The sequence below is a fragment of the Enterovibrio sp. FF113 genome (assembly GCF_041439165.1).
In the GTDB taxonomy this organism is placed as follows: domain Bacteria; phylum Pseudomonadota; class Gammaproteobacteria; order Enterobacterales; family Vibrionaceae; genus Enterovibrio; species Enterovibrio norvegicus_A.
Genome location: NZ_JBGONO010000027.1, coordinates 1 through 57671, shown reverse-complemented (window position 1 = coordinate 57671; position 57671 = coordinate 1). Strand labels below are relative to the sequence as shown.

Sequence of the window (57671 nt, the reverse complement as noted above, 5' to 3'; positions counted from 1 at the left end):
GATGCATCCGCAATACAAAGCGAAGCGCTATAACTAAGTGTCAAATCATGGGTACTCACAATGAGTACCCATTTTTTTGCTTTAAAGCCCAAAACCGTGGTGATTCACAGGGCTTGATGTAAAGCAAACGAAGAGATTTTTAACGCTGTTATTGCGCCCTAGAAACCATATAAACATCTAGGTTAAAGGCACAAAAGCACGGATTGAAAGTCGCTCCGTTTGTTTTTTCATTTTCATCATTTGAGCAGGAGTTACCCATGGTAGCAGTGGAGTTGTTCGTCGTTCTCGCCTTTATCTATTTAGGTGCGCGGATCGGTGGTATTGGTATCGGTTTAGCCGGTGGCGCGGGCGTTATCGCCCTTTCATTATTTTTGGGCATGCCCACCAGCCAAAGTTACATCCCTATCGACGTTATTTTGATCATTATGTCCGTGATCACAGCCATTGCAGCGATGCAGGTTGCTGGCGGTATGGACTGGTTGGTTGAAAAAGCAGAGAATTTCCTTCGTAAGAATCCAAAGCAAATCACCTTCTATGCGCCGATCGTAACCTATTTAATGACACTAATGGCTGGTACAGGGCACACGGCGTTTTCAACGCTACCTGTTATTGCAGAAGTGGCTAAAGAACAAGGTATTCGTCCATCTCGCCCACTTTCTATCGCTGTGGTGGCATCGCAAATCGCCATCACTGCTTCTCCTATTTCGGCGGCAGTGGTTTTCTTCTCTGGCATCCTTGAGCCTCTTGGTATTGGTTACCTAACGCTACTGGCGATCTGTATTCCTACTACTTTTATTGCTTGTATGGCGGGCGCTTTTGTCGCGAACTTCATGGGCTGCGAACTGAAAGACGATCCTGTTTATCAAGAACGTCTGGCAAAAGGACAGATCAAGCTGCAAGGCACAGAAAAGCGTGTTATCGCGCCGACAGCGAAAAAAGCGACTTACATCTTTTTGGCGGCGATCGTCATTGTAGTGAGCTACGCCGCTGCGATTTCGGGCTCAATTGGCTTGATTGAGAACCCAACACTTGGGCGTAATGAAGCCATCATGACCTTTATGCTGGCAGCCGCTGCACTGATTGTGCTGACCACGGGCATTGATGCGTCGAAAATTGCCGAAGCACCGACCTTCCGCTCGGGGATGACAGCATGTGTGTGTGTACTGGGTGTGGCATGGTTAGGATCAACCTTCGTCAATGCACACGTTGATGGCATCAAAGAAGTGGCAGGCACCTTACTGTCTGAATACCCGTGGATGCTAGCAATGGTTTTGTTCTTTGCTTCCATGTTGCTTTACTCGCAAGGTGCTACCACGGTTGCATTAATGCCTGCCGCACTGGCCATTGGCGTTGCACCATTAACGGCAATCGCTTCTTTCGCCGCCGTTTCTGCGCTGTTTGTATTGCCAACCTACCCAACTTTACTGGCCGCGGTAGAAATGGATGACACTGGTTCAACCCGCATTGGTAACCTGGTGTTCAACCATCCCTTCTTCATTCCGGGTGTCGTCACCATTAGCACCTCGGTTGCGCTAGGCTTTGTGGTTGGTGGCATCATTTTGTAACCAACACCTCACTCGACAAAGGGCTCTTTGGGCCCTTTTTCTTTTTTCACAGTCGATCAAACAACGCCCAACCGCCTAAAATTATTTAACTGACACTTTCTGGAAACGAATTCAGCCTTTTCCGGTCTCAGTGATATAGTTTGTTCCACTCTTAGGTAAACAGTTTCTGATGAAGGCTATGTCGACAATAGGCTCACGATTTATCGCCATTTTTGCGCTTGCGCTAATGAGCGCATTTCCCGCACATGCAGAGTTTTCTCTGTTTAACTCCCCCGCACCCTCGATTGATAGTACGCCGAAATTTGTACCTGTTGATCAAGCGTTCCCCTTCAACTTCACGCAGCAAGGCGATCGTGTTTATCTTGATTGGCAGGTCATGCCTGGGTATTACCTCTATCAAGATAAGTTTGAGGTAAAGGTCAGCGAGGACGCAAAAGTTGGCTCGATGGAGATGCGCCAAGGCCAACCTTACAAAGATGAATTCTTTGGCGACGTCTTGATCTATAAAAAACCATTAACCGTCACGGTGCCAGTTCTTAGCGCCACTGACAGCTCATCGCTAAATGTCACCTACCAAGGCTGTGCCGATGCAGGTTTTTGCTATCCACCAGAAACCGTAAATGTCCCGCTAAGCGCAGTGACTAGTGGTACTTCAACAACAGACAAAACACCCACTGTTACCCAAAACCAATCAGAGAAAACGGCAACACGAATACCATCTTCTGGCTCACAAACGGATGTGAGCAGCTTGGCAGACAACTGGTGGCAGCCTTTGTTGTTTTTAGGTTTAGGCATTGGCCTTGCTTTTACGCCTTGCGTACTACCTATGTATCCAATTCTCACTGGTATCGTGCTAGGTGGCGGTAAGAAAACACATGGTCAGACATTCAAGCTCTCCATGCTTTACGTTCAAGGCATGGCACTGACTTACACCTTATTGGGGTTGGTCGTGGCTTCGGCCGGTTTGCAATTTCAAGCGGCGTTTCAACACCCCTATGTGTTGATGGGACTAAGCGCACTGTTTGTTGTGCTAGCGCTGTCGATGTTCGGTGTATTTAACCTGCAGCTTCCGACGGGTTTGCAAACCAAGCTCAGTGAAATGAGTAACCATCAAAAAGGTGGCAGCAGCGCGGGAGTCTTTGCGATGGGAGCAATTTCCGGACTAATTTGCTCTCCGTGCACCACGGCTCCACTTTCTGGCGCTCTGCTTTATGTCGCGCAAAGTGGCGATCTGCTCACTGGCGCGGTCACGCTTTATGCACTCGCGCTAGGTATGGGTATCCCATTGATTATTGCAGCGATGTTCGGCAACAAGCTGTTACCAAAAGCTGGCGCATGGATGGATAAAGTCAAAACCTTCTTTGGTTTGATACTGCTGGCAGCCCCGATCTTTCTTCTGGAGCGCTTACTGCCGGAAGAAATCAGCATATGGCTATGGGCAGTGTGGCTGCTTGTCTCTTTGGGATGGCTGTATCACATCAGCCGAACACTCCAACCAGGCAAGCTGGCGAGCATCTTAGGTATCATTGCGATTCTGGGGCTCAGCACTGGTGCGGCATACACCTACAACGCATTGTTTGTTAACAGCGTCAAAGCGGACATTCCTGAGGTTAATTTTACGCGCATCACGTCTATCGACGATTTGAATCGCGAGCTGGCCGCGGCTAAACAAGCAGGCAAGCCGGTTATGTTGGATTTCTATGCAGATTGGTGCGTTGCATGTAAGGAATTTGAAAAATACACCTTCCATGATTCAAAGGTGGCACCGCAATTACAAGACATTGTGTTGCTACAAGCGGATGTCACCGCCAACCGACCACAAGACATCAAACTGCTCATATCATTGAATGTGCTTGGGCTACCGACGCTGGATTTTTGGGATGCTGACGGCAATCCAATGCCCGATGCTCGCTTAACCGGTTTTATGGGGCCAGTCCCCTTTCTATCTCACTTAGCGCAAAATCAGCTGATTAATTCTCAGGGTTAATTGCACTCAAACTTGATCCCCCCGACATTGCCTACTGATGACGGGGGATCAAGCTCTTACTTCCCACCTATGCAAATTGATCAATTTCATGCCCAGTGTTAGCTTTTTTGTTAAAGAGGTATTAACGAAATCGCTATGGACGCTCAATACACCATTGTCATCGCTGACGACCACCCCTTGTTTCGCAATGCACTGTTCCAATCAGTGCACATGGCGATCAGTGGTGCGAACCTGCTTGAAGCAGATTCGCTTGATAGTCTTTCTGCGCTTTTAGAAAAAGAACCCGATATTGATTTGCTGCTGCTGGATTTGAAAATGCCCGGCGCCAATGGCATGTCAGGACTTATCCATTTACGGGTGCAATATCCAGAGCTCCCGATCGTGGTCGTATCTGCCAGTGAAGAAGCCAGCGTTGTCCGTCAGGTGAAAGCCAACGGTGCGGTGGGTTTTATTCCTAAATCCAGTGATATGCGAGAGTTGATTAACTCCCTAAATCAAGTGTTAGACGGCGAGCCATGCTTTCCTGAGGGCGTTGATTTTAGTGGTCATAGCGATGAAGAATCGCTAATGGAAAAGGTCGCATCGTTAACACCTCAACAATACAAAGTGTTAGGTATGCTATCTGACGGTCTGCTCAACAAACAAATCGCCTATGAACTCAATGTATCAGAAGCCACCATTAAAGCGCATATGACGGCAATTTTTCGCAAGTTAGGGGTAAAAAATCGCACTCAAGCGGTTATTTTGCTTCAACATAGTTCACCCGATCATTAACCACATTTAACCCCCTCTTTACCAAACAGACAGCAAGCTGAAAGCAAGGTGTGGTATCATCTTCAATCATAGCTTGCCGCTCTGGCTCGCCATCTTTTGACCTTCTCTACTCGACTAGGAGGCCATACTTGCTTAGCGTATTAATCACCCAGTTCGTCGTCCTTTGGGCTGTCATTGACCCCATCGGCTCCGTCCCTGTTTACCTCTCACAAACCAGCCATATGACCAAACAGCAACGACGTGTCGTGGCTGTTAAAGCCGTACTCATTTCAGCGTCCATCCTGCTGTTCTTTCTTATCGCTGGCCAGTTTTTGCTCGAAGCTATGCAAATTCCACTGCCTGCCTTTCAGGCTGCAGGCGGTTTAGTCTTGCTGTTATTTGCCTTAACGATGATTTTTGGCGAGAGCAAACCCGATCAAGAGACCAAAATGAGCAGTGATACGCTCACACGCTCAGACCTGTCAGCTACCGCAGTATATCCGCTAGCCGTACCTTCTATTGCGTCGCCCGGCGCCATGATGGCCATTGTGATGCTCACCGACAATCACCGCTTTGCCCTCGCCGAACAAGCCATGACTGCGGGCATTATGATGCTGGTATTAGTGGTTACCCTGCTGCTGCTGTTAAGCGCCAGTGTGATCCACAAAATCATCGGCCAAGTGGGCGCATCCATCATAAGCCGCGTTATGGGCTTAATCCTTGCAGCCGTTGCAACCAACAATTTGCTACAGGGCATTCTCGATTTTTACACCTTAGCCTAAAGCCTATTAGACCTTTGGCTTAGTTAACATCCCATTAACAAGCCAAAGGTTGATCCCTCGTCACACAATCCCCTATAGCACAATCAGTTACGGACTTATTTCGCTCGACTAAAGTTGCAGTGTTTCCTCCCATCTAGCCTGCTATTGTCGAAACGTAACAATCCGTTAACTCGGCACTTAAGGAGATGGTGATGTCTGAGGAACAGAAAAGAGATAACGCCCAAGCTTACTGGCAAAAAAATGTCAGGCTAATGATCGGCTTATTAGTGGTTTGGTTTGTGGTGTCGTTTGGTTGCGGCATCCTGTTTGTTGATGAGCTTAATCAATTCCGCATCGGCGGCTACAAACTGGGCTTTTGGTTTGCACAACAAGGGTCAATTTATACCTTCTTAGCAATCATTTTTATTTACGCTTTTCAGATGCGCAAACTCGACCGTGAGTTTGGCGTAGAAGACGACGAGTAAGGAGCTGTATCATGGATTTGAAAACCGTTACTTACCTTGTCGTAGGTTTTACGTTTGTGCTCTATATCGCCATCGCGATTTGGGCTCGCGCAGGAACAACGAAAGAGTTTTATGTTGCAGGCGGTGGGGTTAATCCTGTTGCAAACGGCATGGCAACAGCCGCCGACTGGATGTCTGCAGCGTCATTTATCTCAATGGCTGGTCTTATCGGCTTTATGGGATACGGCGGCTCAGTATTCCTGATGGGTTGGACTGGTGGTTACGTTTTGCTGGCTCTACTTCTGGCGCCTTACCTGCGTAAGTTTGGTAAATTTACTGTGCCTGAGTTTATCGGTGAGCGTTTCTATTCAAACACTGCCCGTATTGTGGCCGTTATTTGTTTGATTATTGCTTCTATCACCTACGTTATCGGTCAGATGAAAGGTGTGGGTGTTGCATTTGGTCGCTTCCTTGAAGTGGACTACGAAACTGGCCTGTACATCGGTATGGCGATCGTATTCATGTACGCGGTATTCGGTGGCATGAAAGGCATCACCTATACCCAGATTGCACAGTACTGTGTCCTCATTCTCGCATACACCATTCCTGCTATCTTTATTTCGCTGCAACTTACTGGTCACGCTCTGCCACAAATTGGCTTAGGCAGTACCATGACAGGCACGGATACTTATCTGCTCGATCGGCTTGATCAGGTGGTGAGCGAACTCGGGTTCAGCGAATACACAACATCAGTACGCGGTGACACCCTTAACATGTTCGTCTACACCTTGTCACTGATGATTGGTACCGCAGGTTTGCCACACGTTATCATTCGTTTCTTCACTGTACCTAAAGTACGTGACGCACGTATCTCTGCGGGTTGGGCGCTGTTCTTCATCGCGATTCTCTACACCACTGCGCCAGCTGTTGCTGCAATGGCACGTTTGAATCTGATGGACACTGTGAACCCTGCTCCGGGTCAGCACCTTGTTTATGATGAGCGTCCTGACTGGTTCAAGAACTGGGAGAAAACGGGTCTGCTTGGTTTTGACGACAAAAACAATGACGGCGAAATTAACTACACCTCAAGCGCTGCAACGAACGAGCTGAAAGTTGACCGTGACATCATGGTTCTGGCGAACCCTGAAATCGCACAACTGCCTAACTGGGTGATTGCATTGGTTGCAGCGGGTGGTCTCGCAGCAGCACTGTCTACGGCAGCGGGTCTGCTATTGGCTATCTCTTCCGCGGTGTCTCATGACCTGTTGAAAGGGGTCATGATGCCGAATATATCCGAGAAGAACGAGCTCATGGCTAGCCGGATAGCAATGGCCTTTGCCATCGCCTTTGCCGGTTACCTCGGGCTCAATCCGCCCGGGTTTGCCGCCGGCACGGTGGCGCTCGCCTTCGGTCTAGCAGGCTCCTCTATCTTCCCTGCTCTGATGATGGGTATCTTCTCGAAGACCATCAACAAAGAAGGCGCGATAGCGGGTATGATCGCAGGTATCAGTGTCACCCTGTTCTACGTATTCCAACACAAAGGTATTTTGTTTGTTGCTGACTGGAAGTTCCTGCAAGACTGGGGTAGCAACTGGTTCTTTGGTATTGAGCCAAACGCATTCGGTGCTATCGGCGCGTTGATTAACTTCACTGTCGCTATCGCAGTATCACGCGTAACAGCGGAAACACCACAACACGTGAAAGATCTGGTGGAACACGTGCGCATTCCTGCTGGCGCAGGCGATGCACAGTCACACTAATCTTCTTTATACAGCTGCTAGCAGCCAAGGAAGCGACAAGCTTCTAAAAAGAAGGGCATAAGCATCACGTTAACGCTAAAAAGCCCCTTTATGGGGCTTTTTTTAATGTATGTTGAGCCCATAAGCCCAAGGATGAAAGCGGAAATAGTTACGTATTATGTTAAAAAACAAGCATATAATTGCAGCAATGCTCATTGCTCCTATCTTAGCCATCATCGCGTATTTCGGTGTTGATCTTGCTGTCAGTGAGAAGCCACATGTGGCGAAGGAAGGGCAGTCTTATAAGTTGGTACCAGGCTCAAACTGTCGATATACCAGCGGTATCTGTACATTGGAAAATGGCGACTTCAAGGTCAAGCTGCGATCCGAGCAGCTAACAGACAATGCCTTAGCCATTAAGCTTATTTCTGACTTTCCTCTAGAGGGTGCCAAAATCAGCTTGGTGCAACAAGAAGGGAGAAATGCTACGCCCGTCGACATGACCACGAATAACCAAGATAAAAAACAATGGGTTGCTGATCTTCCCGCACCATCAACAGAAGCAAGTGAAATTCATTTAGTGGTTAAAGCAGACGGTACGCTTTACTACGCAGAAACCCCGGCAGTGTTTGCAGAATATAAAACCCTGTTTACCGAAGACAAATAACGTCAGCGTGCGCTCACTGTCTCTTTGGGTGTAATGCGCCAAAGATAAGTCGGATGTTATTGGCCCACGAGATAATGTTTGGCAGCAGAAATAACCGCTGCCACTCTTCCTTCATGCTCCTGCTCTGAAAGCCAGAACGTCACATCTACCCAGCCATCCGTTCCCATCATTGCCAGTTCGACAACCTGTATTTCCACCGTCAGTGGATCCCAAGCGCCTTCTGCACGAATAAGACCCGCTTCTGTATCTAACCTTGGTATAAAGAATGCTTCCATGTTAATTCGCTTTTGGTTGAAGCAGGGCTCTTAACTTCAAGGGCTTAACCGGTTTTGCGATATAACCAAAACCCAGATCGCGTATCAGCGTTCGAGTATCCACTGTGCGATCCGCGGTAATAATGGCACCGACAAACTCTTCTCCTAACATTTCCCTGCAACGTTGCAATACATCTAACCCTGTTAACGACGGCGCTAAATGATAGTCACTGAGAATGGCATCAGGTCTCAAGCCGCCTTCTAACAAACTGACGACTTCTTCAAGATCTTCTGCAACATCAACTTGGCATCCCCAGCGGGATAACAAGCTTTCCATACCGGAAAGAATGTCCCTTTCATTATCCACACACAGCACACGAACCCCAGACAACGGTTCGGCAATTTTCACCGATTCTTCAGCCACAACCCCAGTGTTACAATACTGAGGCAATGCGGTGTCACGTTGCGCTGTGATCGAAAATACAGTTCCTTCGCCTGGCCATGATCGCAGACCCAGCGGCTGGTTTAGAATACGGCTAATACCGCGCGCGATAGCAAGCCCAAGACCGAGTCCTAGCTCCGCACCTTTACGATCGATACGCGTAAATTCATTAAAGATATCTTGTTGTCTGTCCTGTGGGATACCGGGGCCGTTATCCCATACTTCAATACGGCATTGCGAACCTTGACGACGCACACCCAACAACACACGTCCGTCAGGGTTATAGCGAAAGGCATTGGTAAGAAAGTTTTGCAGTACCCTTCGCAGTAATCGTCGGTCAGAGCGAATCCACAAGCCGGTATGCTGGACGCGAAAATCCACGCCTTGTTGACGCGCTATCATGCCGAACTCAGCCGCGAGCGTAGAAAACACATCATCCAGCTCAAAATGGGTGATCTTGGCTTTCATCTTTCCGGACTCAAGACGCGAAATATCCAGCAAGTCACCAATCAAATCCTCTGCCGCGCCCAACGCACTTTCGATATGAGATGACATTTTCTGTACGTCTTTGTCTTGCGCCATTTCACTGAGCGAAGAAGCAAACAAACGAGCGGCATTCATCGGCTGCATCAGATCATGGCTCACCGCGGCCAACAAACGACTCTTCGATTGCGAGGCGGTCTCAGCCTTGTTGGTGGCGCTGATAAGACGGCGATTGAGAGATTCCAGCGCTTGAGTACGTTCAACGACGCGTGCTTCCAGGGTTTCATTAGATTGTTTTAGCGCTTCTTCTGCGTCGCGAAATGCAGTGATATCGGTGAAACTCATCACAAACCCACCGCCGGGCATTGGGTTACCCTGCACTTCAATCACCCGTCCATCAGGATGAACACGTGATGAGATGTGTGAGGAACCTTGGCGAAGATAAGAGACGCGTTTTTTAACGTGATCTTCAATTTCACCTGGGCCGCATAATCCTCGCTCAGCGTTATATCGCACCACATCAGCAATCGGCCTGCCGACTTGAATCAAATCTGGCGGAAAGTTAAACAATTCGACATAACGCTGATTCCACGCCACCAGCCTCAGTTGTTTATCCACCACAGAAATGCCCTGGCTAATGTGCTCAATTGCACCTTGCAGCAAGCCACGGCTGAAATCGAACAACTCAGAGGCTTCATCCACAATCGTGGCAATTTCTTCCAACTGCATGTTGCGCCCTTGCAGCGCAGAGGTCAGCACGAGTTTGGCGGACGACGCCCCAAACACCCCTGCAAGCACTCGCTCGGTATGACGAATCAATGCTGCGCTGGCTTGCTGCTGCGGCAACAATATTTCACTGCGCTGCTCACCAAAGGCGCGAAACGTTTGACGCATGCGTGTTCGACCGACAAAGCGCGCCGCCAGCATCTCTAGCTCTGCCACGGTCACACGGCTTTGATACAGGCTGGAATCATCGCCCTCTGGTAACGGCGTGCCGACAAAACTCGCGGCTTGCAGGCGTTCGCTCAATGAAGGCCGAGTCGCCATTGAGACCCCAACAAAGCAAAATGTATTAACCATCAAACTCAACACCATGCCCCAATCGACCGGACTCAACGAACGGAAAAAAGGAATATCTGGCGGCGATAGCATCCACAGCACAATGTTGTTATTTTCATCTCCCGCCAACATCCCCGTTTGCATCATCAGCGTCATCAACCACACGATAAAACCTGACAGCAATCCGGCATAAACGCCTTTTTTGTTGGCTTGTCGCCAATATATTCCCGCCACTAATGGCGGTGCAAATTGAGCAATAGCCGCGAAAGAAAGAAAGCCGATGGAAGAGAGAGAAGGCACTTCAAGGATCAGTTGATAGAAACCCCATGCAGCGATGAGCAGCAGGAATATCAAGGCGCGACGCACATTCAGCAACAAGCCAGAAAATTGCGTAAAGTTACGATTAGATACCCGCATTCGGCGCAATAACTGGGGTAACACCAGATCGTTTGACACCATGATCGCCAATGCAATGGTCGACACAATCACCATGCCGCTGGCCGCAGATGCACCGCCCAAGAATGCCAACAGTGCAATGCCTTCGTTACCCATTGAGAGTGGCAATTGGATCACATGCGTATCGGCCGACAAGTGGGGTAAGAAAATTTGCCCAGCGTAAGCCAAAGGCAACACAAACATACCCATGAGAAGAAGATAAAGCGGGAACACCCAGCGCGCAGTATGCAAATCCTGCGCACGTGCATTTTCTACCACCATGGTATGGAACTGGCGTGGCAAACAAATAATGGCAGCCATGGTCAGCAGAGTATGAACTAAGAGCGCGCCCCACTGCGGTTCGCCCACCACATTAGTCTCTTTCAAACTCGGCAATGGCCCTGGTGCGTCGAGCAACATAAACACGGCAAACATGCCCACCACCAAAAACGCCACCAGCTTGACGATAGACTCAAAGGCCACCGCCATCATCATGCCTCGGTGATGCTCCGTAGAGTCAATATGGCGTGTACCAAACAGAACGGTGAACATTGCCAGTGACATACACACTAGCCAAGCGATCTGTCCTTGATTCAACCCTGCACTTTTACCAATGTCCGGCGCAATCACGTCGAGCCCCATGGTAATACCGCGAAGCTGCAACGCGATATACGGCAAGATCCCTAGCACAGCAATCACGGTGACCATCACCGCCAAACCTTGCGATTTCCCATATCGCGCGGCAATAAAGTCAGCAATAGACGTAATGTGCTCGCGTTTAGCGATCAAAATGATCCGAGCGAGGAAGCGCCAACCTATGGTGAAAACCAAAATCGGCGCTAAATAGATAGGAAGGAATGACCAAGGCTGACTGGATGCCTGCCCGACCGTGCCAAAAAAGGTCCACGAGGTACAATACACCGCAATAGAAAGGCTATATATCCATGGGCGCCAGCCTCGAAGCCAACGCGGGCGGCTATCGCCATACCAAGCAATTAAAAACAAAACCCCAAGGTAGGCCAGTGCCACGGGCACCACAATCCATCCAGCCGACATAAATCCTTCCATGACATGCGGTTATCAATCGCTTATTTACCACGACGGCTGCACTGCAACAACGTGCAACCTAATCCCCGTGAGCTACCTCTCCCTGAACCGCGCTAAGACTTTGCACACACGGCACTGTTTTTGGGTTGAGTCATTGGCAACGAGAGAAACAAGACGGGCACACCTAATAGCGCCATGAGGTAAAAGCTATTACCTCCCCACAGCCCGTAAAATTCACCACTGAGCACAGTGAGCACCGCCATCACACCGCCCAGAGGAAGCGCACTGTATAACGCTTGCAACGCCATCACCCTATCCGCTGTTTGCTGCTGGATATATCGCATGGCTGCAATATGCGCGACACCAAAGGTTATCCCATGTAAAGACTGAGCGAAAACAAGCACACTCAGCTCTGTTGACCACCCCGTCAGCAACCAGCGAAGAATCACCGCACATGCCGCGAGACGAAAAAGAGATTGCACTGACCACCCACCGAACAGGCGCTGGCTGAACGCAAACATCAACACTTCCACCCCGACGCCCAAACTCCACAGATAACCGACCCATAAGTCCGAAACGCCCGATTGCGTCCAATGAATCGCGCTGAACGCATAGTAGGTCGCGTGACTGCCTTGAATGAGCGAAACAATGATGAAAAAAGTGATCACACTGCGTGATTTCAACACGTGAAGAATCGGCGGTCTGGCTAAGGGTTGCTGAGTTTCATTTTTTGGCAACGGGTTTGGCGAGAACAAACTCCAGCACCAAGTGATCAACAAAGCAACAGCGGCCATCGGCACAATCACCGATGAGCCAAACGTGTCGACCATGCTGCCCGTAGCCATTGAGCCTACAACAAACGCCAATGACCCCCACAGCCGTGCTTTGCCATAATCCACCAGCTTGCGACGATGATAGTGATTTGCCAACGCATCAGACACAGGAACCGCAGGCCCTATCACACTGTTAATCAGCACAGAAAGCACCGTCAACCAAAGCAAGTTCGGTGTGGCGATAAGGTGGAGAAAACCCACCGTCGCACCTAAAAAAGCCATCCAGCGTGCAGCAGGGAGTAAGTGTTCCGGCAAGTGAAAGCGTGGCGTCACTGTTAGGTTCACCACGAAACGGGTCATGATACCCGCTCCGAGCACTATCCCAATCTCATCTGGGGATAGCCCTAACCAAGCAAGCCATACTGACCAAAAAGGCAGATACACGCCGAAGGCGAAGAAAAAAGTCCCGTAATAAATAGAAAGCCAATGGAATGGCGAGGGACGATGAAGTTTCAAACTGGCGGATCCTTCTACCAAGGTTCAAAGAGTGGCTATTCTGACAGCGAAGCAAAAAAACTGATATACCCGAGTCACCTCAGAAATGTGACGAAGCCGCATAGACTAAAGTCGGCTGGCAAGCGTACGGGTGGTGAGACACACTGAGATATACATCGCGTGCCGTCTTTCCTATGCAAAGGAGTTGCCATGCCAGAACCATTTGATACCAACTCTCCGCCGTTTGATCGCTTGAATGTTAAACAGGCCAAGCATCTGCTTTCAGCACTCGATGTGGCGTACTATCGCCGTGGTGACACCCTGATTGATATTGGCGATAAAAACAGTGCGCTGAACATAGTGATCAAGGGGCGAGTGCAGGAAGTGAACCCTGAGACCAAAGAGATACAGGCACAATACATCAAAGATGACTTGTTCGACGCCCGCGCCTTGTTACTGGGCTATTCCCATCACTGCTATCGCGCAGTGGAAGACACGCTGTGTTACGTCTTGCCCAAAGCGGTTTTTGTTGCTCTATACGAAGAAAACCAAGCCTTCGCCGATTATTTCAATACCAGCTTCAGTCAACGAAAGCGCCTGCTAGAAAAAGCTCAACAGCAGCAAAATCTTGCTGAATTTATCCTGACGAAGGTGGATGAAAGTAATATCCAGCCCATCTTAACTCTCGATCACGATACGTCTATTCATGACGCCACACGGCAGATGCACAAGCAGCAACAAGATTGTGCGTTAGTCGCCATGAAAGGTAAATCGCACGATGTGGGCATTATCACGCGCACCAATTTACTCCATGCACTTGTCGAGGACGGTTGCTCACAGCAACACCCTGTTGGAGAGGTCGCGACAGCGCCAGTTATCAGCGTCGAAGTCGGCGAGTTTCTATTTAACGTCATGATTTTAATGACTCGAGATCGCGTAAAACGCGTCAGAGTCACTGAAAATGGCGGGACCGTGGGCATGCTAGACATGACGCAGGTATTAAGCCTGTTCTCGACCCACTCTCACGTTTTGACACTGCAAATCAACCGCGCCCATACCATCGAGGAACTGGCGCTGGCGGCTAACAATCAGCAGCAGTTAGTGGAAACCCTCACCAATAACGGCATTCACACTCAGTTTGTGATGGAGCTTATCTCTGCGGTCAACGAACAAATCATCGAAAAAGCCTTTCGTCTTACCATGCCTGAAGCTTTCTATGATAAATGCTGCCTATTTGTCATGGGCTCGGAAGGGCGAGGTGAGCAAGTGCTCAAGACCGATCAGGACAACGGCTTGGTCATCGCTGACGATGCCGATTGGCCAGATGTGCAACACTACATGGAGAGATTTAGCGAAGTACTCAGCAGACTCGGCTACCCACCCTGCCCGGGCAATGTCATGGTAAACAACCCCCGCTGGGTCAAAACGCAAGCTGAATGGCAAAAAGATATCCTATCACTGTGTCAGATATCCGATGAAGGCAGCTTAATGGACTTGGCCATCATCGCCGATAGCCATGCTGTCGCGGGCAATAAAGCCTTGCTCGACCCCGTATCGGCGCTGTTACGTGAAACGTTAAAAGGCAACATGCTGGCATTGAATACCTTTGTGCGCCCTTGCCTTGCTTTTCGTGTGCCATTGACTTTATTTGGCGGCCTTAAAACTGACAAAGAAGGGCTGGATGTTAAAAAAGGCGGGATATTTCCGCTGGTTCATGGCGTGCGCACAATGGCGCTCGAAAATGGGCTCACAGAAACCAACACCTTTGATCGCCTCAATGCACTGGTGAAATGCAACGCAATGGATCAGGAAAATGCGAATAACCTGACCGAAGCGCTCAAGCTTTTCGTTAAAACCAGATTGCGGCAGCAACTCGATAATGATGCGACGACCACTGGCAATCAACTGGATGTGACGCTATTGCCTCGCACCGAGCGAGACTTGCTGCGTGACTGCCTAAGCGTGGTGAAAAAATTCAAAGAACGGCTCGCGACGCATTATCAGGTCAGAGACTGATATGAACCTGTTGTCGAGATACTGGCACCGCTACCAATGGCGAAATACGCCTTACGCGCATTTGTTTGCCACCCCGACTGGTGAAGAAGTCGTTTCCCTTGATTGTGAAACCACCAGCCTCGACCCGCACAAAGCCGAACTTGTAACCATTGCTGCCACTAAAATTCGCGGCAACATGATTATCACCAGCGATCCCCTCACGCTCTCGCTACGCGCACCATCGTCACTCAATGCACAATCCGTCAAAATCCACGGTATCCGTCATCAGGATTTGAACAACGGATTATCTGAAAAAGACGCCATGCTGCATCTGATTGATTTCATCGAAAATCGCCCGATCGTCGGCTATTACATTCAGTACGATAAAGCGATCCTCGATCGGTACGCAAAACGGCTATTAGGCTTCAAACTGCCAAACGCTACCATCGAGGTGAGTGACATATACCGCAAAAAACTCGAACACATTCTTCCCAACGCCTACTACGATTTAAGTATGGAGGCGATAGGACACCATCTCGATTTACCACTGTCTGGTCGGCATGATGCACTTGATGATGCCATCAGCGCAGCCTTGATATACGTACGTTTAAAGTATGGCGACGTGCCAATACCCAGATCAGCTTGAACCTCACGCAACTAGGCGCATTTAAGTGAGATCAATGCCTCAGTGTTAGGCTCGCAAGCTCACAAATCTCAGAGAAAACACACGCGTCATCCTAAAGTCTAATTGTCGAGAACCCTCATCTGACCGACCTTAATGTAACAAGACCGCAATACCGTACCCTATTCTTATATGATGCGGTCGCCAAATCAGGATGCCTGAAGGCATCACGCAGGAACACAAGGAGAAAGATAATGAGTGAGGTTCACCTGCACCCGGTCATGCCGGAGATTGAAGCAAACGCGCACGTAAACAACGACGGCTACCGTGAAATGTATCAGCAGTCTGTTGTTAACCCAGAAGGATTCTGGCGCGAGCACGGCAAAATCGTTGACTGGATCAAGCCTTTTACCAAGGTGAAACACACCTCTTTTGATACTGGCCATGTCGACATCAAGTGGTTTGAAGATGGCACACTCAACGTTTCTGCTAACTGTATCGACCGCCACCTTGAATCAAAAGGCGACCAAGTCGCGCTGATTTGGGAAGGTGACGATCCAACTGACGACAAAACACTGACCTATAGCGAGCTTCATACTGAAGTGTGTAAGTTCGCTAACGCATTGAAAGGCCAAGGCGTTCGCAAAGGCGATGTCGTGTGTCTTTACATGCCAATGGTACTTGAAGCGGCTATTGCCATGCTGGCTTGTACCCGTATCGGCGCTGTTCACACCATCGTATTTGGTGGCTTCTCTCCAGAAGCACTGGCTGGCCGCATTGTTGATTCAAACGCAAAAGTCGTGATCACCGCCGACGAAGGTGTTCGTGGTGGGCGTGCTGTACCGTTGAAACAAAACGTCGATGCTGCAATGGCTAACCCTGCAGTAACGTGTGTTGAAAAAGTGGTGGTTTACCAGCGCACAGGCAATAACGTTGAGTGGCATTCTGACCGCGACGTATGGTGGCATGAAGCTACCGCCGTGGTATCGGACAACTGTGAACCAGAAGAGATGAGTGCAGAAGATCCGCTGTTCATCCTTTATACATCAGGTTCAACAGGCACACCAAAAGGTGTTCTTCACACCACCGGTGGCTACTTGGTTTATGCCACCATGACATTCAAATATGTCTTTGATTACCAAGAAGGCGAAGTCTTCTGGTGTACGGCAGATGTTGGCTGGATCACCGGTCACAGCTACCTGATCTATGGTCCGCTGGCAAACGGCGCCAAGACCATTTTGTTTGAAGGTGTACCTAACTACCCATCAACCGCTCGCATGAGCGAAGTCGTCGATAAGCATCAGGTCAACATCTTGTATACCGCACCAACTGCAATCCGCGCACTGATGGCGAAAGGCAACGAAGCCGTCGAAGGCACCAAGCGTGATTCACTGCGTGTCATGGGTTCGGTGGGCGAACCGATTAACCCAGAAGCGTGGGAGTGGTATTACAAAACCATCGGCGACAGCAAATGCCCGATCGTTGATACCTGGTGGCAAACTGAAACTGGCGGTATTTTGATTTCACCACTGCCAGGTGCAACCGCCCTGAAACCGGGCTCTGCAACCCGCCCATTCTTCGGCGTGCAACCTGCTCTAGTCGACAACATGGGTAACATCGTAGAAGGTGCAGCCGAAGGTAACTTGGTCATGTTGGATTCTTGGCCAGGCCAAATGCGTACCGTCTTTGGTGACCATGAGCGCTTCGAGCAAACCTATTTCTCAACCTTCAAAGGCATGTACTTTACCGGTGACGGTGCACGTCGCGATGAAGACGGTTACTACTGGATCACGGGCCGTGTTGATGACGTATTGAACGTATCGGGCCACCGTATGGGTACAGCTGAAATCGAATCCGCACTGGTCGCTTTCGACAAAATTGCCGAAGCCGCGATTGTAGGTGTACCGCATGACATCAAAGGTCAGGCTATCTATGCGTACATCACGCTCAACTCTGGTGAAGTGCCAAGTGCTGAACTGACCAAGGAAGTGAAAAACTGGGTACGTAAGGAAATTGGTCCTATCGCGACACCAGATTTCATCCATTGGACAGATGCATTGCCAAAAACGCGTTCAGGTAAAATCATGCGCCGAATTCTGCGTAAGATTGCAACGGGCGATACCGGTACGCTGGGTGATACTTCTACACTGGCCGATCCGGGCGTGGTTGATAAACTCATCGCTGAGAAGTCTAGCGTGGTTTAATTAATGTTCACTTAAGTCGATGAAAAGGCCGCATTGCGGCCTTTTCTTTTTCCTCTGTTTTAAACGCAAAACCAATATTCATCACCACAAATATCAACAATGCGCATATTTCTTGATGGGATCGAGATAACATTTTTCATTTCAAAAGTGATTAAATCGTGAACTATCGCGTCTTAATCCCAGTCATAAACCCGTAATCTATAACGCTGAAAGTCTTAACATGTCTGATTAGACCAGTATTTTGCTGCCATTTGCGGTGATTTCTCTATAATTGGCAGTTAGTGAATGGTCGGAGTGCCATTTATTGGCTCTCGCATCACGCGATGTTGAAAAGCAGAAGTTACGCTCTTTTCGCCACAAGAACAGGAACAAAGCGATCAATATGACGACAAATCGCAAAGTTTTACTACTTAATGGCCCCAACCTCAATATGCTGGGTGTTAGGGAGCCAGGACACTATGGACAGAAAACGTTAGATCAAATTGTCGCCGATCTGACTTCGCTTGCTGCACAACTCAACCTCCAGCTTGATCACCTCCAATCAAACGCGGAATACGCGCTGATTGAGAGAATTCATCAAGCCATGGGAAACGTTGATTACATCATTATCAACCCTGCTGCTTTTACACATACAAGCGTGGCGCTTCGCGATGCCATCCTTGCAGTAGGTATCCCATTCATTGAAGTGCACCTGTCCAACGTCCACGCACGCGAACCTTTTCGCCACCACTCTTACTTTTCTGATAAAGCAGAAGGCGTAATTTGTGGCCTAGGCGCAGACGGATATGAATTTGCACTGAAGGCAGCGGCGCGCCGCCTGCAGTCAGACGCCAACTGACAACAAATTTGAAGAGATGAGACAACATGGATATTCGTAAAATCAAAAAACTGATTGAGCTGGTTGAAGAATCAGGTATCGCTGAACTGGAAATTTCTGAGGGTGAAGAATCAGTGCGCATCAGCCGCGCGGTTCCTGCTTCTGCTCAACCTACCCAAATGTATGCTGCACCAATGGCCGCTCCAGCGCCTGCGCCAGTCGCTGCCGCGCCAGTTGCCGAAACACCTGCTGCTGCACCGGTTGAATCTGGTCATAAAGTACTTTCGCCAATGGTAGGTACGTTCTACCGTTCACCAAGCCCAGAAGCGCAATCATTCGTTGAAATCGGCCAGTCTGTGAACGTTGGTGACACACTGTGCATTGTTGAAGCCATGAAAATGATGAACCAGATCCAATCTGATAAAGCAGGTGTGGTGAAAGCGATTTTGTGCGTAGACGGTCAAATCGTTGAATTTGATGAGCCACTGATCATCATCGAGTAATCGAGGACAGTTATGTTAGATAAAATTGTCATCGCTAACCGCGGTGAGATCGCACTTCGTATCCTGCGTGCATGTAAAGAGCTAGGCATCAAAACCGTTGCCGTTCACTCTACCGCTGACCGCGATCTGAAGCATGTATTGCTGGCTGACGAATCCATTTGTATTGGTCCCGCATCAAGCTTTGAAAGCTACCTAAACATTCCTCGCATCATCAGCGCGGCAGAAGTTACCGGCGCTGTGGCTATCCACCCTGGCTATGGTTTCCTGTCTGAAAACGCAGATTTTGCTGAGCAAGTAGAGCAATCTGGCTTTATTTTCGTTGGCCCTCGCGCAGAAACAATTCGCCTAATGGGCGATAAAGTTTCTGCTATCAACGCAATGAAAAAAGCAGGCGTCCCATGCGTGCCGGGTTCAGATGGACCATTGGACAACGACGAAGCGAAAAACAAAGCCTTTGCTAAGCGTATCGGCTACCCCGTGATCATCAAAGCTTCTGGTGGCGGTGGTGGTCGTGGCATGCGAGTGGTTCGTTCAGAACAAGAGCTGACCGAATCCATCGCAATGACCCGCGCAGAAGCAAAAGCCGCATTCAATAACGATGTGGTTTACATGGAGAAATTCCTAGAGAACCCACGTCACATTGAAGTTCAAGTCTTGGCTGACGGTCAAGGCGGTGCGATTCACCTTGGCGAGCGTGATTGCTCAATGCAGCGCCGTCACCAAAAAGTGGTTGAAGAAGCGCCAGCGCCAGGTATCACTGCTGAAATGCGCCGTTACATCGGTGAGCGTTGCTGCCGAGCGTGTCTTGAAATTGGTTATCGCGGCGCAGGTACATTTGAATTCCTGTATGAAAACGGCGAGTTCTATTTTATCGAAATGAACACCCGTATTCAGGTTGAGCACCCTGTTACCGAAATGGTGACTGGCATCGACCTTATCAAAGAGCAACTGCGCATTGCCGCCGGTCAGCCTTTGTCTTTCACACAAGATGACATCGTTATCCGTGGCCATGCGATTGAATGTCGCATCAATGCGGAAGACCCTGTTCGTTTCTTGCCAAGCCCAGGTAAAATCACGCGCTTTCATGCGCCTGGTGGTATGGGTGTTCGTTGGGAGTCGCACGTCTACTCTGGGTATACCGTGCCACCTCATTACGATTCAATGATCGGTAAGCTGATTTGTTTCGGTGAGAACCGCGACGTGGCCATCGCTCGCATGCGTAATGCGCTAAGCGAAACCATTATCGACGGCATCAAAACAAACATCCCGCTTCAGCTAGAAATCATGAAAGACGAAAACTTCCAGCACGGTGGCGCTAATATCCACTATCTGGAAAAGAAACTGGGTATACACAAGTAATCATCCCGTTTAGTTTTCTGTAAAAGGCTGCGACTTTCGCAGCCTTTTTTGTTTCTTTAACCACTTCAATGCACTGCAATAGCTGTCACATTCTCCCTTCTTTTGCCACAATACGCGCCTTCTCAACACACTGTATGAATACAAACAGACACCTAAGTCTGTTTCGGAGGCTTCTAATGAAGACACTTAGCAGCCGCTACCACCAAGCGCACAAAGAAGCAAAGTGGTCCATCGGACTCGCTGTTGCCTATTTCCTATGGTGGTACGGGTTTGCCTATGGTCTTGCCCCTGAAGGCATTGAACTGGCTCCCCCAACACTCTATTTCGGATTGCCACTGTGGTTTTTGATGGCCTGTGTCATTGGCCCTGTGCTGTTTACACTCTTATGCGCTGCCATGGTGAAGTTTTTGTTTAAAGATATGTCACTCGACATCGAGCAGGATAGTTCCCATGAATAGTCAGCTTGTTATTCCCATGGCGCTGTACCTGGTCGCAGTATTCGCATTGGCGATCTACGCACGCAAGAAAGGTGAACAGAGCAAAGGCTTTCTCAATGAATACCTGCTGGGTAATCGCAGCATGGGGGGATTCGTTCTCGCCATGACGCTCGCAGCAACCTACGCCAGTGCCAGTTCATTTATAGGCGGCCCTGGTGCAGCCTATAAAATGGGGCTGGGTTGGGTATTACTCGCGATGATCCAACTCCCAGCTGCATGGTTAACGCTCGGCGTGCTCGGCAAAAAATTTGCTATTGAGTCACGCCGTCATAACGCGCTGACGCTCAATGACATGCTGTACGCGCGCTATAAAAGTCGCGCTGTGGTCATTTTTGCCTCTTTCGCGCTTTTACTGGCATTTTTCGGCACGATGGTGGTGCAGTTTGTGGGTGGCGCACGCCTACTACAAACTGTCACAGGGCTTTCATACACCCATGGATTAATGCTGTTTGCCTTTACCGTCGGTCTTTACACCACCATTGGTGGTTTCCGCGCAGTGGTGATGACTGATACGGTACAGGGCGTAATGATGATCATCGGCACTATCGCTCTGCTCGTCGGCATTATTCATGCTGGTGGTAGTTTGGGTGAAATGATCACCGAACTTCATACCATTGACCCTGCCTTGGTCACGCCTTATGGACCAGATGCGTTTCTCACCGAACCCTTCATGCTGAGTTTTTGGGTACTGGTTTGCTTTGGGGTGATCGGTCTGCCTCACGCTGCCGTACGCTGTATGTCTTACAAGTCCAGTTCGTCATTGCACAAAGGGATGGTAATAAGCACGGCGATGGTGGCTTTTTTGATGCTAGGGATGCATTTGGCTGGCGCATTGGGTCGCGCGATTGTGCCCGATATCGCCAATCCGGATCAGATCATGCCCACCCTCATGATGACCGTGCTACCGCCAGTGGTCGCCGGTGTTTTCCTTGCCGGCCCCATGGCGGCGATTATGTCGACCATTGATTCCCAGCTGATCCAAGCGTCAGCGACCTTGCTTAAAGATTTATACCTCAACTACATCAACCCCAAGGCGGCTGATGCGCCAGAGACAGAAAGCAAATTGCCAACACTGTCTCTTTGGGTAACGGGTATTTTCTCGCTGCTTGTGTTTGTGGCGGCCACCAATCCGCCCGATATGATCATCTGGCTCAACTTGCTGGCCTTTGGCGGCATGCAGGCCGTCTTCCTGTGGCCACTTGTGCTCGGGCTTTACTGGGAAAAAGCCACCGCACGCGGTGCGTTGGCCTCAATGTTAACGGGACTTGGCAGCTACGCCGCGTTTTCCACTTTCAAACCGGACATGGCTGGCGTTCACGCTATCGTTCCCGCCTTAACCGTAAGCCTTATCGCCTTCGTGCTGGTTAGCTTATTGCAGCATCAGCGTATTAAGCCCGCTCTCGCCTGATACCTCCACATGCTCTCTCCTCGGACAGCCTCGGCTGTCCGTTTTTTTACGCTTTCTTACCAATGCCCCCACTCCCCCCTATGCGAGCTGCCTACTTTTTATGCTAGAATCCGCCCCCTAAAACCGTAGTGAAACAAAAAGCGAATTAGCCATGCCTTGGATTCAAATCAAACTTAACGCAACAGCGGAAACGGCAGAAGCCATCGGTGACATGCTGATGGACGACGCTGGCGCCCTGTCCGTGACTTTCCTTGATGCCAAAGACACGCCTGTCTTTGAACCTATGCCGGGCGAAACACGCCTATGGGGTGAGACTGACATCGTGGCACTTTACGATGCGGAAACCGACATGGATGCGGTGATGAGCATACTGAAAGCAAGCCCGCTGCTTGTTGAAGGCTTTGCTCATAAAATTGAACAACTGGAAGACAAAGACTGGGAACGCGCTTGGATGGACAACTTCAAGCCAATGCGTTTTGGTCAGCGTCTATGGGTTTGTCCAAGTTGGTGCGATGCACCCGACCCAGATGCCGTTAACATCATGCTAGATCCGGGCCTCGCTTTCGGCACGGGCACCCACCCAACCACATCATTGTGCCTTGAGTGGCTTGATGGACTCGATCTTAACGGCAAAACCGTGATCGATTTTGGTTGTGGCTCGGGCATTCTTTCACTGGCAGCGCTGCTGTTGGGCGCAAAGAAAGTGATTGGTATCGATATCGATCCACAAGCGCTACAAGCCTCAAAAGATAATGCAGAGCGCAATGGCGTTTCTGACCGCCTTGAATTGTTCCTACCAAAAGATCAGCCTGAGAATCTGCAAGCCGAAGTCGTAGTAGCAAACATTCTGGCTGGTCCACTTCGCGAGCTTTCTCCCGTCATCAAAAGTCTGATGGCCCCACAGGGTAAATTGGCGATGTCTGGCGTTTTAGAAGCGCAAGCAGAGTCGGTTGCCGATTGTTATCGCGATGAACTCGCTGTTAACGAGATTATCGTGAAAGAAGAGTGGTGTCGTATCACTGCCGAGAAAGCCTAACCTGGTGATAATCGAACAAATTTTATACTAAAAATTTGAATTCACTGGCTTTTTAGAAAATCAATACAGAACGCTCAAATATTGGCCTTTTCAGACTGGGAAAAAATGCGTAAAATGCGCGCCCTTGCTGACATTGAAGATACTACCTTGCAGATCGGACCGTACAAGCTGGAAAACACACTTATCGTCGCACCCATGGCTGGTGTAACGGATAGGCCATTCCGCGAACTCTGTTTGCGCCACGGCGCTGGCATGGCGGTTAGCGAAATGATGTCTTCCAATCCGGCGATGTGGCACACAGCCAAATCGAAAAACCGGATGGTTCATCTCGATGAAAAGGGGATCCGTTCTGTTCAAATTGCTGGTGCTGAACCAGCATTGATGGCAGATGCCGCGCGTTACTGTGTTGAGAATGGCGCTCAAATCGTCGATATCAACATGGGTTGCCCGGCAAAAAAGGTCAATAAGAAACTGGCCGGTTCAGCATTGCTGACCCGACCTGACATCATTGAGCAAATCCTGAAAGCAGTCGTGTCTGCAGTTGACGTTCCCGTCACACTGAAAACACGGACAGGATGGGATCCGGAGAACAAAAATTGTCTCCAGATTGCCAGAATGGCCGAAGATTGCGGCATACAAGCATTGGCCCTCCACGGTCGAACACGCGCTTGCATGTACAAAGGAGAGGCTGAGTACGACAGCATAAGAGCGGTCAAAGAGGCAATATCCATCCCCGTTATCGCCAACGGAGATATCGATTCCCCTCAGAAAGCCAAACAAGTGCTGGAATACACAGGTGTAGATGCCTTAATGATTGGTCGCTCTGCACAAGGGCGTCCTTGGATTTTTAGAGAAATCCAACACTACCTTGCCACCGGTGAAGAGCTTGCTGCTCCGCCGATGGAAGAGGTCGAAGCAATTTTGTTGGGTCATGTTCAAGAGCTTCACCAGTTTTATGGTGATCTCAAAGGGCTACGTATCGCACGTAAACACGTGGGGTGGTACCTGAAAGAACATGATCTGATTGGCGATTTTCGCCGGACTTTCAACGCAATCGAAGATGCCCACCAGCAGATCGATGCGCTGCAAGATTATTTCGTAAACGTTGCATAAAATACGAGAAGAGCTGACAGAGTATGTTCGAACAAAACCTGACTTCAGAAGCATTGACAGTGACTACTGTGACTTCACAAGATCAAATCACCCAGAAGCCACTGCGTGACTCAGTAAAAGCCTCCCTGAAAAACTACCTAGCGCAGTTGAATGGCCAGGAAGTCAATGACCTGTACGAGCTGGTACTGGCAGAAGTTGAGCAACCACTGCTGGACACCATCATGCAATACACTCGCGGTAACCAAACCCGCGCTGCAACCATGATGGGTATCAACCGCGGTACTCTGCGTAAGAAACTGAAAAAGTATGGCATGAACTAAGGTTCAGCTAACTTAACGGTTTTCAGTAGAAGCCAGACTGCAAAGTCTGGCTTTTGCGTTTTTATCCCCAACAAACAATACCCTCAAGCGACACTCACACTGCACCTCACTTCGCCTTCGTTATATACTCCCTGCTGACTTTGCTGTTTTATTCGCATCTAGCGAAAGTTTTTTCAGGAGATAAACATGGGTCAGGCTGATGCCTCAAACAACACTGCCACACAGAACAAGCCGGGTATCTTACATATCTGTCTTTCCACTGGTTGGGGTGGCCTCGAAATGTATCCTGCCCGCATGGGTAAAGAGTTTATCGACAAAGGCTATCGTGTGTTTGGGCTGGCATCTGAGAACTCCCGTGTTGCTAATGCAATGAAAGACGCAGGCATGGATGTGTTCACCGTACCGAAAAAATCCTCCCTATTCGGCCCAACACTCTTTGCGCTCAACAAGTGGCTCAAAGCCAACAACGTCCAAATTGTGCATTGTCATAAGTCGGGCGATATCCTGATCTCCGCGCTTTTGAGCCGATTGACCCGTCGCTACACCGTGTTCACTGAGCACATGGGCGTCAAACGTCCGAAGAAAGACATCTATCACCGCTGGGTGTATCAGCATGTCGATCAGGTGCTTTCTATCAGTAACGAAACGTATCAGCGCAACATCAAAGCCTTACCAGTAGCTGAGTGCAAAATAGAGCGCCTTTGGCTTGGCACTTACATCGAAGAGAAAACCTTTGAAGAGGCAACCCGACCGCACTTGTTGGCTGACGAGTATGGCCTTTCACATGACACCCTATTTATTGGTTCGGTAGGCCGTATCTGCGATGGGAAAGGACAAACCGATCTGCTGGCAGGGTTCGAGTTAATGGCGAATGATTACCCGAATGCGCATTTGGTTTTAATTGGCGGCCTGAACCCTGATGAAGGTGCCGATGAAGCCTTCTCGAAACTATTGCAGGAACAAGCCCATGCCTCTGCTTTCTCTGATCGCATTCACCTTGCAGGCTATCGCAAAAACGTACCGACGCTGCTAGAAGAGATTCAGATAGTATGTCTGCCTTACTGGAATGAAGCATTTGGGCTGACGGCGATTGAAGCCATGGCGCAGCATTGTGCGCTAGTGGTGTCAAACACTGGTGCACTGCCAGAGATTCTGGAAGAGACGGGTGTGTACTGCACGCCTCAGGATGCAGCGTCTATTGCGGATGGACTGAGATACTACCTGGACGATGATGCGCAGCGCGAAACCAATGCGACCAATGCCTATCATCGCGCGTTTCAGCACTTTTCCATGCAAGGTCATGCAGACAAGCTTGAAGCGATATATCTGGATGGAGCAGCGAGGTTATCATCGCCAAAAAGATGATCGACCTGACGTTAATACCCTCAAATCACAGCCAATAAAAAAGCGCCTAAAAGGCGCTTTTTTATTGAAATAATGTCGAGATTACAGGTATTCACACAAGTAAGCTGATGTTTGCGTGATTTGAACCTGAAATGATGACTCGCCTGGTACTTCAAAGCTGTCACCCGCGCCGTAGGTTTCCCATTCAATGCGACCCGGAAGTTTTACCGTAAGCTCACCTTTCACAACAGTCATACGTTCTGGCGCTGCAGTACCGAAGGTGTATTCACCAACTTCCATCACACCCATACTGACTGGGCCTTTGTTCTCAAATCCAATCGACTTTACATGCCCATCGAAATATTCGTTAACCTTTAACATCTCAATCCTTATCCATTGAAACTGTTTATCCTTTTCGTTGCCTTGACGCTATCACACTCTCCTAAGCTTCACTAACACTATTTTTTGACCCAAATTGGTCCGCATGAAGAGTTGCGGCGTATTGCGTTTTTCATACACAAATAGCGGCAGATTTTGTGCCAGGCTTAACACGATAACCATTTCATCCATCAAGGAGAGCAAGATGTCACAAATTCATTTTCAAGGACAACCCATCCCTCTGGCAGGCGATTTACCGCAGATCGGAGCCCCAGCTCCAGGCTTTACATTAGCGGCACAAGACTTATCTGATCTGACACTCGAAAGCCTACGTGGCAATAAAGTGGTATTGAATATTTTCCCAAGCATTGATACTCCGACATGCGCAAATAGCGTGCGTGCTTTCAATGAAAAAGCGGCGTCCTTGAACAATACCAAAGTGGTGTGTGTGTCGGCCGACCTCCCTTTTGCAGCAAGTCGTTTTTGCGAGTTGGAAGGACTGAATAATGTTCAGCACGCCTCAATTTTCCGCAGTCCAACCTTTACCACGGACTACGGCGTTGCCTTAGCGGCGGGGCCAATGGTCGGGCTTGCTGCTCGCGCTGTTGTGGTTATCAACGAAGGTGGCGTGGTGAAACATGTCGAGTTGGTTGACGAAGTAACCAACGAACCTGACTATGATGCTGCGCTGGCTGCTTTGGCGTAACGTACACTTACCGTATAAGGAGGCGCGGCTTCCTTATACGGATTTAATTCAATTATACGTTCGTTTCTAGTGCCCCCAGAATCGAGCAATGACTCGCATTGTCATCAGCATGACCACAACATGCATCGTTAATTTTCTTCAATGCGACGCGAATTTGGGTGAGTTCTGCAATTTTTTGGTCAATTTCATCCAGCTTCTTTTGCGTAATGCCTTTCACTTCCGCGCAACTGTGCTGACTGGCTTCTAGTCGGATTTCGAGCATTTCCTGAATGTCGTCTAGGGTTAGCCCCAAACGCTTCGCTTTCATAATAAAATGAACACGTGAGAGCGCATCTTCATTGTAGAGACGGTATCCGCTCTCGCTTCTTGATGTCGGTTTTAATAGCCCAACTTTTTCGTAAAAGCGCAACGTATCGCCGGAAACCCCAGCCTGCTTAGCAAGCTGGCCTATCTGCAACATCTTCATTTATTCACCTCTACGCATTTTTGTGACAAAACCACAAAAGCAATCGATTGCGTCTGTTATTTAGGTTAGAATGTGCGCCGAATCACTCAACGTTCTGCCGTATATCGGGTGTTTGGCAAAGTAGCTTTCATACAGACATTTTCCCAAATATCCTATCCCCACAGTTAAAGAGATGGTAGCAATGGAAAACGCTCGCCCTATTCGTCGCGCATTGATTAGCGTATCTGATAAAACTGGCATTGTTGAATTTGCCAAAACTCTCTCACAAAAAGGCGTCGATATTCTATCGACCGGCGGTACCGCTCGCCTACTGGCAGAGCAAGGTCTAAACGTCACTGAAGTGTCAGATTACACCGGTTTTCCAGAAATGATGGATGGTCGTGTTAAAACGCTGCACCCGAAAGTTCACGGTGGCATTCTTGGCCGTCGCGATACCGATGACGCCATCATGGAAACACATGATATTGCACCTATCGACATGGTTGTCGTCAATCTTTACCCATTTGCAGAAACTGTCGCAAAAGAAGGTTGCACGCTGGAAGATGCGGTAGAAAACATCGATATCGGTGGCCCGACGATGGTTCGCTCAGCGGCGAAGAATCACAAAGATGTCGCCATCGTGGTTAATGCGTCTGATTACGACCGCGTTCTGGCAGAAATGTCATCGAATGACGGCTCTCTAACGCTCAACACCCGTTTCGATTTGGCCATTTCTGCTTTTGAACACACGGCAGCCTATGACGGCATGATCGCCAACTACTTCGGCACCATGGTTCCTTCTTATGGTGACAACAAAGAAGGTGATGAGGAATCGAAATTCCCACGCACCTTCAATCAGCAGTTCATCAAAAAACAAGACATGCGCTACGGCGAGAATAGCCACCAAGCAGCCGCTTTCTACACCGAAGCCACCCCAGAAGAAGCGTCAGTGTCTACTGCGACTCAGCTTCAAGGCAAAGCACTGTCTTACAACAATATCGCAGACACAGATGCAGCACTTGAGTGTGTGAAAGAATTTGTTGAGCCAGCATGCGTTATCGTTAAACACGCAAACCCATGCGGTGTAGCACTGGGTGATAACCTGCTAGAAGCCTACGACCGTGCTTACAAAACTGACCCAACATCGGCATTTGGCGGCATTATTGCGTTTAACCGTGAACTGGATGCTGAAACCGCACAAGCAATTGTTGACCGTCAGTTTGTAGAAGTCATCATTGCACCAAGCGTGTCACAAGCAGCGGCTGATGTAATAAGCACCAAGAAAAACTTGCGCTTGCTGGTATGTGGAGCTTGGAGCACACAGACCACTGGCTTTGACGTTAAGCGTGTGAATGGCGGTCTGCTGGTTCAAGATCGTGACCAAGGCATGGTGTCGTCTGGTGATCTGACGGTCGTATCAAAACGCCAACCTTCTGAAGAAGAGTTGCGTGATGCCTTGTTCTGCTGGAAAGTAGCGAAATACGTGAAATCTAACGCGATTGTTTACGCCAAAGGCAACATGACCATCGGTGTGGGTGCAGGCCAAATGAGCCGCGTTTACTCAGCAAAAATTGCGAGTATTAAAGCCGCTGACGAGAACCTCGAAGTAGCAGGCAGTGTCATGGCATCTGATGCTTTCTTCCCGTTCCGCGATGGCATTGATGCAGCCGCAGAAGCCGGGATTACCTGCGTGATTCAGCCTGGCGGCTCAATGCGTGATGACGAAGTTATTGCTGCTGCAGATGAGCACGGCATGGCGATGGTATTCACTGGCATGCGCCACTTCCGTCACTAATATTTTTCAACGGCCCGGTTCTGCCGGGCTGATGTTATACAAGGATTGAAAATGGACGTATTGGTAATTGGCAACGGTGGCCGCGAGCACGCGCTTGCGTGGAAAGCGGCGCAATCAGCTCATGTAGGTACTGTGTTTGTTGCGCCCGGCAACGCTGGCACAGCATTGGAGCCAAAGCTTGAGAACGTCGCCATTGGCGTTGAAGACATTCCAGCACTCATTGCGTTTGCAAAAGACAAAAATATCGGCCTAACCATCGTAGGTCCTGAAGGACCATTGGTGATCGGCGTGGTTGATGCATTCCGTGCAGAAGAGTTGCCAATTTTTGGCCCAACCGCCGCGGCTGCACAACTAGAAGGTTCAAAAGCCTTCACCAAAGATTTCCTTGCTCGCCATCAGATCCCAACAGCTGAATATCAAAACTTCACTGAAATTGAGCCTGCTCTTGCCTATGTCCGTGAGAAAGGCGCTCCCATTGTTGTCAAAGCTGACGGCCTCGCAGCAGGTAAAGGCGTGATTGTTGCCATGACATTGGAAGAAGCTGAAACCGCTATCCGTGACATGCTGGCAGGTAATGCATTTGGGGAAGCGGGTCACCGCGTGGTGGTAGAAGAATTCCTCGATGGTGAGGAAGCGAGCTTCATCGTGATGGTAGACGGCAAAAACGTCCTGCCAATGGCCACCAGCCAAGATCACAAGCGTGTGGGTAACGGCGATACGGGTCCAAATACCGGCGGCATGGGCGCTTACAGTCCAGCACCCGTTGTTACTGCAGAGATCCACGATCGTGTAATGAACGACGTCATCTTCCCAACCGTGCGCGGCATGGCAGCCGAAGGCAATGACTACACGGGCTTCTTATACGCGGGCCTGATGATCATGGCCGACGGCACGCCAAAAGTGATTGAATACAACTGTCGCTTTGGTGACCCTGAAACCCAGCCAATGATGGTGCGTCTGCAGTCCGATTTGGTTGAGCTTTGCCAAGCAGCGATTGCAGGTAAACTTGATACTGTTGAGTCTAAATGGGACCCACGAGCATCTATCGGTGTGGTACTGGCTGCGGGAGGCTACCCAGCGTCATACAACAACGGTGACGTGATCTCAGGTTTGCCAACAGAAGAATTGGATGCGGCGAAAGTCTTCCATGCAGGCACCGCAGAGAAAGACGGTAATGTGGTGACCGCGGGTGGTCGCGTACTGTGTGCCACGGCAATGGGTGAAACCGTGTCTGAGGCACAGCAGCGTGCTTATGCACTGGCATCACAAATTAGCTGGGACGGCATGTTCCACCGTGATGACATTGGTTACCGAGCAATTGCTCGCGAGCAAAACCAATAATCCGAAACCATCGTTTAAAACACAAAAACGCGCCTTTGAGCGCGTTTTTTTATGCCTTGCCGTTTGAACGATACCCCAGGCAACCTGTCAATCAGGCGCTAAACGTCAGTCCGCTATAAATCGGGGCGCTCGATGCAATCAGCGCTGTCATTGTCCAGCGCGATAATGGCATCAACCGTATTCATTTTACGTCCAACTTTGCCCATCGCGGCAATAAAATTATCTTCTTGGTTGAGTCGCTGCAAAATGAAGCTTGGCACAGCAGCGTTGAACGACAGCGCTTTCTCCTCGTCAGTAAAGCACTCTTCCAAAATGCCTTTACTCCAATACCCTTGAAAAAACTGATGGCCGCTTTTATTTAGCTCTCTGGCTTGACTCAGCGCCTGTTCGGCTTGCTGGTAGTAACGTACAAGGTCCGTCGTGCGCAATGGCCGCATATCGCCATCTAGACGATTCTGTTGATAGACAGCCTGACCTTCAGAGTCATAGCGAATCAAAAAAGACTGTTGCGTTAATTTACCGTCAATCAAGACTTCGCCATCACGCTGAATTTCACGGACAATACCCTTGCGCCAGCGATATTCGGTGCTGTATTGGCCGTAATCGCCCATCAAAATACGTTCTGACAAGGTTTCTGGAAATCCCAAGCGTTCATCCAACCAATAAATACTGGTCGCATCACCTTGAATCATTGCGGTTTGAGTTTGTACAGGAGGCTTTGCACTCTCAGTCGAGCTGCAGCCCGCCAAAGAGAGAATAAGAAATGAAACGAGAGGTGTTACTGCTGAACGCATAAATATCCGCCAAAACATGAGAATGCTTTGGCGGAGTATAACTTACTTCACAGCGTCTTTAAGCGCTTTGCCCGCTACAAACGCAGGAACGTTTGCTGCAGCAATTTGGATTTCTTGGCCAGTTTGTGGGTTACGACCAGTGCGCGCTGCACGGTGATTAACTTTAAACGTACCGAAACCGATCAGTTGAACCTGGTCACCGTCTTTCAGTGCACCTTCGATGCCTGCTAGCGTTGCTTCAAGTGCTGCTTTTGCTTGTGCTTTAGACAAGTCTGCTTTCTCAGCAATCAGGTCGATCAAGTTGGTCTTGTTCATTAGGTCTTCCCTTCTTTAGATTTTCTTGAGACAAGGCAACTCTAATTCAAAAGAAGCCCGACTGGCAAAGGTTTGTAGCGCTACAAGTGACTGTCTGCAGAGTCTTTAACCACAAACTGAGCGCATCCTCACAAAATATTGGGTATATTCCTATCCGAACACTTGTATTTACTGCGCTAAGACCCGATCTTTGACGCTACTTTAATCCTGTTTTATTACTATTACGCTGGAAAATAATGATCCTGCTTATGATGTATGTGGCACTGTCCATTGGTGTCTCATTTATTTGTTCTGTACTCGAAGCTGTACTTTTGAGTATCACTCCCAGTTACCTAGCCCAGATGCGACAACAAGGTCATCCTGCTGCCGCTCGTCTGCAAGTACTCAAAGACGACATTGATCGCCCACTAGCCTCTATCCTAACGCTCAATACGATTGCCCACACCGTCGGCGCTGCCGCCTCAGGCGCACAAGCGACAAAAGTATTCGGTGATGCATGGTTAGGTGTATTTTCCGCCGTGCTGACATTGGCAATTCTATTGCTGTCAGAAATCGTACCGAAAACCATTGGTGCAACCTATTGGCGCCAAATGGCACCCAAAGCAGCCACTGTCCTACGCTGGATGGTATGGGCGCTGACTCCTATTGTATGGGCTTCAGAGCAACTGACGCGTCGCTTATCGCGCGGTAAAGAACAACCAAAGCTGCGTGATGAAATCTCAGCGATGGCCTTGCTGGCAAAAGAGAACGGCGAACTGGAGGATGATGAGTCCACCATGCTGACCAACTTGCTGGCACTGCGTGACGTACCCGTCACCAAACTGATGACGCCGCGTCCGGTACTCTTCCGCGTCGACGCCAAAATGACGATCGAAGAGTTCTTGCGTGAACATCACGATACGCCATTTTCTCGCCCTTTGGTCTACGTTGAGCAGCGCGACAACATCATGGGCTTTGTTCACCGCTTGGAACTGTTCTCAGCTGGCCAACACGGCAAAGGTCAGCAACCACTGGGAAGCTTAATGCGCCCTATTCCTGTGGTTCACGATTCAACGCATGTACCGAAAGCGTTTGACCGCTTAATGGCACAGCGTTCGCAGCTGGCGTTGATTGTTGATGAATACGGTGACGTGCAAGGCATCATCACGCTGGAAGACATTTTTGAGCACTTGATGGGCAAAGATATTGTCGATGAAGCAGATACCACCACCAACATGCAAGAGCTTGCTCATGAGCGCTGGGCAGACTGGAAAGAAACGCATGGTGTGATTGAAAGCAAAGATGACGATGCAGAAGACGAGAAAAAAGCGTCTGCGTCTAGCAAAGTCACCGTGGGTACTGAAAGTGCTGCCGATGCAGACCATTCACCATCGGATAACTCTGATACAAAAAAAGATGGCGATAAGCCATCTCGGTAAGCATTACAGTGGTAACAATTATCGCTAAATAAAAAACGGGCCGCTGGCCCGTTTTTTTATTGCTGTTACAGTGACAAACCGAGGTTGCTGATACCGTCTTCACGAATTTCGTTACGAATACCGCGAATCATCTCAACGTCACGCTCGTCTGCTTCTTTCAATGCACGGAAAATAGCCCACTGCACATCCCACTCGTCACAGACTGACTCAATTTCTTTTTGGTTGGCATTGGTCACTTCAACACCCGTTTGCGCTTCTTCCAATTGCGCGACACCGGACACTGACAGCTGGCTCACTTTGAGCACGGATTCCAACATCAAATCACGATCCAGCAAGGTATGAATCAAAGTCGACATGGCTACGCACACATCAATGGCGGGGTAAGTCAGATAAATATCATGATCATCCATACCCGGGATCAGCTCTTCCAGTTTTTCAAGCTGGTTTTCGAAGTTTATCTTGGCCGCTTTTACGGTCAGGATTTCCCACACTGCATCCAGCAAACTACGAAAAGCCTGCGGTTCAGCAAAGTCCGTTTGCTGGCAAAACGCCGCATAATTGGGATACATGCGCTCCACCAGCGCCGCCATAAAAGTGATATGCTGCCAAGGTTCGAGTTTTTCGAGTCGCAGCTGGATCGGGTTCTGTAACATGGTCTGCCGTCTACTTATGGCACAGCATGAGCTGGCCGAAAAGGAATGTGGGCTAAGTTTACTTTATATACCCAAGTAGAAAAAGGAACAGATTTGAACCAACTTTACCTCTGCTCTGAATACCAGAAGCTTTATCTCTCTTTGATCGAGCAAGCCGATCTGCCCGACCTGGCTGTCACATCAAAAATAGAAGACGCCAATATTGTCTTGGCAGACCCACCTAAGCTCGCCCAGCAAATAGAAAAAGCCCAGAACCTCGAATGGCTACAATCCACCTATGCAGGCTGTGATGCGTTATTAGCACAAAATAAACGGGATTATCTGCTGACCAATGTGCGGGGGATATTTGGTCCACTCATGTCGGAATATGTGTTCGGTCAACTATTAACCCTCACCCGTCATCTTGCACACTATCGCGATGCACAATCACAAAAGCAGTGGTCAGTGCTGCCTTACCAAAGCCTAATCAACAGAAAGATGGTGATACTGGGTACAGGCTCCATTGGTGCACACGTTGCCGCAACCGCTAAACACTTCGGTATGCAAGTCACAGGTGTCAGTAGAAGCGGCAAGCTTGCCACTTCCTTTGATACCGTGGTCACGACCGCACAGCTAACCTCCCAATTGTCAGACGCTGACGTGGTGGTTTCCACCCTTCCTTCTACGCCAGAAACAAAAGGACTGCTCAGCCATCCAACGCTGTCTGCGTGCAATGGGGCAATATTATTCAATGTTGGGCGTGGTCCCGTATTGGAAGAAAGTGCGCTAATAGACGCGATAGAACACAAACATATTCGTCATGCCGTGTTGGATGTTTTTGCCAATGAGCCGCTAGACAGCACCCATCCTTTTTGGACGCACCCTGACATTACGGTGACACCGCATATCTCTGCCATCAGTTTTCCCGACCAAGTCTTCGCGATTTTTGCGGATAACTATCAACGCTGGCATCAAGGGAGTGCGCTTCAGTACACGGTTGATTTTGATTTGGGCTATTAATGAAAGATATCCCATTGACCATGCTGCTGGATGAGGTAAAACAATGCACGCAATGCGCGGAGCATTTACCCCTTGGACCACGCCCCGTTGTTCAGGCAGCATCAGCAGCAAAGCTATTGATTATTGGGCAAGCGCCGGGAACTCGCGTGCATGAAACGGGCATACCGTGGAACGACCCTAGCGGCGATCGTCTGCGAGATTGGTTGAAAATAGATAAAACCGTGTTTTACGATCCCACTCAAATCGCAATTATGCCAATGGGGTTTTGTTATCCAGGGCGCGGCACGTCTGGCGATCTGCCACCTCGACCTGAGTGCGCGCCAAAGTGGCATGATGCGATCAGGCAGTATTTACCTCATGTTTCGCTAACGCTTCTGATTGGCGACTACGCTCAACGCCGTTATCTCAGCCCAAAACCAAGAACCTTGACCCAAACCGTGCAAGCCAACCCACAATGGGCTCCGGACTTTATTGCGCTTCCTCACCCTTCCCCCCGCAATAACCTGTGGCTGAAAAAGAACCCTTGGTTTGAGGAAACGATTCTGCCCAATCTGCAAAATCGTATGGATCAGCTTTTTGATTAATTTACACCTTTTCCCTGATCCGAATATTCACCACCAACACATGATGAGTTTAATTAATTGAATTTATTGGACTTTATCATCGCGTACAGCTTTGTTAGTAATTTCCCTAGCGAACCTATAAACAGCCCTCTGCAGACATTTTATTCAACATACAAAATAAAATGCAATGTACAGCTTTAGGCTAAACGATCTGCTTTTTGGTTTCTAATTTTTCAAGCCAAAACAGCGATAGCCACTAAGACCTTGAATTAAAATATTATTTTCTCCCTGTGCAGCTTATCGAGGAATTTCCCCAGTGAACCTTGTACACGATGACATATGTGCGGCGATTCATGTGGCGAGAAATAAAAAAATGGCCAGCGTCAACGCTGGCCATTTTCAATATCATCGAGCTGATGCGTGATAATCGATTACTTGTGATATTGCTTTGAAAGATCGTGCACCGCTTCGACAAACACACCCGCGTTTTCTGGTGGAACATCGAGGTGAATACCGTGACCAAGGTTAAACACGTGACCCGTACCGCCACCAAACCCTTCCAAAATAGTTGCCACTTCTTGGCGAATACGCTCAGGTGATGCATACAGCATGGAAGGATCCATATTGCCTTGCAGCGCCACTTTGTCACCAATGCGACGCTTGGCTTCCGCGATATCAATGGTCCAGTCCAGACCCACGCCATCACAGCCAGTTGCTGCGATTTTCTCCAGCCACATGCCACCATTTTTGGTAAACAAGGTAACAGGCACACGCCGACCATCGTTTTCACGGATCAGGCCATCAACGATTTTGTGCATGTACTGCAGCGAGAAATCGTTATAGTCACGCGGTGTCAGAACACCACCCCATGTATCAAAGACCATCACAGATTGGGCACCCGCTTTGATCTGCGCGTTAAGGTACTCAATCACACTGTCCGCCAGCTTATCCAAAAGCAAGTGCAGCGTTTGAGGATCGGCGTACATCATCTTTTTGATTTTGGTGAAGGCTTTCGAGCTGCCGCCTTCGACCATGTAGGTGGCCAGTGTCCATGGGCTTCCAGAGAAACCGATCAATGGCACATCACCGTTCAACCCTTTTCGACAAGCACGTACTGCATTCATTACATATTGCAGTTCACCTTCCGGATCAGGAAGACCGATTTTTTCGACATCAGCTTTGCAGGTAATTGGGCGTTCAAACTTTGGACCTTCACCGGTCTCAAAGTACAAACCAAGTCCCATTGCATCTGGGATAGTCAAAATGTCTGAAAATAGAATAGCAGCATCAAGAGGGAAGCGACGCAACGGTTGCAGAGTAACTTCACACGCCAGTTCTGCATTTTTACACAATGACATAAAGTCGCCAGCTTCCGCACGCGTCGCCTTGTACTCTGGCAAATAACGGCCAGCCTGACGCATCATCCATACCGGCGTGTAATCGACCGGCTCTTTCAACAGAGCGCGCAAATAGCGATCATTCTTTAGTTCTGTCATTGTTCACATCCTGAAAGTTGAGTGGCGCTATTGTATCACCCTCTCCGAGCAACAAAAGCTGCCCTTTGTGGAGGCGATCATAAATATTATCTCCAAGGATGCAGGATATTTGCCGAAGGTTTAAACACATGTTAAAAATTTGCTTCTAATAACAAAAAGTCTGACAGACAGTACCCATAAATATCGCATCTTACTCCCGCCCCCTACGGCGGGTTTTTTTTGCCTATTTGGGTACGCTTTCGTAGGTTTGATTGGTGTAATGACGTGATAGTCCGGCTTTTTTTATGCGTCGATGCACCGTTGAACGGTCGACGCCAAGAACGCGAGCGCTTTCAGATATATTCCATTCGCACGCTTGTAACACAGTCAATATATCGTCTTCGTGACACCCTATACCCGTTGAGTTTGTTTTGCCCGCCATAGCGGATGCTTTACTCCCCCCCTGACGAACATCCTCCGGTAAGTGTTCGGGGAAAATCTCACTCCCCGAACAAAACGCGAGTGCAAAGCGCACAGCGTTGTCCAACTCTCGAATGTTTCCTGGCCACAAATGACGGAGAAGCATGCTTTGTGCTGAATTACTGATCATGACCGGTTTTGGTGCTGATTTTTCAATCAACTTGGTGCTCAACCAAACAATATCATCTCGCGCTCGTAGCGGCGGAATACTCAGCCGAGCACCACTGATTCGGTAGAACAAATCTTCACGAAAACGACCGCTTTTCACCAACTGCGTCAAATCCTGATGAGTGGCCGCTAATACACGAAGCGTCACTGGAATAGCCTTTGTGGCGCCAACAGGAAGCACTTCATTTTCAGCTAACACTCTCAACAACCTTGCTTGCAGTGCGAGTGGCATATCTCCAATTTCATCTAAAAACAGCGTGCCCCCGCTGGCGCGCTCAATCAGTCCCTTTTTCCCTTTTCCTCTTGCGCCAGTAAACGCGCCCTCTGCATAGCCAAACAATTCACTTTCAATCAATGACTCAGGAATAGCAGCACAATTGATGGCGACAAAATGACCTTTGCGCTGCGGACTGGTTTCATGAACAGCGCGTGCCAGATACTCTTTACCACATCCGGTTTCTCCCTGAAGGAGCAAGGGCAATGGCGACATCGCCAGCTGAGACGCCTTTTGCGCTAATACTCCCATTGCAGCATCACCGCAATAAAGTTTGGCGAGCGATTCGCTAACAATACGACGCTTATGATGTCCGATTGGCGGTTGCTGAGGCGCTAATGCATGAGCAAACCACAGCTCTCCCGTACAGGTGCTGATCAATCTCTCTTCGCTCGGTAACGCGCGACTAAGGGTAGGTAGTTCATTGATTTCAATATCGAAGTATTCCGAAATCTTCGAACCCAATAGCGCCGATGTGTGCTGCCAGTGCGAGCCTTTTACTCGTGCCAGCAGTCGTTGAGCACTGTGTGTCATACCAATGATCTCCCCACCGCTATTGACCGCAACAGCGCATTCAGGATCTACATCAAGAAACGCTGGCGACTGGCTAAGTCGCACAATCCATTCACGCCGAAACGTGTTCATTAACGCGGCCATTTCGATGCGGCGCGTACATGACTGGACAAGACTCAGCGCCAATGCCTGACTGGCTTTGAGCTCAGGACTTTTCAGTGCAGAAATATCTAACACCGCAGCAAGCGAACCATCAACGTCATAAATAGGTGCTGCCGTACAGGAAAGCGGCGCATGCGTAGCATCAAAATGATCGGTTTGATGAACGGTAATGGCTTCACCCGTATAAATGCATGAACCCACGCCACAAGTACCCGCCCTTTGTTCTGACCATTCCGCGCCTAAGTACAAACCCGATTTTTGAAGCTCCCATGTCAATGATGCATCACCTTGGTAATCTACTGTTACGCCTTCAGCATCGGTCAGTAGCAAGACGTATCCATGCTGAGCAATCTGACGATACAGTTCGTCTAACCCATACCGGGCAGTGCGCAACAATTTGTCGAGACGCTCCTGATGCAGCTTTAACTCTGCATGAGGAACGATATAGGCTTCTTGCAATATCAATGGATCAAGCTGGTAATCCGACACACAACGCTGCCATGATTGCGCTATCACCGTATCCCGAGCGCTAGCAATACCCTCTGCAACACTCTGAACTTCTTTAATATGATCATTGACCTGATTAACGACTGCCATGAGACGACTCCTTTCACTCTTTGAAAGTATGAACCTCATTCAAAAAAATTCGCCGTACTCCCTCAACGTTCTGCCTTCAACTTTCTTGGCCTCGCGACTCCAAGACACCGTTGAATTTTTGGTACAACTCGCCAATTCAACATGCCACACCTGTTGCACACGCCACACCGCTCATCCACACCTCAATCCACCAGCAATCATCTATTACATCTAAATACAGCGACTTATACAGACCTTCCCGTATGGCATGTTTCTTGGATTATGCATTTCATCATTCTTTGCATGACGAGAGTCTTGTGGCCAACCCAATGACTGTGGGCATCATTGCTAACCCCGTTTCCGCTCGCGACATTCGCCGAATCATCGCGCATGCGGCCAACCTACAAATTACTGACCGTGCCAATATGGTGCTACGGATATTGGCGGGGCTTCATCACGCTGGCATCGATAACGTTGTCATGATGCCGGAGCGGGCGGGGTTAGGCGTACATATTCAACGCGGCTTAAAACAAGCCCAATACGCTGACCACACCCGTTTTCCAACGCTTAGCTGGCTTGATATGCCCATCACAGGAACCGCGCAAGACACGGTCTGTGCTGCGCATTTAATGCGACAACAAGATGTATCAGCCATTGTGGTGCTGGGCGGAGACGGTACACACCGTTTAGTCGTCCGTGAGTGCGGGAATATCCCGATCGCTGGCGTATCCAGCGGCACTAACAATGCATTTCCTCCCCTGCAAGAACCGACTATCACAGGGTTAGCAACAGGCCTTGCGATCAGCGGAAAAATCCCGGCGTCACTTGCTTTTCGTGGTAACAAATTGCTTGAAGTACGCGTGAACGAACGTCGAGATATCGCATTGGTTGATGTCGCAGTGGTACGCGAGCAATTTACTGGTGCACTCGCCGTTTGGCGGGCTGAGAGCCTGCGAGAATTGTTCGTCACATTCGGGCGGACAGATGGCATTGGTTTGTCCTCTATCGCTGGCCTGCTCAATCCGGTGTCCCGCGATCAACCTATCGGTTTACACGTTCGCTTTGCACACAACACGCCTGCTGCTTTTTCGCTGTCTGCTCCATTGGCACCGGGGTTAATGGCAAAGCTACCCATCCAATCGGTCGACACATTGTCGCCAAACGCCACGCTTTCACTATCCACAACATCGGGTTCTCTCGCATTGGATGGCGAACGAGAGCTGCCTTTTAGCGCATCCGATTCCGTGAGTATCACCTTACATCTAGATGCCTTTCACACCATTGATGTCGAGCAATGCATGGCTTTTGCTGCACGACATGGCCTTTTTATTCAACGTGACGGGCACAAGCCCGTATCAACCTCACAAGGAGAACACCATGAGTGACAATCCCTTCCCACTATCGCGTAAGCAACTGCTTGAAGCGTACAAAATGATGAAAACCATCCGCGATTTTGAAGAACGCTTACATGTGGACTTTGCTCGCGGAGATATCCCCGGCTTTGTGCACTTGTATGCGGGAGAAGAAGCCACCGCAGTCGGCATTATGATGCATCTCAATAACAACGACCGTATCGCCTCAACACACCGAGGTCACGGACACTGCATCGCCAAAGGTGTGGATGTTCACGCCATGATGGCGGAGATCTACGGCAAGCAAACGGGAGCTTGCTGTGGCAAAGGTGGCTCAATGCACATTGCTGATTTATCCAAAGGCATGATGGGCGCCAATGGCATTTTAGGGGCAGGCTCTCCATTAGTTTGTGGCGCGGCCTTAGCTGCCAAACAGCTGGGCCATACCGGTGTGGGAATTAGCTTCACGGGAGATGGAGCCTCCAACCAAGGAACCTTTTTAGAAAGCTTAAACCTTGCCGCTGTTTGGGAGCTGCCCGTTATTTTCGTCGTGGAAAACAATGGCTATGCCGAGTCCACAGCCGCGGAATGGGCGGTTTCCTGCGATTCCTATGTCGACCGTGCGACAGGGTTTGGCTTACCCGGCATGACGGTGGATGGCACGGACTTTTTTGCGGTTTATGAAGCTGCAGGTGAAGTGATCAGACGAGCACGACAAGGTGGTGGACCGTCACTTTTGGAGTGCAAAATGGTGCGATTTTTCGGTCACTTCGAAGGCGATGCACAGACTTATCGCGCAGACGGCGAAGTGGAAGATATCCGCGGCAACAAAGATTGCTTGAAAATTCTTCGCCATCGCGTGGAAGAAAGTGGGCTTATCGCCACCCGCGAATTCGACCAAATCGATCAAGAAGTCAAAGCGCTCATTGAAGATGCGGTACAAGCAGCCATTGCCGCACCCTCACCTGCCCCGTCAGCCCTGCTGAATGATGTTTACGTCAGCTACTAATTCAAGGAAGGACAATATTATGGCCAGACAATTATCGATGAAAGATGCCATCAATGAAGCCATTGATCAGGAAATGAGCCGAGATCCCACCGTCTTTATGATGGGTGAAGACATCGTTGGTGGAACCGGCGCTCCCGGAGAAGATGATGCGTGGGGCGGCGTATTGGGTGTTACGAAAGGGCTGTATGCCAAACACCCTAACCAACTTATTGACACCCCTTTATCTGAAAGCGCCTACGTGGGGGCCGCCATTGGTGCGGCAACCTGTGGTTTACGCCCCATCGCAGAACTGATGTTTATTGATTTTATGGGTGTGTGTTTCGACCAGATATTTAATCAGGCAGCGAAATTTCGCTATATGTTTGGTGGTAAAGCCGAAACCCCAGTGGTTATCCGTGCTATGTGCGGTGCCGGGTTTCGTGCTGCCGGACAACACAGTCAAATGCTGACACCGTTGTTTACCCACATTCCAGGATTGAAAGTCGTTTGCCCATCCAATGCCTATGACACGAAGGGCTTACTCATCCAAGCTATTCGAGACAACGATCCCGTTATCTTCCTTGAACACAAAAACCTGTATGCCACCGAGTGCGACGTACCAGAGACGAGTTATGCCATACCTTTTGGTGAAGCCAATGTCATTCGCGAAGGCGGTGATGTCACCTTAGTGACATACGGACAAATGGTGAATCGGGCGCTCAGTGCTGCCGAACAGTTAGCCACGTCAGGCATTCAATGTGAAGTCATAGACTTGCGTACGCTGTCCCCATTAGATCTTGATACCGTATTGGAAAGTGTCGAAAACACGGGGAGATTGGTTTGCATTGATGAAGCCCACCCACGCTGCTCCATCGCTGCCGATATTTCGGCGCAAGTCGCTCAGGCTGCATTTTCACACCTTAAAGCGCCTATTCGCATGGTCACCGCTCCGCACACGCCTGTCCCTTTTTCACCTAGCTTGGAGGACGCGTTCATTCCATCAGTAGACGCGATTGTCGACGCAGTGAATACCATCGCTGGAGGACAATCATGAGTTCAAAGATAGTTGCGCTCGTCATGCCCAAATGGGGGCTTTCAATGAAGGAAGGCACACTCACGGAATGGCATGTCAACGAAGGCGATACCATCGAGGTTGGACAAATCATCATGGATGTCGAAACGGATAAAATCGCGAGTGAAGTAGAAGCGCCAGATCCGGGCTTGTTTCGACGCAAAGTGGCACAAGAAGGCGATGTATATTCGGTACAAGCCCTGTTAGGGGTACTTGCACCCGAAGAGGTATCGGAGTCTGAAATCGATGACTACGTTGCGACGTTTGTTCAACCAGATACCAACGATGAAGACGCGCAAGAGCAAGCATCAGCCTATGCCTTTACTGACACCGCGATAGGCAAAATTCGTTACACCTACCTAAATCAAGATGCAGAAGGCACGCCCTTCATGTTAATCCACGGTTTTGGTGGTGATCTCGATAACTGGCTATTCAATATCGATGCACTCAGCAACGTCGCGCCCGTGATAGCGCTCGATTTGCCTGCTCATGGTCAATCCGTGATACCGAATTTCGCATTAACCTTAGCCGATCTCACGCAAACGGTTGTGGACTTGCTTGATCGGCTTAATGTACCTAAAACACATTTGGTCGGACATTCAATGGGGGGCTTCATCTGTAGTGAGATAGCAAGACAGCACCCAGAAAAAGTGCAGTCACTGACCATGATTGCGAGCGCGGGACTTGGGAAAACGATCAATGGCGATTACATACAAGGCTTTATTGATGCTAACAATCGTCGTGAGCTCAAGCCTGTGCTCCAATTGCTATTTGCTGACAGTCGTTTGGTGACACGCAGCTTGGTTGACGATGTACTCAAATATAAACGCTTAGATGGCGTTAATACGGCATTGGCTTACCTTGCTAACGAGTTATTCCCCTCTCACATCCAACAGCACGCTGCTTCTCTATCCCTGCCATTACCAACACTGGTGATATGGGGGGACAAAGATGCGGTGATCCCTGCATCGGATGCCAATACTTTGCCGGATGCTGAGTGTCATGTTCTTGAGAATGCTGGACACATGGTGCAAATGGAGAAAGCCAATGAGGTTAATACGATAATTTTGGCGCACAGCGCCAATCAATAAGCGCCTGTTAATCAGCGAGCGCCGATCAAATAAGGGATGCTTAGCATCCCTTATTGTCAGCAATGCCATCCAGCTGACATCGAAAGCTTCATCTATTGATTAACGAAGAGCTCTTACTTCTTCAATCAGCCGACGTGCGATTGTCCCTTCCGGTGCCACCAGCGGTAGTGCATCTACGTCAAACCAACTCGCGTCCGTCAGTTCTTCATAATCTGGATTAATATCGCCTGTCGCATAGTCAGCCACAAAGCCCATCATTAAATTCGAAGGGAACGCCCAAGGTTGGCTATCAAAGTAGCGAATGTTCGCCACCTCTATGCCGGTTTCCTCTTTGACTTCGCGTGCCACACATTGCTCTAGCGTTTCACCGGCTTCAACAAACCCCGCTATCACTGTGTACATGCCGTTTTTATGGCGAGGATGTTGTGCTAGCAAAATTTCACCGCCACGCCTAACAGCAACAATCACACAGGGTGATATACGCGGATAATGTACCGTATGGCACTGATCACAGACCATGGCAGGGTGCGCAGCATCAAAGTGATTAACGCCTCCGCATTTGCAGCAAAATCCCTGAGAATGACACATATAGTCGAGCTGTATCGCTCGCCCCGCCATATTAAACAAAGCTGGACTCAGATGCAGTTGGCAACGAAGGCTGTCGAACTCATCAGAAGAAAAAGCGTGACTATCCACCGTAAAGTGGACTTCTCTTCCGTCAAACGTACCGATGACATAGCTAGATACTGCCATTTTCTCAAGCTTGGATATGGTGATTAACGGCAAGCTGTGATCAGGTAACCATAACTTTCCGTCGTTTGCACAACACAGATACACAAGATCATTTTGGTCAGACATAACGCAGTTTAGATCCTTGCTAACAGTGAAAATTTGAGGCACTCTAAATTTAATTACCTGATGTTAGTCAATTGACGGCCTGAATGATATGGCTCTAATCCTATAAAAGCGCTCAGGTGCGCTGATCATGAGGAACGTGGTCATGCTTAGTAAACTCGAAAAAGCACAGCAACAGTGGGGTGGTTACAGCGATGTGATCGACTACTGGTTAACACTAAGACAAGAACTACTTGTGGAATATTCTAAGGTCGCCGGGCTGTCAGGCGTTAACAAGAATTGTCTTCCTACAGAAGAGGCGTTAAACCACTTCTGTGAAGCGCTGGTAGATTATATATCTGCTGGTCACTTCAAAATTTATGACATGGTGATGAGTCGTTGGCAGTCAACGGGTTTCTCCACGAATACTGAGATCGACACGCTTTATGCGCGCATCGTTGAAACCACAGAGCCACTGTTAACCTTTAACGACAAATACAGCGCGTTTGTGTTGGATGAAGATAACTTCTCCCGCTTTGATAGCGATATTTCACGTGTTGGTGAAATCATGGAATTGCGCTTTGAACAGGAAGATATGCTAATCCAGTTAATTGCGGATAGCCTGTCTATTCCGCCCGGTGCTTAGCGTTATTTTATAGCGACATTTTACTTCGGCTGTTGGTGTTTGCCACCAGCCGGCGTTTTTTCATCGCATCTCAATAGAGCCCCCTTGAGCAATCTCTCGCATTCTTCTATTCTCATTTTTTCTACAAAGCACTCTCCTCACGTTCCTCTAACGCAATCCCACTAGAAATGATTAACACTCTGTCATGAGAATATACAGCACAGCTGTAAATGGCTTATATACGCCAGTTATGCAAACGCTCGATGAGATCACTAGAAACAAAAAAGGCACCCCGAAGGGTGCCTTTTCAATTCAAGTCAGCAAAAGCTTAGTCGTCGTTTAGACCGGCATTCAGCAGAGCTGCAAGATCCTGTGATGCTTGTTCAGCATCCATTTGCGGTGCAACAGGTGCATCTACTACTTGACGACGTGCTTGACGCGTCTTGTGGTAAGCAAAACCAGTACCCGCTGGGATCAGGCGACCAACGATAACGTTCTCTTTCAGACCACGTAGCTCATCACGCTTACCAGATACCGCTGCTTCTGTAAGAACGCGAGTGGTTTCCTGGAACGAAGCTGCAGAGATAAACGACTCGGTAGCCAACGACGCTTTGGTAATACCAAGTAGATCACGCGTGAATCCAACCATTTGTTTGCCTTCAGCTTCAAGCTGACGGTTTGCAATGGTCACACGGGAGAATTCTACTTGCTCACCTTCTAGGAACTCAGAGTCACCAGATTTCGTGATAGTTACCTTGCGCAGCATCTGACGAACGATCGTCTCAATGTGCTTATCGTTAATCTTAACGCCTTGCAGACGGTAAACGTCTTGCACTTCGTTAGTGATGAACTCAGTTACCGCACGTACACCACGAAGACGCAGGATATCGTGTGGTGCTTCTGGGCCATCAGCGATTACATCACCAATTTCGACTTTTTCACCTTCAAATACGTTCAACTGACGCCATTTCGGAATCATTTCTTCGTACGGGCTACCATCGGTCGGGGTGATAATCAGACGACGCTTACCTTTGGTTTCTTTACCGAAGGATACCGCACCTGTGATTTCAGCCAGAATCGCAGGCTCTTTCGGCTTACGGGCTTCAAACAGGTCAGCTACGCGTGGCAGACCACCGGTGATATCTTTCGTACCGCTCGCAGCTTGCGGGATACGTGACAAGATTTCACCGATACCAACGGTTGCTCCATCTTCTAACTGGACAATTGCTTTACCAGGCAAGAAGTATTGAGCAGGCATGTCGGTACCTGGGATCATGATATCGTTGCCAGCAGCATCGCAAAGTCTGACGGTAGGACGCATGTCTTTACCAGCAGATGTGCGCTCAGCAGCATCCAAGATCACCATTGAAGATAGACCTGTCAGCTCGTCAGTTTGACGTTGAACTGTCACGCCATCAATCATATCAAGGAACTGGATACGACCTTCCACTTCCGTGATGATCGGCATTGTGTGCGGATCCCAATTTGCTACGATTTCACCCGTAGTAACTGCGTCACCATCTGCTTTCGTCAAGATAGTACCGTAAGAAAGCTTGTAGCTTTCTTTCGTACGTCCAAACTCATCAACGATAGTCAATTCAGAAGCACGAGAGGTAATAACCAGCTTGCCAGAGTTGTTAATAACAAACTTGGCATTGTGAAGGTGCAACGAACCGTTGTTCTTCACTTGGATACTATTCTCTGCAGCCGCACGAGATGCCGCACCACCGATGTGGAACGTACGCATTGTAAGCTGTGTACCAGGCTCACCGATTGACTGAGCAGCGATAACACCGACTGCTTCACCATGGTTCACAATGTGACCACGAGCCAAATCACGACCGTAACAGTTTGCACAGCAACCGAAGTCAGTTTGACAACTAACGACCGAACGCACTTTGATTTGGTCTACAGAGTTCTGCTCCAAAATGTCACACCATTTCTCATCGAGAAGGGTGTTACGTGGTGCAAGAACTTCTTCTGTACCAGGTTTAAGTACGTCTTCAGCAACAACACGACCCAGAACACGCTCACGCAATGCTTCTTTAACGTCGCCGCCTTCGATAACTGCCATCATGTGAATACCTTCGCTGGTACCACAGTCAGTTTCAGTGATGACTACGTCTTGTGCAACATCAACCAAACGGCGAGTCAGATAACCTGAGTTCGCAGTTTTAAGTGCTGTATCCGCCAGACCCTTACGAGCACCGTGAGTAGAGATGAAGTACTGGAGTACGTTCAGACCTTCACGGAAGTTCGCGGTGATTGGCGTTTCAATGATAGAGCCATCTGGTTTCGCCATCAGACCACGCATACCCGCCAACTGACGGATCTGAGCAGCCGAACCACGAGCACCTGAATCGGCCATCATGTATACGCTGTTGAACGACTTCTGATCTTCTTTTTCGCCATCACGGTTGATAACGGTATCAAAAGACAAGTTATCCATCATCGCTTTAGCAACTTGTTCGTTCGCTGCAGCCCAGATATCGATAACTTTGTTGTAACGTTCGCCTGCGGTTACCAGACCAGACTGGAACTGCTCTTGAATTTCAGCAACTTCAGCTTCTGCTGCTTCGATCAGGTCGTATTTCGCCTGTGGGATAACCATGTCATCGATGCCAACAGATACACCAGATAGTGCCGCATATGCGAAACCGGTGTACATGATTTGGTCAGCGAAAATAACAGTGTCTTTCAGACCCAGCTTACGGTAACAAGTGTTCAGCAAGTTAGAGATCTGCTTTTTACCTAGCGCTTGGTTAACGATGTCGTATGGCATGCCTTCAGGCACGATTTGCCACAACATTGCACGACCAACGGTGGTGTCACGCAGTTCTACTGACTCGGTGCGGTTACCCATCTCGTCAAACAGCACTTCTTTCAAGCGTACTTTTACGCGAGCGTGCAGTTCTGCGTTGCCAGTACGGTATGCTTTTTCAGCTTCCGCAGGGCCAGACAGGTAAAGGCCTTCGCCTTTTGCGTTAATTCTGTCGCGGGTCATGTAATACAGACCCAATACAACGTCCTGAGAAGGTACGATGATTGGATCACCGGACGCAGGAGACAGGATGTTGTTGGTCGACATCATCAGAGCACGTGCTTCAAGTTGCGCTTCCAAAGTCAACGGTACGTGTACCGCCATTTGGTCACCATCGAAATCGGCGTTATATGCCGCACAAACGAGTGGGTGCAACTGGATCGCTTTACCTTCGATCAACACAGGTTCAAACGCTTGGATACCCAAACGGTGAAGTGTTGGTGCACGGTTCAACAGTACTGGGTGTTCACGGATGACTTCATCCAAGATATCCCAAACGACTGCTTCTTCGCGCTCAACCATTTTCTTAGCCGCTTTGATGGTAGTCGCAAGACCACGTGCTTCAAGCTTGCCGTAGATGAATGGTTTGAACAGCTCTAGTGCCATCTTCTTAGGAAGACCACACTGGTGCAGACGAAGGTATGGACCTACGGTGATAACCGAACGGCCAGAGTAGTCTACACGTTTACCAAGCAAGTTCTGACGGAAACGACCTTGCTTACCTTTGATCATATCAGCCAAAGATTTCAGTGGACGCTTGTTCGAACCAGTAATGGCACGACCGCGACGACCGTTATCTAGCAGAGCATCAACTGACTCTTGCAGCATACGCTTTTCGTTACGTACGATGATGTCAGGAGCAGCCAGATCAAGTAGGCGTTTCAGACGGTTGTTACGGTTGATCACACGACGGTAGAGATCATTCAGATCTGAAGTCGCGAAACGACCGCCATCCAGTGGTACCAGAGGACGTAGATCCGGTGGCAGAACTGGAAGTACAGTCAGGATCATCCACTCAGGGTTGTTTCCAGACTGCAGGAATGCTTCAACAAGCTTAAGGCGCTTGGTGATTTTCTTACGCTTAGTTTCAGAGTTGGTTTCTTCCAGCTCTTCGCGCATCAGTTCAGTTTCAGCTTGCAGGTCCATGTTCGCCAGCAATGCTTTCACCGCTTCGGCACCCATACGAGCGTCGAATTCATCACCCCATTGCTCCAGCGCGTCAAGATACTGTTCTTCAGACAGCATTTGGCTACGCTCAAGATCGGTCATGCCTGGTTCGATCACAACGTATGATTCGAAGTACAGAACACGCTCGATGTCACGCAATGGCATGTCCATCAGCAAACCGATACGAGACGGTAGTGATTTCAGGAACCAGATGTGGGCAACAGGAGAAGCCAACTCAATGTGACCCATACGCTCACGGCGTACTTTGGTCTGAGTAACTTCAACACCACATTTTTCACAGATCACACCACGGTGCTTAAGGCGTTTGTATTTACCGCAAAGACATTCGTAGTCTTTTACCGGGCCAAAGATACGTGCACAGAATAGGCCGTCACGCTCAGGCTTAAAGGTACGGTAGTTAATGGTTTCTGGCTTTTTCACTTCACCGAAAGACCATGAACGAATCATGTCTGGTGAAGCTAGACCGATTTTGATTGCATCAAATTCTTCGGTCTTATGCTGTGCTTTCAGAAACTTAAGTAAGTCTTTCACATTTGGCTCCTGTGAGGAGTTGACCCAGAAAGGCGCTGACAGGCAGCGCCTTCATATTGATACCGGAAATAGCGATTAAGCCTTGGCTTATTCGTCTTCCAGCTCGATGTTGATACCCAACGAGCGGATTTCTTTCAACAATACGTTGAAAGATTCCGGCATACCCGGCTCCATGCGGTGATCGCCGTCGACGATGTTTTTATACATCTTCGTACGACCGTTCACGTCATCCGACTTAACAGTCAGCATTTCTTGGAGGGTATATGCTGCGCCGTATGCTTCAAGCGCCCACACTTCCATCTCACCGAAACGCTGGCCACCGAACTGAGCTTTACCACCCAGCGGCTGCTGAGTAACTAGGCTGTAAGAACCGGTAGAACGGGCGTGCATCTTGTCATCAACCAAGTGGTTCAGTTTCAGCATGTACATGTAACCAACAGTTACAGGACGCTCAAACTTCTCACCAGTACGGCCGTCAAATAGGTTCAGCTGGCCAGATTCTGGCAGATCACCCAGTTTCAACAGTTCTTTGATTGAAGACTCAGGCGCACCATCGAACACTGGAGTCGCGATCGGTAGACCGGCACGCAGGTTCTGGATCAGTGTACGCACTTCATCATCAGACAGAGCGCTGATATCGACTTGCTGACGTGTTTCACCCAGGCTGTAAACCTTCTGCAGGAACTCGCGGAATTTCGCCAGTTCTTGCTGCTCTTTGAGCATCTTGTTGATCTTGTTACCGATACCTTTCGCCGCTAGGCCAAGGTGGGTTTCAAGGATCTGACCGATGTTCATACGAGACGGTACACCCAGTGGGTTCAATACGATGTCTACTGGTTCACCATCTTCATCGTACGGCATGTCTTCAACAGGGTTGATCTTAGAGATAACACCCTTGTTACCGTGGCGACCTGCCATCTTGTCACCAGGTTGAATGCGACGTTTAACAGCCAGGTATACCTTAACAATTTTAAGGACGCCCGGTGCCAGATCGTCACCCTGAGTGATCTTGCGACGTTTGGTGTCAAACTTCTTATCGAAGTCAGATTTCAGTTCGTCGTACTGCTCAGCCAATTGCTCAAGCTGAGTTTGCAGCGCTTCGTCGTCAATAGTCTGAGTCAGCATGCTCTGGCGATCCATGTTCGCCAGTTTTTCTTGGCTGTAGCCTGCTTGCGCAAGTACACCACGAACACGTGCTACCAGACCACCTTCCAGAATAGAGAACTCTTCTGTCAGATCTTTCTTGGCTTCTTTTAGCTGCATTTCTTCGATTTCGAGCGCACGCTTGTCTTTCTCAACGCCATCACGGGTAAACACTTGTACGTCAATGATCGTACCAGATACACCGTTTGGAACGCGCAGAGAAGAGTCTTTAACGTCAGACGCTTTCTCACCGAAGATCGCACGTAGCAGTTTTTCTTCTGGTGTCAGCTGCGTTTCGCCTTTAGGCGTCACTTTACCTACCAGAATATCGCCACCTTTCACTTCCGCACCGATGTATACAACACCAGATTCGTCAAGTTTAGACAGCGCAGCTTCACCCACGTTAGGGATATCAGCAGTGATTTCTTCGCTACCCAGTTTAGTATCGCGCGCCACACAAGAAAGCTCTTGGATGTGGATAGTAGTCAGGCGGTCTTCCTGTACTACACGCTCAGAAACAAGGATGGAATCCTCGAAGTTGTAACCGTTCCAAGGCATGAACGCGATACGCATGTTCTGGCCAAGAGCAAGTTCACCCAGATCCGTCGAAGGACCATCAGCCAACACGTCACCACGTGCAACTGGCTCACCAGGCATCACGGTAGGACGCTGGTTGATACAGGTGTTCTGGTTAGAACGGGTGTACTTCGTCAGGTTATAGATGTCGATACCAGCTTCACCTGAAACCAGCTCTTCTTCATTAACCTTGATAACGATACGCGATGCGTCAACCGACTGAACCATACCGCCACGTTTAGCAACGGCAGTTACACCGGAGTCAACCGCTACTGCACGCTCAATACCAGTACCTACTAGCGGCTTATCAGCACGCAAAGTTGGAACTGCCTGACGTTGCATGTTCGCACCCATAAGTGCACGGTTAGCATCATCGTGCTCTAGGAATGGGATCAGAGATGCAGCAACCGATACAATCTGGTTGGTCGCGACGTCCATGTACTGGACATGGTCACGAGGGTGCAAACCTGAATCACCTTTCTGGCGAGCAGTGATCAATTCTTCACCGAATGAACCATCATCGTTTAGCACGGCGTTTGCCTGTGCAATAACAAATTGGCCTTCTTCGATAGCAGAAAGATAATCAATTTGGTCCGTCACTTTACCGTCAACAACTTTACGGTAAGGCGTTTCCAGGAAGCCGTACGGGTTAGTACGTGCATACGCTGAAAGCGAGTTGATCAGACCGATGTTTGGACCTTCAGGCGTTTCGATAGGACATAGGCGACCGTAGTGGGTTGCGTGTACATCTCGAACTTCAAAGCCTGCGCGCTCACGCGTCAGACCGCCTGGACCCAATGCAGAGATACGACGCTTGTGCGTCACTTCTGACAACGGGTTATTCTGGTCCATAAACTGTGACAGCTGAGAAGAACCGAAGAACTCTTTAACTGCCGCAGAGATAGGCTTAGCGTTGATCAGATCTTGAGGCATGATTGCATCAAGGTCACCAAGGCTTAGGCGCTCTTTAACCGCACGTTCAACACGTACCAGACCTACACGGAACTGGTTCTCTGCCATTTCACCAACAGAACGAATGCGACGGTTGCCCAGGTGGTCAATATCGTCCACCTCACCGATACCATTACGGATATCGATCAGCTTGCGCATCACTTGGATGATGTCATCGTGGCTCAGTACGCCAGAACCGGTCATTTCTTCACGGTTTAGAGAACTGTTGAACTTCATACGGCCTACCGCAGACAGATCGTAACGATCTTCTGAGAAGAACAGGCTATTGAACAACTGCTCTGCTGCTTCACGCGTTGGTGGCTCACCAGGACGCATCATGCGGTAGATTTCAACCAATGCGCTCAGGCGATCAGACGTGCTGTCGATACGCAGGGTATCTGACATGTACGGACCGTTATCCAAGTCATTGGTGAACAAAGTTTCGATCTTCTTGTAACCAGCTTGAGAAAGAAGCGCTAGGGTTTCTAGGCTCAGTTCTTGGTTAGCAGGTGCAATGATCTCGCCAGTTTCCTCGTTAACGTAATCGCGTGCAGAAACTTTGCCCACAATGTACTCAACAGGAACTTCAATTTTTTCTACGCCATCTTTTTCAAGCTGACGAATGTGGCGCGCGGTAATACGGCGGCCTTGTTCAATGTATACCTTGCCGTTAGCTTCGATATCAAAGCTTGCGGTCTCGCCACGCAGACGATCCGGTACCAGTTCCATCACCAGAGACTTGCCTTGGACTTCGAAAACAATTTTATCGAAGAACAAATCAAGAATTTGCTCGGTGGTGTATTCCAATGCACGCAGAATGATCGATGCAGGTAGCTTACGACGACGGTCGATACGAACGTAGACGGCATCCTTAGGATCAAACTCAAAGTCCAACCACGAACCGCGGTATGGAATGATACGTGCGTTGTACAGCACTTTACCTGAGGAATGGGTTTTACCCTTATCGCTGTCGAAGAAGACGCCCGGGCTACGATGCAGCTGGGATACGATAACCCTCTCAGTACCGTTAATTACAAAGGTACCATTGTCCGTCATGAGTGGAATTTCACCCATGTAGACTTCTTGCTCTTTAATGTCTTTTACGGTGCCAGCAGGTGCATCTCTGTCAAACATCACCAGGCGTAATTTAACGCGCAGTGGTGCAGAGTAAGTTACGCCGCGGATCTGACATTCTTTAACATCGAATACTGGCTCTCCAAGGCGATAGCTAACGTATTGCAGTTCGGAATTGCCATTGTAACTCTGAATCGGAAAGACAGAGCGAAAAGCCGCTTCAAGACCGTATTGACCTTCTGGATCCTGCTCGATAAATTTTTCGAAAGAATCTAGCTGGATAGACAGCAAGTATGGCACGTCCAGAACTTGAGGACGCTTACCAAAATCCTTACGGATACGCTTTTTCTCGGTATAAGAGTAAACCATAGGGTTCCTCAGCTCGCTGATAAGTGACCCAAACTGTCCAGACTGAGGGACAGTAACTAAACAACCAACCGTTTACTGTAGGAGCATCAGAGGGTTAATCTGATACTTTTTTTGCATGGAAAGTAGTGACTAAACGGGGTGCAAAATTCACTACTGCCCTACAGCGCAAAAAGGCCGGTGGCTATTTAGCCACCAGCCATTAGCCATTTCAGGCTAAGAAGCTAAGCAATAATTACTTAACTTCAACAGAAGCACCAGCTTCTTCTAGCTGTGCTTTAAGAGCGTCAGCTTCTTCTTTAGAAACTGCTTCTTTCAACGGAGCTGGAGCACCGTCAACAACAGCTTTAGCTTCTTTCAGACCTAGGCCAGTTGCGCCACGTACTGCTTTGATAACAGCAACTTTGTTAGGACCACAAGAAGTCAGGATTACGTCGAATTCAGTTTGCTCTTCTGCTGCTTCTGCAACAGCGCCGCCTGCAACTACTGCAGCAGCAGCAGTAACACCGAATTTCTCTTCCATAGCTTCAATAAGCTCAACAACTTGCATTACAGACATTTCTGCAACTGCGTCTAGGATTTGCTCGTTAGTGATAGACATAACAATTCTCTTTAAAGTCAACAATTAGTTTAAATAGCAATCGGTAAAAAGCAATGCAATTATGCAGCTTCTTTCTGATCGCGAACGGCCGCGATAGTGCGAACCAGCTTGCCAGCAGACGCTTCTTTCATGCACATCATCAGACGTGCAATAGCTTCGTCGTATGTTGGCAGCGTTGCTAGAACGTCAGCATCAGTGATAGAGCCTTCGAATGCAGCAGCTTTGATCTCGAATTTCTTGTTCTCTTTAGCGAAGTCTTTGAAAAGACGCGCCGCAGCACCTGGGTGCTCATTAGAGAACGCAATCAGTGTTGGACCAACAAACGTGTCTTGCAGACACGCATAGTCAGTACCTTCAACTGCACGACGAGCCAAGGTATTACGAACAACTCTCATGTAAACGCCAGCTTCACGAGCTTGTTTACGTAGAGAAGTCATTGCGCCTACCGCTACACCGCGAGAATCAGCTACAACTGCAGAAAGGGCACCACTGGCAGCTTCGTTGACTTCAGCAACAATTGCTTTTTTGTCTTGAAGATTTAATGCCATTTGGATTTGCTCCTGGATTATATATACACCACTCGCTACTTCACAGTAGGAGAGTAATTACGGCGCAGATCCAAGAAAGAATATATCTATCATGTTCTGGCACCGTCTACGTAGGTAAGCATTAAGTCTTAGTGAAAACACCAGACGCCTACGGTCTTGGACGAAGCCCAGCAAGCCGGACTCAGCCATAAATTTGAAGCGAAGGATTATACAGCAACCCTTCGCTTCAAGCAATTAGTTTGCGCTTGCTTCCAGAGTGTTCTGGTCAACCGCAACACCTGCACCCATAGTGGTAGAGATGCTTACTTTCTTAACGAAAGTACCTTTCGCTGAAGAAGGCTTCGCTTTCTTCAGAGCTACCAACAATGCTTCAAGGTTACCCTTAAGTTTGTCAGTATCGAAATCAACCTTACCAATAGTGGTGTGGATGATACCGTTCTTGTCGTTACGGTAACGAACCTGACCTGCTTTAGCGTTCTTAACCGCTTGAGCAACGTTAGGGGTTACAGTACCAACTTTCGGGTTTGGCATCAGACCGCGTGGGCCCAAGATAGTACCAAGTTGACCAACAACGCGCATTGCATCAGGTGATGCGATAACTACGTCGAAGTTCATCTCGCCTTTCTTGATTTGGTCAGCCAGATCTTCCATACCAATGATGTCAGCGCCTGCTTCTTTTGCAGCTTCAGCGTTAGCACCTTGGGTGAATACCGCTACGCGGATATCACGACCAGTACCGTGTGGCAACACAGTTGCGCCACGAACGTTTTGGTCTGATTTACGTGCATCGATGCCCAGGTTTACTGCAACATCAACACTTTCTACGAATTTAGCAGTAGCAAGTTCTTTCAAAAGAGCAACAGCTTCGTTGATGTCATACTCACGAGTAACATCAACTTTGTCGCGGATAACGCGCATGCGTTTAGTCAATTTAGCCATTGTCTTAACCCTCTACTACCAGACCCATTGAACGAGCAGTACCAGCAATTGAGCGTTTCATCGCTTCAATGTCTGCACCAGTCATGTCTTTCGCTTTAGTTTCAGCGATTTCCTGAACCTGAGCGTCAGTAATAGTACCAACTTTCTCAGTGTTAGGACGGCCTGAACCAGACTTGATGCCAGCTGCTTTCTTAAGAAGAACTGCAGCAGGTGGCGTCTTCATTTCGAAAGTGAAAGAACGGTCGCTGTATACAGAGATAACAACTGGAGTAGGAAGGCCTTTCTCCATAGATTCTGTACGTGCGTTAAACGCTTTACAGAATTCCATGATGTTAACGCCGTGTTGACCAAGAGCTGGACCAACTGGTGGACTTGGGTTAGCCATACCCGCTGCAACTTGCAGCTTGATGTAAGCTTCTACTTTTTTAGCCATTACTAAATACCTAAATTTGGGTTCAAACGTCTGTTTTTTTGCAAACAGACTCCCCGTTTAACAAAAGGGCGCGAAATTGTATTCAAATTTCGCGCCCCTAGCAATACTTTCCGAGCAAAAAACGATCAGCTTTTTTCGACTTGACTGAATTCTAGCTCTACAGGTGTTGCACGGCCGAAGATAGAAACAGAAACCTTCACACGACTCTTCTCGTAATCGACTTCTTCTACGACGCCATTGAAGTCCGCAAACGGGCCTTCAGTAACACGCACAACTTCACCTGCTTCGTACACAGTCTTGTGCACAGGTGACTCGCCAGCTTTCTCAAGACGATTCAAGATAGCGTCAGCTTCTTTATCTGTGATAGACGCAGGGCGATCCGGCGTACCACCAATAAAGCCCATTACACGTGGCACGCTACGCACCAAGTGCCATGACTCATCATTCATAATCATCTGAACGAGAACATAACCTGGGAAAAACTTTCGTTCACTCTTGCGACGCTGTCCTGCGCGCATCTCAACAACTTCCTCGGTAGGGACAAGTATCTCACCGAAGAAATCTTCCATTTCGTGAATCTTGATATATTCATTCAATGACTTAGATACACGGCCTTCAAAACCGGAAAAAGCCTGAACAACATACCAACGTTTTTTAGGAGCTTCGCTCATGTAGTTAACCTCACACGCCAGTGAATAGGCGGACCAGACGGACCATTATACCGTCGATGCCCCACAGGATGAGCGCCATGACGACAGTGACAGCCAGAACGATGAGAGTGGTCTGTAACGTTTCTTGGCGAGTTGGCCAGACAACTTTACGCACTTCCATACGCGACTCACGTGCAAAGGTGATCGCCGTTTTGCCTTTACCTGTTAGAGCAGCAACACCACCGGCGGCTGCAACAAGTACAACTACAGCTGCAGCTCGTAGCACGACAGACATATCGCCGTACACGCTATTTCCAACTACCGCAGTCGCCAATAAGGCAAAAACCACAACCCATTTTAGGGCATCCATTGACCCGGTTGGGGCTTCAGCATTCGCTTTCATACATTCTACCTGTAACTAGTCTATTTCATCGACGACAACAACCTCGCGTTAGCGAGGTGAAAAGAATAAAGGAAACCTAAACGTACTTACTTCGTCGCTTATTTTCTTATCCTAAAACGTATATCACTGCGACCAATCGGCGAAAAAAAGTTCAATCCAAAGATTTGGTGCAGAAAAAGGGCATCAAATGATGCCCTTTTTGCTAGTGTGTCGTCAAATCTTATTCGATGATTTTAGCAACAACACCTGCACCAACTGTACGACCACCTTCGCGGATTGCGAAGCGTA

The 57671-nt window shown here is 48.9% G+C and carries 50 protein-coding genes and 1 pseudogene (1 of these 51 running past the window's edge); 31 read left to right on the top strand and 20 right to left on the bottom strand.

Annotation, left to right across the window (positions count from 1 at the left end; genetic code table 11):
* From aspA to ACED36_RS18865, 8 genes are all read left to right on the top strand, one after another.
* A protein-coding gene (gene aspA, locus ACED36_RS18900; RefSeq protein WP_371733686.1) for an aspartate ammonia-lyase crosses the window boundary here: on the top strand, window positions 1-37 show its final stretch. 1424 nt of this gene lie to the left of the window's left edge; the window shows 37 of its 1461 coding nt (coding positions 1425-1461); the start codon falls outside the window, past its left edge; the stop codon is at window positions 35-37.
* A gap of 220 nt (window positions 38-257) precedes the next feature.
* Window positions 258-1565, top strand: coding sequence for an anaerobic C4-dicarboxylate transporter (locus ACED36_RS18895; RefSeq protein WP_016960685.1), 1308 nt, complete (start codon window positions 258-260; stop codon window positions 1563-1565).
* Between the two features lie 178 nt (window positions 1566-1743).
* Entirely contained in the window at window positions 1744-3552 is a 1809-nt protein-coding gene (locus ACED36_RS18890; RefSeq protein ID WP_016960684.1) for a protein-disulfide reductase DsbD, read from the top strand.
* A gap of 135 nt (window positions 3553-3687) precedes the next feature.
* Entirely contained in the window at window positions 3688-4326 is a 639-nt protein-coding gene (locus tag ACED36_RS18885; protein ID WP_016960683.1) for a response regulator transcription factor, read from the top strand.
* A gap of 128 nt (window positions 4327-4454) precedes the next feature.
* Window positions 4455-5087: a MarC family protein gene (locus ACED36_RS18880; RefSeq protein ID WP_016960682.1), complete on the top strand. Its 633-nt coding sequence runs from the start codon at window positions 4455-4457 to the stop codon at window positions 5085-5087.
* Window positions 5088-5278: 191 nt separating this feature from the next.
* Window positions 5279-5551, top strand: a complete 273-nt coding sequence (locus ACED36_RS18875) for a DUF4212 domain-containing protein (protein WP_016960681.1) — start codon at window positions 5279-5281, stop codon at window positions 5549-5551.
* An 11-nt stretch (window positions 5552-5562) separates the two neighbouring features.
* Entirely contained in the window at window positions 5563-7290 is a 1728-nt protein-coding gene (locus ACED36_RS18870; RefSeq protein WP_371733685.1) for a sodium:solute symporter family protein, read from the top strand.
* Between the two features lie 157 nt (window positions 7291-7447).
* On the top strand, window positions 7448-7936 hold the full coding sequence (locus ACED36_RS18865) for a hypothetical protein (RefSeq protein ID WP_371733684.1): 489 nt from the start codon (window positions 7448-7450) through the stop codon (window positions 7934-7936).
* Between the two features lie 56 nt (window positions 7937-7992).
* Here ACED36_RS18865 and ACED36_RS18860 read toward each other — a convergent pair whose 3' ends face one another.
* The 3 genes from ACED36_RS18860 to ACED36_RS18850 form a co-directional block, all read right to left on the bottom strand.
* Window positions 7993-8211, bottom strand: a complete 219-nt coding sequence (locus tag ACED36_RS18860; protein ID WP_017004520.1) for a hypothetical protein — start codon at window positions 8209-8211, stop codon at window positions 7993-7995.
* Between the two features lies 1 nt (window position 8212).
* A complete protein-coding gene (locus tag ACED36_RS18855) occupies window positions 8213-11665 on the bottom strand; it encodes a PAS-domain containing protein (protein WP_371733683.1) in 3453 nt (1150 codons plus the stop codon).
* A gap of 104 nt (window positions 11666-11769) precedes the next feature.
* Window positions 11770-12945, bottom strand: a complete 1176-nt coding sequence (locus ACED36_RS18850) for a 3-phenylpropionate MFS transporter (protein ID WP_026024008.1) — start codon at window positions 12943-12945, stop codon at window positions 11770-11772.
* A 189-nt stretch (window positions 12946-13134) separates the two neighbouring features.
* On the opposite strand from ACED36_RS18850, the gene ACED36_RS18845 reads away from it, so the two are divergent.
* The 12 genes from ACED36_RS18845 to ACED36_RS18790 all read left to right on the top strand — a co-directional run bounded on the left by ACED36_RS18845 (window position 13135) and on the right by ACED36_RS18790 (window position 26163).
* Window positions 13135-14940: a DUF294 nucleotidyltransferase-like domain-containing protein gene (locus ACED36_RS18845; RefSeq protein ID WP_371733682.1), complete on the top strand. Its 1806-nt coding sequence runs from the start codon at window positions 13135-13137 to the stop codon at window positions 14938-14940.
* A 1-nt stretch (window position 14941) separates the two neighbouring features.
* On the top strand, window positions 14942-15565 hold the full coding sequence (locus tag ACED36_RS18840) for a 3'-5' exonuclease (RefSeq protein WP_016960674.1): 624 nt from the start codon (window positions 14942-14944) through the stop codon (window positions 15563-15565).
* 230 nt (window positions 15566-15795) lie between these two features.
* Window positions 15796-17745, top strand: a complete 1950-nt coding sequence (gene acs, locus ACED36_RS18835; protein WP_016960673.1) for an acetate--CoA ligase — start codon at window positions 15796-15798, stop codon at window positions 17743-17745.
* Window positions 17746-18127: 382 nt separating this feature from the next.
* Entirely contained in the window at window positions 18128-18583 is a 456-nt protein-coding gene (gene aroQ, locus ACED36_RS18830) for a type II 3-dehydroquinate dehydratase (protein WP_026024007.1), read from the top strand.
* A gap of 26 nt (window positions 18584-18609) precedes the next feature.
* Window positions 18610-19065 (top strand): acetyl-CoA carboxylase biotin carboxyl carrier protein, encoded by a 456-nt coding sequence (accB, locus tag ACED36_RS18825; protein ID WP_017004512.1) that lies wholly within the window; start codon window positions 18610-18612, stop codon window positions 19063-19065.
* A gap of 12 nt (window positions 19066-19077) precedes the next feature.
* Entirely contained in the window at window positions 19078-20424 is a 1347-nt protein-coding gene (gene accC / locus ACED36_RS18820; RefSeq protein ID WP_016960670.1) for an acetyl-CoA carboxylase biotin carboxylase subunit, read from the top strand.
* A gap of 176 nt (window positions 20425-20600) precedes the next feature.
* Window positions 20601-20882 (top strand): YhdT family protein, encoded by a 282-nt coding sequence (locus ACED36_RS18815; protein ID WP_017005477.1) that lies wholly within the window; start codon window positions 20601-20603, stop codon window positions 20880-20882.
* Window positions 20875-22329, top strand: coding sequence for a sodium/pantothenate symporter (panF, locus tag ACED36_RS18810; RefSeq protein WP_371733681.1), 1455 nt, complete (start codon window positions 20875-20877; stop codon window positions 22327-22329). Before ACED36_RS18815 ends, panF begins: the two co-directional genes overlap by 8 nt.
* A gap of 151 nt (window positions 22330-22480) precedes the next feature.
* Window positions 22481-23365: a 50S ribosomal protein L11 methyltransferase gene (gene prmA, locus ACED36_RS18805; protein WP_017004511.1), complete on the top strand. Its 885-nt coding sequence runs from the start codon at window positions 22481-22483 to the stop codon at window positions 23363-23365.
* A gap of 147 nt (window positions 23366-23512) precedes the next feature.
* On the top strand, window positions 23513-24478 hold the full coding sequence (dusB, locus tag ACED36_RS18800; protein ID WP_035008716.1) for a tRNA dihydrouridine synthase DusB: 966 nt from the start codon (window positions 23513-23515) through the stop codon (window positions 24476-24478).
* A gap of 23 nt (window positions 24479-24501) precedes the next feature.
* Window positions 24502-24798, top strand: coding sequence for a DNA-binding transcriptional regulator Fis (gene fis, locus ACED36_RS18795; protein WP_002542007.1), 297 nt, complete (start codon window positions 24502-24504; stop codon window positions 24796-24798).
* 186 nt (window positions 24799-24984) lie between these two features.
* Window positions 24985-26163, top strand: a complete 1179-nt coding sequence (locus ACED36_RS18790) for a glycosyltransferase family 4 protein (RefSeq protein ID WP_016960665.1) — start codon at window positions 24985-24987, stop codon at window positions 26161-26163.
* A gap of 81 nt (window positions 26164-26244) precedes the next feature.
* Here ACED36_RS18790 and ACED36_RS18785 read toward each other — a convergent pair whose 3' ends face one another.
* On the bottom strand, window positions 26245-26523 hold the full coding sequence (locus tag ACED36_RS18785; RefSeq protein WP_016960664.1) for a pyrimidine/purine nucleoside phosphorylase: 279 nt from the start codon (window positions 26521-26523) through the stop codon (window positions 26245-26247).
* 202 nt (window positions 26524-26725) lie between these two features.
* On the opposite strand from ACED36_RS18785, the gene tpx reads away from it, so the two are divergent.
* Entirely contained in the window at window positions 26726-27226 is a 501-nt protein-coding gene (gene tpx, locus ACED36_RS18780) for a thiol peroxidase (RefSeq protein ID WP_371733680.1), read from the top strand.
* Window positions 27227-27278: 52 nt separating this feature from the next.
* On the opposite strand, the gene zntR is transcribed toward tpx, so the two are convergent.
* Window positions 27279-27692 (bottom strand): Zn(2+)-responsive transcriptional regulator, encoded by a 414-nt coding sequence (gene zntR, locus ACED36_RS18775; RefSeq protein ID WP_016960662.1) that lies wholly within the window; start codon window positions 27690-27692, stop codon window positions 27279-27281.
* A 181-nt stretch (window positions 27693-27873) separates the two neighbouring features.
* Here zntR and purH point away from each other — a divergent pair, with 181 nt between their 5' ends.
* Together purH and purD are read left to right on the top strand one after the other, a co-directional pair.
* Window positions 27874-29466: a bifunctional phosphoribosylaminoimidazolecarboxamide formyltransferase/IMP cyclohydrolase gene (gene purH / locus ACED36_RS18770; RefSeq protein WP_016960661.1), complete on the top strand. Its 1593-nt coding sequence runs from the start codon at window positions 27874-27876 to the stop codon at window positions 29464-29466.
* 51 nt (window positions 29467-29517) lie between these two features.
* The gene (purD, locus tag ACED36_RS18765; protein WP_016960660.1) at window positions 29518-30807 is read left to right on the top strand and encodes a phosphoribosylamine--glycine ligase; all 1290 of its coding nucleotides are present in this window, start codon (window positions 29518-29520) and stop codon (window positions 30805-30807) included.
* 113 nt (window positions 30808-30920) lie between these two features.
* Here the strand turns inward: purD and ACED36_RS18760 are convergent, their stop codons facing one another.
* Both ACED36_RS18760 and hupA read right to left on the bottom strand, forming a co-directional pair.
* A complete protein-coding gene (locus ACED36_RS18760; protein WP_371733677.1) occupies window positions 30921-31601 on the bottom strand; it encodes a DUF1481 domain-containing protein in 681 nt (226 codons plus the stop codon).
* Between the two features lie 42 nt (window positions 31602-31643).
* Window positions 31644-31916 (bottom strand): nucleoid-associated protein HU-alpha, encoded by a 273-nt coding sequence (gene hupA, locus ACED36_RS18755; protein WP_002542017.1) that lies wholly within the window; start codon window positions 31914-31916, stop codon window positions 31644-31646.
* Between the two features lie 236 nt (window positions 31917-32152).
* Between hupA and ACED36_RS18750 the strand changes: the two genes are divergently transcribed.
* Entirely contained in the window at window positions 32153-33334 is a 1182-nt protein-coding gene (locus ACED36_RS18750) for a hemolysin family protein (protein ID WP_017007153.1), read from the top strand.
* A gap of 65 nt (window positions 33335-33399) precedes the next feature.
* Here the strand turns inward: ACED36_RS18750 and ACED36_RS18745 are convergent, their stop codons facing one another.
* The gene (locus ACED36_RS18745) at window positions 33400-33987 is read right to left on the bottom strand and encodes a YjaG family protein (RefSeq protein WP_016960657.1); all 588 of its coding nucleotides are present in this window, start codon (window positions 33985-33987) and stop codon (window positions 33400-33402) included.
* Window positions 33988-34080: 93 nt separating this feature from the next.
* On the opposite strand from ACED36_RS18745, the gene ACED36_RS18740 reads away from it, so the two are divergent.
* Window positions 34081-34986, top strand: a complete 906-nt coding sequence (locus ACED36_RS18740) for a D-2-hydroxyacid dehydrogenase (RefSeq protein WP_016960656.1) — start codon at window positions 34081-34083, stop codon at window positions 34984-34986.
* Window positions 34986-35570, top strand: coding sequence for a uracil-DNA glycosylase family protein (locus tag ACED36_RS18735; RefSeq protein WP_016960655.1), 585 nt, complete (start codon window positions 34986-34988; stop codon window positions 35568-35570). Before ACED36_RS18740 ends, ACED36_RS18735 begins: the two co-directional genes overlap by 1 nt.
* Window positions 35571-35980: 410 nt before the next feature.
* Here the strand turns inward: ACED36_RS18735 and hemE are convergent, their stop codons facing one another.
* Entirely contained in the window at window positions 35981-37045 is a 1065-nt protein-coding gene (hemE, locus tag ACED36_RS18730; protein WP_016960654.1) for a uroporphyrinogen decarboxylase, read from the bottom strand.
* 223 nt (window positions 37046-37268) lie between these two features.
* Window positions 37269-39218 (bottom strand): sigma-54-dependent Fis family transcriptional regulator, encoded by a 1950-nt coding sequence (locus ACED36_RS18725; protein WP_016960653.1) that lies wholly within the window; start codon window positions 39216-39218, stop codon window positions 37269-37271.
* A 308-nt stretch (window positions 39219-39526) separates the two neighbouring features.
* On the opposite strand from ACED36_RS18725, the gene ACED36_RS18720 reads away from it, so the two are divergent.
* The 4 genes from ACED36_RS18720 to ACED36_RS18705 are packed head-to-tail and all read left to right on the top strand — an operon-like array spanning window position 39527 to window position 43700.
* The gene (locus ACED36_RS18720) at window positions 39527-40582 is read left to right on the top strand and encodes an ATP-NAD kinase family protein (RefSeq protein ID WP_026024004.1); all 1056 of its coding nucleotides are present in this window, start codon (window positions 39527-39529) and stop codon (window positions 40580-40582) included.
* Window positions 40575-41558 (top strand): thiamine pyrophosphate-dependent enzyme, encoded by a 984-nt coding sequence (locus ACED36_RS18715; protein ID WP_035008715.1) that lies wholly within the window; start codon window positions 40575-40577, stop codon window positions 41556-41558. The genes ACED36_RS18720 and ACED36_RS18715 overlap by 8 nt, the downstream gene beginning before the upstream one ends.
* Window positions 41559-41577: 19 nt before the next feature.
* Window positions 41578-42591, top strand: a complete 1014-nt coding sequence (locus ACED36_RS18710; RefSeq protein WP_016960650.1) for an alpha-ketoacid dehydrogenase subunit beta — start codon at window positions 41578-41580, stop codon at window positions 42589-42591.
* The gene (locus tag ACED36_RS18705) at window positions 42588-43700 is read left to right on the top strand and encodes an acetoin dehydrogenase dihydrolipoyllysine-residue acetyltransferase subunit (RefSeq protein WP_016960649.1); all 1113 of its coding nucleotides are present in this window, start codon (window positions 42588-42590) and stop codon (window positions 43698-43700) included. Before ACED36_RS18710 ends, ACED36_RS18705 begins: the two co-directional genes overlap by 4 nt.
* Before the next feature lie 99 nt (window positions 43701-43799).
* On the opposite strand, the gene nudC is transcribed toward ACED36_RS18705, so the two are convergent.
* Entirely contained in the window at window positions 43800-44558 is a 759-nt protein-coding gene (nudC, locus tag ACED36_RS18700) for an NAD(+) diphosphatase (protein WP_016960648.1), read from the bottom strand.
* Window positions 44559-44700: 142 nt separating this feature from the next.
* Here nudC and ACED36_RS18695 point away from each other — a divergent pair, with 142 nt between their 5' ends.
* Entirely contained in the window at window positions 44701-45180 is a 480-nt protein-coding gene (locus ACED36_RS18695; RefSeq protein WP_016960647.1) for an Rsd/AlgQ family anti-sigma factor, read from the top strand.
* 307 nt (window positions 45181-45487) lie between these two features.
* Here ACED36_RS18695 and rpoC read toward each other — a convergent pair whose 3' ends face one another.
* The 9 genes and pseudogenes from rpoC to ACED36_RS18650 form a co-directional block, all read right to left on the bottom strand.
* Window positions 45488-49699, bottom strand: a complete 4212-nt coding sequence (rpoC, locus tag ACED36_RS18690) for a DNA-directed RNA polymerase subunit beta' (RefSeq protein ID WP_016960646.1) — start codon at window positions 49697-49699, stop codon at window positions 45488-45490.
* An 87-nt stretch (window positions 49700-49786) separates the two neighbouring features.
* Window positions 49787-53812 carry a DNA-directed RNA polymerase subunit beta gene (gene rpoB, locus ACED36_RS18685; protein WP_016960645.1) on the bottom strand — a complete coding sequence of 1342 codons (4026 nt, stop codon included), beginning with the start codon at window positions 53810-53812 and terminating at the stop codon, window positions 49787-49789.
* A gap of 232 nt (window positions 53813-54044) precedes the next feature.
* Window positions 54045-54410, bottom strand: coding sequence for a 50S ribosomal protein L7/L12 (gene rplL / locus ACED36_RS18680; RefSeq protein ID WP_016960644.1), 366 nt, complete (start codon window positions 54408-54410; stop codon window positions 54045-54047).
* A 59-nt stretch (window positions 54411-54469) separates the two neighbouring features.
* The gene (rplJ, locus tag ACED36_RS18675; RefSeq protein ID WP_016960643.1) at window positions 54470-54958 is read right to left on the bottom strand and encodes a 50S ribosomal protein L10; all 489 of its coding nucleotides are present in this window, start codon (window positions 54956-54958) and stop codon (window positions 54470-54472) included.
* 234 nt (window positions 54959-55192) lie between these two features.
* Entirely contained in the window at window positions 55193-55897 is a 705-nt protein-coding gene (rplA, locus tag ACED36_RS18670; RefSeq protein WP_016960642.1) for a 50S ribosomal protein L1, read from the bottom strand.
* A gap of 4 nt (window positions 55898-55901) precedes the next feature.
* On the bottom strand, window positions 55902-56330 hold the full coding sequence (rplK, locus tag ACED36_RS18665; protein ID WP_016960641.1) for a 50S ribosomal protein L11: 429 nt from the start codon (window positions 56328-56330) through the stop codon (window positions 55902-55904).
* Window positions 56331-56455: 125 nt separating this feature from the next.
* Window positions 56456-57001: a transcription termination/antitermination protein NusG gene (gene nusG, locus ACED36_RS18660; RefSeq protein WP_016960640.1), complete on the bottom strand. Its 546-nt coding sequence runs from the start codon at window positions 56999-57001 to the stop codon at window positions 56456-56458.
* 10 nt (window positions 57002-57011) lie between these two features.
* Window positions 57012-57383, bottom strand: a complete 372-nt coding sequence (secE, locus tag ACED36_RS18655; RefSeq protein ID WP_016960639.1) for a preprotein translocase subunit SecE — start codon at window positions 57381-57383, stop codon at window positions 57012-57014.
* A 220-nt stretch (window positions 57384-57603) separates the two neighbouring features.
* A pseudogene (locus ACED36_RS18650) lies at window positions 57604-57671 on the bottom strand (elongation factor Tu); the annotation flags it as partial.

Bases quoted from the DNA above. Each gene is read 5' to 3' on its own strand.
- ACED36_RS18895 (WP_016960685.1), top strand. From the start codon at position 258: ATGGTAGCAGTGGAGTTGTTCGTCGTTCTCGCCTTTATCTATTTAGGT.
- ACED36_RS18890 (WP_016960684.1), top strand. From the start codon at position 1,744: ATGTCGACAATAGGCTCACGATTTATCGCCATTTTTGCGCTTGCGCTA.
- ACED36_RS18885 (WP_016960683.1), top strand. From the start codon at position 3,688: ATGGACGCTCAATACACCATTGTCATCGCTGACGACCACCCCTTGTTT.
- ACED36_RS18875 (WP_016960681.1), top strand. From the start codon at position 5,279: ATGTCTGAGGAACAGAAAAGAGATAACGCCCAAGCTTACTGGCAAAAA.
- ACED36_RS18870 (WP_371733685.1), top strand. From the start codon at position 5,563: ATGGATTTGAAAACCGTTACTTACCTTGTCGTAGGTTTTACGTTTGTG.
- ACED36_RS18865 (WP_371733684.1), top strand. From the start codon at position 7,448: ATGTTAAAAAACAAGCATATAATTGCAGCAATGCTCATTGCTCCTATC.
- ACED36_RS18860 (WP_017004520.1), bottom strand. From the start codon at position 8,211: ATGGAAGCATTCTTTATACCAAGGTTAGATACAGAAGCGGGTCTTATT.
- ACED36_RS18855 (WP_371733683.1), bottom strand. From the start codon at position 11,665: ATGTCGGCTGGATGGATTGTGGTGCCCGTGGCACTGGCCTACCTTGGG.
- ACED36_RS18845 (WP_371733682.1), top strand. From the start codon at position 13,135: ATGCCAGAACCATTTGATACCAACTCTCCGCCGTTTGATCGCTTGAAT.
- ACED36_RS18840 (WP_016960674.1), top strand. From the start codon at position 14,942: ATGAACCTGTTGTCGAGATACTGGCACCGCTACCAATGGCGAAATACG.
- acs (WP_016960673.1), top strand. From the start codon at position 15,796: ATGAGTGAGGTTCACCTGCACCCGGTCATGCCGGAGATTGAAGCAAAC.
- aroQ (WP_026024007.1), top strand. From the start codon at position 18,128: ATGACGACAAATCGCAAAGTTTTACTACTTAATGGCCCCAACCTCAAT.
- accB (WP_017004512.1), top strand. From the start codon at position 18,610: ATGGATATTCGTAAAATCAAAAAACTGATTGAGCTGGTTGAAGAATCA.
- accC (WP_016960670.1), top strand. From the start codon at position 19,078: ATGTTAGATAAAATTGTCATCGCTAACCGCGGTGAGATCGCACTTCGT.
- ACED36_RS18815 (WP_017005477.1), top strand. From the start codon at position 20,601: ATGAAGACACTTAGCAGCCGCTACCACCAAGCGCACAAAGAAGCAAAG.
- panF (WP_371733681.1), top strand. From the start codon at position 20,875: ATGAATAGTCAGCTTGTTATTCCCATGGCGCTGTACCTGGTCGCAGTA.
- prmA (WP_017004511.1), top strand. From the start codon at position 22,481: ATGCCTTGGATTCAAATCAAACTTAACGCAACAGCGGAAACGGCAGAA.
- fis (WP_002542007.1), top strand. From the start codon at position 24,502: ATGTTCGAACAAAACCTGACTTCAGAAGCATTGACAGTGACTACTGTG.
- ACED36_RS18790 (WP_016960665.1), top strand. From the start codon at position 24,985: ATGGGTCAGGCTGATGCCTCAAACAACACTGCCACACAGAACAAGCCG.
- ACED36_RS18785 (WP_016960664.1), bottom strand. From the start codon at position 26,523: ATGTTAAAGGTTAACGAATATTTCGATGGGCATGTAAAGTCGATTGGA.
- tpx (WP_371733680.1), top strand. From the start codon at position 26,726: ATGTCACAAATTCATTTTCAAGGACAACCCATCCCTCTGGCAGGCGAT.
- zntR (WP_016960662.1), bottom strand. From the start codon at position 27,692: ATGAAGATGTTGCAGATAGGCCAGCTTGCTAAGCAGGCTGGGGTTTCC.
- purH (WP_016960661.1), top strand. From the start codon at position 27,874: ATGGAAAACGCTCGCCCTATTCGTCGCGCATTGATTAGCGTATCTGAT.
- purD (WP_016960660.1), top strand. From the start codon at position 29,518: ATGGACGTATTGGTAATTGGCAACGGTGGCCGCGAGCACGCGCTTGCG.
- ACED36_RS18760 (WP_371733677.1), bottom strand. From the start codon at position 31,601: ATGCGTTCAGCAGTAACACCTCTCGTTTCATTTCTTATTCTCTCTTTG.
- hupA (WP_002542017.1), bottom strand. From the start codon at position 31,916: ATGAACAAGACCAACTTGATCGACCTGATTGCTGAGAAAGCAGACTTG.
- ACED36_RS18750 (WP_017007153.1), top strand. From the start codon at position 32,153: ATGATCCTGCTTATGATGTATGTGGCACTGTCCATTGGTGTCTCATTT.
- ACED36_RS18745 (WP_016960657.1), bottom strand. From the start codon at position 33,987: ATGTTACAGAACCCGATCCAGCTGCGACTCGAAAAACTCGAACCTTGG.
- ACED36_RS18735 (WP_016960655.1), top strand. From the start codon at position 34,986: ATGAAAGATATCCCATTGACCATGCTGCTGGATGAGGTAAAACAATGC.
- hemE (WP_016960654.1), bottom strand. From the start codon at position 37,045: ATGACAGAACTAAAGAATGATCGCTATTTGCGCGCTCTGTTGAAAGAG.
- ACED36_RS18725 (WP_016960653.1), bottom strand. From the start codon at position 39,218: ATGGCAGTCGTTAATCAGGTCAATGATCATATTAAAGAAGTTCAGAGT.
- ACED36_RS18720 (WP_026024004.1), top strand. From the start codon at position 39,527: ATGACTGTGGGCATCATTGCTAACCCCGTTTCCGCTCGCGACATTCGC.
- ACED36_RS18715 (WP_035008715.1), top strand. From the start codon at position 40,575: ATGAGTGACAATCCCTTCCCACTATCGCGTAAGCAACTGCTTGAAGCG.
- ACED36_RS18710 (WP_016960650.1), top strand. From the start codon at position 41,578: ATGGCCAGACAATTATCGATGAAAGATGCCATCAATGAAGCCATTGAT.
- ACED36_RS18705 (WP_016960649.1), top strand. From the start codon at position 42,588: ATGAGTTCAAAGATAGTTGCGCTCGTCATGCCCAAATGGGGGCTTTCA.
- nudC (WP_016960648.1), bottom strand. From the start codon at position 44,558: ATGTCTGACCAAAATGATCTTGTGTATCTGTGTTGTGCAAACGACGGA.
- ACED36_RS18695 (WP_016960647.1), top strand. From the start codon at position 44,701: ATGCTTAGTAAACTCGAAAAAGCACAGCAACAGTGGGGTGGTTACAGC.
- rpoB (WP_016960645.1), bottom strand. From the start codon at position 53,812: ATGGTTTACTCTTATACCGAGAAAAAGCGTATCCGTAAGGATTTTGGT.
- rplL (WP_016960644.1), bottom strand. From the start codon at position 54,410: ATGTCTATCACTAACGAGCAAATCCTAGACGCAGTTGCAGAAATGTCT.
- rplJ (WP_016960643.1), bottom strand. From the start codon at position 54,958: ATGGCATTAAATCTTCAAGACAAAAAAGCAATTGTTGCTGAAGTCAAC.
- rplA (WP_016960642.1), bottom strand. From the start codon at position 55,897: ATGGCTAAATTGACTAAACGCATGCGCGTTATCCGCGACAAAGTTGAT.
- rplK (WP_016960641.1), bottom strand. From the start codon at position 56,330: ATGGCTAAAAAAGTAGAAGCTTACATCAAGCTGCAAGTTGCAGCGGGT.
- nusG (WP_016960640.1), bottom strand. From the start codon at position 57,001: ATGAGCGAAGCTCCTAAAAAACGTTGGTATGTTGTTCAGGCTTTTTCC.
- secE (WP_016960639.1), bottom strand. From the start codon at position 57,383: ATGAAAGCGAATGCTGAAGCCCCAACCGGGTCAATGGATGCCCTAAAA.